We start from the raw sequence: 57,340 nt of genomic DNA, 5'->3' as shown, positions 1-57,340 counted from the left end.
GACGCGATCGTCGCCCCCGGCGAACGCGTCGTCTGAAGTCCCACCCCTTACGGAAATCCGCGACCCCGAGGCTGGACATCATGCGAGAGATCGTCACCTTCGACGCCTACGCGACCCTCATCAACTTCGAGCTGGCCCCCACGACCCTGAAGGTTCTGGAAGACCGGCTGGACCTGGACAACCTGGATGTCGACGAGTTCCTCGACGACTTCCGCGTCATGCGCTTCCAGGCCGTCCTGGAGGCCTACCGCCCTTACCACGAGATCCTGCACTCCAGCCTGCGCAACGCCATGCGCCTGCACGGCCTGGAGTACCGCGAGTCCGACGGCGACGCCCTGGTCGAGGCCGTCCCCACCTTCGGTCCCTTCCCTGAGGTCCCGGACGCGCTGCGCGCCCTGAAGACCAGGTACGAGATCGCCATCATCTCCAACACCGACGACAACCTGATCGCGCGGAACGTCGAGAACATCGGCGTCGAGTTCGACTACGTCATCACCGCCCAGCAGGCCGGCGCCTACAAGCCGGACCGCCAGACCTTCGAGCACGCCTTCAAGACCATGGGCGTCGAGCCGTCCCAGGTCATCCACACCGCCCAGGGCTGGGAGTACGACCACATCCCGACCCGCGACCTGGGCCTGAAGCGCCGGGTGTGGATCAACCGCTACGGCCGCCCGGGCAGCGCCGACTACCAGCCCTACGACGAGCTGCCCGACCTGTCGGGCCTGCCCAAGCTGCTCGGCTGCTGACCCACGGCGCACCGGCGACACAGGACTGAACGAACACCAGAGGACGCACGCCATGAAGCAGATCCCCTACTGGCTGGACACAGCTCCCGCCCTGCCCGACCGTTCCGGAAAGGACCTGCCCGACGAGGCGGACGTGGTGGTGATCGGCGGCGGCCTCACCGGCCTGTCCACCGCCTACCACACCGCCCGCAAGGGCGCCCGGACCGTCCTCGTCGAGAAGGACAAGGTGGGCTCGGGCGCCTCCGGGCGCAACGGCAGCATGTGCACCCAGGGCATCACCATCAGCCCCGCCGAGGCGCGCAAGCGCTATGGGCAGGAACGGGCCCGTGAGCTCTACGACGCCTTTCGCGAGGCGGTCGACGTCGTCGAGGAGCTCACCCACACCGAGAACATCGACTGCGACTTCAGCCGCTCCGGGCGCCTCGGAGCGGTCTGCAAGCCCGGCCACTTCGAGGGCCTGCGGGCCAAGCAGCGCGACCTGGCCGACAACTTCGGCCACGAGACCATCGTCCTGAGCAAGAGCGAACTCCGCGCCGAGCTCGGCACGGACTACTACCACGGCGCCCTGCTCGACCCGGACAGCGCGGGCCTGCACGTGGGCAAGTTCGTCGGCGGCCTCGCGGGCGCCGCCGAGCGTGCCGGCGCCGAGATCCACGAGCGCAACGCCGCCACCGGCCTCACCCGCCTCCCAGGCGGCGGCTTCGTGGTGGAGACCCAGCACGGCACCATTCGTGCCAAGCAGGTCATGGCGGCGACGGACGCCTACACCGACAAGTCGATGCCGTGGTTCCGCAAGCGGCTCATCAACGTCGGCAGCTTCATCATCGTCACCGAGCCCCTGGGGGAGGCGCGCGCCAAGGAACTCATCCCCAACGGCCGTCTGCTGGTCGCCCACAAGAACGTCGGCCACTACGTCCGCCTCACCCCGGACAACCGCCTCGCCTTCGGCGGCCGGGCCCGCTTCGCCCCCTCCAACCCGGCCTCCGACGTCAAGAGCGGTGACATCCTCAAGCGGGAGATGACCGAGATCTTCCCGCAGCTGGCGGGGGTGCGCATCGACTACGTGTGGGGCGGCATGGTCGGTTTCTCCTGGGACCGCATTCCGCACGCGGGCGAGGTCAACGGGCTGTACTACTCCATGGGTTACTGCGGCCACGGCGTCCAGATGGCCACCTACATGGGCCGCGCGGTCGCCGAGATGATGGACGGCAGGCCGGAGGCCAACCCGCTGCGCGGCTTCGGTTTCCCCAAGGTCCCGGTCCCCTTCTACAACGGCACGCCCTGGTTCCTGCCGTTCGGCGGCGCCTATTACAAGGCGAAGGACCGCCTGCTCTGAGCAGGTACGACACCGGTGACACCACGGGGTCTTCCGCGCGGCGGCGCGGAAGGCCCCCCACCCTGCCTCCCGAGAGAGGGCCCAGGCCCCATGACCACCGTCACCCGCATCGAGCACGACCTGCTGGGCGATCGGGACGTTCCCTCCGACGCGTACTGGGGTGTCCACACCCTGCGTGCCACGGAGAACTTCCCCATCACCGGGACGCCGATCTCCGCGTACCCGCACCTGATCGACGCCCTCGCCTCGGTCAAGGAGGCCGCGGCCCGCGCCAACGAGGAACTCGGGCTGCTGGAGCCTGAGAAGGCCGCCGTGATCGTCGCCGCGTGCCGGGAGATCCGCTCCGGCAAGCTGCACGACCAGTTCGTCGTCGATGCCATCCAGGGCGGCGCCGGTACCTCGACCAACATGAACGCCAACGAGGTCGTCGCCAACCGGGCGCTGGAGTTGCTGGGCCATGCCAAGGGCCAGTACGAGTACCTGCATCCGAACGAGGACGTGAACCTCGGGCAGTCGACGAACGACGTCTACCCGACCGCCGTGAAGGTCGCGACGGTCTTCGCGGTGCGCGGGCTGCTCAAGGCGATGGCCGTGCTGCAGGACTCCTTTGCCCGCAAGGCGGTGGAGTTCCGTGACGTGCTCAAGATGGGCCGCACGCAGTTGCAGGACGCGGTGCCGATGACGCTCGGCCAGGAGTTCTCCGCATACGCCGTGATGATCGAGGAGGACCGCAGCCGCCTCGCGGAAGCGATGGAGTTGATCCATGAGATCAACCTGGGTGCCACGGCCATCGGCACCGGCCTCAACGCCCCTGCCGGATACGCCGAGTCGGCCCGCCGCCACCTCGCGGAGATCACCGGGCTCCAGTTGGTCACGGCCGCCAACCTGGTCGAGGCGACGCAGGACTGCGGTGCGTTCGTGCAGATGTCGGGCGTCCTCAAGCGCGTCGCCGTCAAGCTCTCCAAGAGCTGCAACGATCTGCGGCTGCTTTCCTCCGGGCCGCGCGCGGGCCTGAACGAGATCAACCTGCCGCCGGTGCAGGCCGGTTCGAGCATCATGCCCGGCAAGGTCAACCCGGTGATCCCCGAGGTCGTCAACCAGGTCGCCTTCGAGGTCATCGGCAACGACGTCACCATCACCATGGCCGCCGAGGCCGGACAGCTCCAGCTCAACGCCTTCGAGCCGATCATCCTGCACTCCCTGTCGGAGTCGATCACCCATCTGCGGGCCGCCTGCCTGACGCTGGCCGAGCGGTGCGTGGACGGCATCACCGCCAACACCGAGGCGCTGCGCGCGAGCGTGGAGAACTCCATCGGCCTGGTCACCGCCCTCAACCCGCACATCGGCTACACGGCGGCCACCGACATCGCCAAGGAGGCCCTCGCCACCGGCCGGGGCGTCGCCGAACTCGTCCTGGAGAAGGGCCTGTTGCCCGCCGACACCCTCACCGATCTGCTGCGGCCCGAGGTCGTGGCCGGCAGTGGTCAGGTACTGGCCTGACGGTCACCGACTGACGAGGAACACATATGAGACTGCAGGGCGTCAACGCCGTGATCACCGGAGCATCGAGCGGCATCGGTCAGGCGGTCGCTTCCCACTTCCGCCGCGAGGGCGCCAACCTCCTGCTCACCGGACGGCGACCCGAGCTGCCCGAGAGCCGTCCGGACGATCTCTACCTCGCGGGCGACCTCAACGACGAGGCCTTCGCCTCCGAGCTCGCCGCCACAGCGGCGGATCACCTCGGAGAGGTGGGAGTGGTCGTCCTCTGCCACGGACTTCAGAAGTCCGGTCCGCTCGAGGAGACGACTGCCGACGACGCGCGCGATCTGCTCGACAGCAACCTGCTGAGCGCGTTCCTGGTCATGAAGCACCTGATGCCGCTGGCTCCCGAGTCGGGAGCGTCGATGGTGTGCGTCAGCTCCCGCCTCGGCATGGTCGGCATGCCGAACCAGGCCCTGTACTCCGCAGCCAAAGGTGGCCTCATCGCGCTCGCGCGGGGCGCCGCCATCGAATGGGCGTCCCGCGGCATCCGCGTCAACGTGGTCGCGCCCGGTCTGACGATGACGCCGATCATCGAGGCCTCGTTCCAGCGACGCCCCGACCCCGCCGCCTACCGGCGCGCCAGAGAGGACTCCATCCCGCTCCGCAGGCTCGCCACAGCCGAGGAGGTCGCCGACGCGGTTCTCTTCCTCGCCTGCCCGGAGTCGTCGTACGTCACCGGTGCCGTCCTGCCCGTGGACGGAGGCTATACGGCGTTCTGAGCCCCACAGCGCGAGCGCCGACGGCACCGAGATCCGTGCCAGTCCCCGTCCACCGGTACTGGCGGGACGGAGACGGCACCTTCGAGAAGAGCACCGCGGTGCTCCGGCGACGGTTTCCGTTCGGACGAGGGTCTCCCAGCCCGGGCGGGGCCACAGGCCGTTGTGGCCGCGGCCCCGCCCGGGCGTCGGGGTCAGGACGGGTCGCCGTATTGGAGGCCGCGTCCGTTGGTGCCGACGTATACGCGGCCGAAGGTGTCGGGGTCGCCGGTGATGACGCCGACGCCGCCGATGCTGCCCCACTGGTGGGCGTCGTCGTTGACGCGGAGCCAGGTGGCGCCCTTGTCGGTGGAGCGGAAGACTCCGGTGACGTCCTTGACGGTGCCGATCAGGTACAGGGCCTGGTAGCCGGTGCCCGGCTTGGCCTTGCCGAAGCCGAGGGCGGAGGCGGACCGCACCGTCTTGAGCGTGGTGAAGCTACGGCCGCCGTCGGTGGAGTGCAGCAGCCCCTTGCCGCTGTCGGCGATCCACAGGTCCCCGGCGATGCCGGGGACGGCCGTGAGCCGGCCGGCGGGCAGGTCGGTGGCGCGGGCGGTGAAGGTCGCGCCGCCGTCGGTGCTGGCGTAGAGCGTGCCGCCGGACAGTGAGTAGAACGTCCTGGCCGAGGAGCGGTCGGCGACGACCACGGCGTCGGTGCCCAGGCCGCCGACCTTCGACCAGCTCGCCCCCTTGTCGGTCGAGCGGTACGGCGCCTGACCGGTCTGGGTCCAGACGATGGTGGAGCCGTCCGCCGCGAGCGCCACATGTCCGGCGTCGGCGCTCTCCACCGGCTCTGTCCTGAAGCCGGTCCAGCTGGTGCCGCCGTCGGTGGAGTAGGCGCCGTCCTTGTCGCCGCCAAGGCCGACGCGGACCGTCATCGCGGGCTTGGCCTGGGCGAAGTCGATGTCGGTGCTGTTGGTCATCATCGGGTTCTTCAGCCGCCCGGCGGGCACCTTGGTCAGGGAGTCGTGGCGGAAACCGCCTTGGTCGCCCATGGCGGTGATGACGGTGGCGCCGCCGGGCGGGGCGATCGCGTCGATCAGCGAGGTCTCCTCGAGCCCTCGGGCCCCCGCGGTCCAATGGCTGGTGCCGCCGCTGTCGGAGGCGGCCGCGTCCTTGCTGCGCCAGATTCCGTTGCCGGTGCCGTACAGCACGTGCCCGGAGTTGAAGGGGTCGATGGCCAGGGCGGTCATCCAGTGCCCGGTGTGGGTACCGACGTAAGGAGCGGACGAGGCGTTCCGCACCGACTTGTCGGCCAGCGCCTTCCAGGTCTTACCGCCGTCGGTGGTCCGGTAGATCTCGTCCTCGGGCCACCAGCGGCCGAGGGTGGTGACCATCACCGTGGACGGCTTGCGCGGGTCGACGGCCAGGCCGGAGAACCCGTAGCCGCCCTGGGACGGGGAGATGTTCTTCCACACCCCGCCGGACGGCGTGTACTTCCACACCGAGCCCGCCGTCACGCCGTTGGGTCCGAGGTTGTCGGTGTACGTCAGGTACAGCGAGCCGTCACCGGAGAGGACGCCGTGCTGCGGCAGTTGGCCCGTGGGCTGCCCGGAGACGGCCTGCCAGGTGCTGCCACCGTCGGTGGAGCGGTACAGGGAGGTGGACTTGTCGGCGACGCCGACGTAGATCGTCTTGCTGCCGGCCGGGCCGTACGTCACGAAGGAGATGCCCGCTCCGCTGCTCGCCCCGTCCTTGACGGGGAAGGAGGGGACCTGACTCCATGTCACGCCGTAGTCGTTGCTGCGCCACAGGCCGTTCTTGCGGGTGCCCAGCAGCAGGGTGCGATTGTCCGCAGGGTTGATCGCCAGCCGTTCGCCCGCTCCGCGGCCGTCCTCGTTGCCGCCCAGCTTGAAGGGCAGATCGGTGCGCTTGAAGGTGCGACCCCGGTCGGTGGAGCGCAGTATCGCGCCGTTGCCCGCCCAGTCGTTGGTGTAGGTGCCCGTCCCGAGGTAGAGCCGCTTGGGGTCGACGGGGTCGGTGGCCATCGAGTCGATGCCCAGCAGATTCCAGTCCTTCTCGCCGAGCCAGTCGGTCAGCGGGATCCACTGCTCGGCCGCGGGGTCCCAGCGGTAGGCGCCGCCCATGTCGGTGCGCGCGTACAGCAGGCCCTTCTCCGCCTGGTTGAACACCAGACCGGTGACGTAACCGCCGCCCACCACCTGGGCGTTCTTCCACACGTACGGTCCGGCCGCGGCCGTGGTCTGCGTGCCGTCGGTCCCGGGCGTCTGGGTTTCGGCCACCTTCACGAGCTTCCACTGCTGGTTGGTGCCGCCCTTGCCGGGATACTGGATCACCGCCGCGCCGTCGGTCCTGGAGCCTCCGGAGACGTCCAGGACCTTGCCGCTCCTGCGGGAGGTCAAGGTGACGGCGTCGGAGCCGCTCACGTCGTCGATCCGCCACTCCTGGGATGCGGCGGAACTGTCGGTCTGCTGCTCGGCGGCGGCCGACTGGGCGGTCGAATTGCCCGCTATGCCCAGCACTTTGCCACTGTTGCGGTTCACCAGCTCGTAGTAGCCGTTCCCGGCGGACTTCAGCTTCCACTGCTGGTTGGCGGTGCTCTGGTCGGTCCACTGCTGGATGCGGGTGCCGTCGGCGGTGGAGAAGCCGTTGACGTCCAGCACCTTGCCGCTGCGCACGGAAACCAGCCGGTAGTAGGCATCGCCGTCGACCGTCGCGGCTTGTGAGTCCTCCTGCACGAACAGGAGATACGGCACGACGACGGCGGGCGCGCCGAGCAGCAGACCGGTCGCGGTCCAGCGGCGGCGGTGACGACCGCGGCGGCCGCCGTTCGTGGGGTTGTTCATGGGGGAGACGTTCTCCTTGCTTGCCGTTCACCAGCGGAAGAGCGAATCCGGGCACTGTCATGGCCGGATCCGACTCCTTGTGGTCACAGGCAACGCAAAGGGTTGCCTTGAGTCAGAAACTCTTTCCACGTAACCATGTGATCGCGGTAGGTGATTGGCCCGCATCCGGTCGACGCCGGTTCCCGGCCTCGCCGCCGGATACCGCCAACTCCTGGCCTGGGCCTGCTCTTTCGGCGTCTTGCGCGGGCGGGTGTGGAATGCGCCGGATCCTACGGAGCGCCCCTGGCGCGTTGACGGCATACCCGAATCCGGCGAGGGCCCAGCGGCCGACATGCGTGTGCTCCGGCTGGCGACGGAGCCGGCCGTCAAGGCCCGCACGCGGGTGAAGAACCAGCTCAAGGCCGTACTCCTCGGCGGCGGGCCCGACAGCGCCGCTGCCCTGCTGACTGCCGTCGGCGACAACCTGGAACGGCCGGCCGGCCGGCGAGGCGTCAGTCGCCGCTCCGTGCGGCGTCAGCCCCGTCCGAAGGCGGAGCAGCAGTCGCGGCCGCTGCTCAAAGATCCCGGGACCGGAGACACCGGGGTACTGGACCTGATCACCGGTTTCTGGACCTGATCACCGGTTTGAGGAACGCTTCGTGGATGTCGGCCCCGCGTTCCCAGCGGATGTGCAGGGGGCGGAAGCCGTGGAGGCAGGCGCGGCTGCGCTCGGCCGTACTTGGTGCGGCGGGGTGTGCCTCGTGGGCGTGAGCGCGGTCGGCGCGGCTCACGCCCACGAGGCGACCGGGTCAGGGCGTGAGGAGGGTCTTGATGGCGCGGCGTTCGTCCATCGCCTTGTAACCCTCGGCGACCTGGTCCAGGGGCAGGGTGAGGTCGAAGACCTTGCCCGGGTCGATGTGGCCCGACAGCACGCGGTCGATCAGGTCGGGCAGGTAGCGGCGTACGGGGGCGGGGCCGCCGCGCAGGCCGACCTGGGAGAAGAACAGTTCCTGGCCGTCGACGGCCACCTCGTGCGGGACGCCGACGAAGCCGACGTTGCCGCCCGGCCGCGTGGAGTGCAGGGCCTGGCTCATGGACTCGGAGGTGCCGACGCACTCCAGGACGGAGTCGGCGCCGATGCCGCCGGTCAGCTCCTTGATGCGGGCGATGCCTTCCTCGCCCCGCTCGCTGACGATGTCGGTGGCGCCGAACTCCAGGGCGAGCTTCTGCCGGGACTCGTGCCGGGACATGGCGATGATCCGCTCCGCGCCGAGCTCCTTCGCGGCGATGACCCCGCACAGTCCGACGGCTCCGTCACCGACCACCACGGCCGTGGAGCCCGGCTTGACCTCGGCGGCGAGGGCGGCCCACCAGCCGGTGCCCATCACGTCGGAGACGGCGAGCAGGCTGGGCACGAGCTCGGCGGAGGGGTGCTCGTCCGTGGCGACCAGCGTGCCGTGGGCGTTGGGGATGCGCACGTACTCGGCCTGACACGTGCTCATGAACTCACGGTTCAGGCAGGAGGACTGCCAGCCCTTCTCGCAGTTGGCACAGGTGTTGTCGGAGGTGGCGAAGGAGCCCACCACGAACTGGCCGGGCTTGACGTGGGTGACCTCGCTGCCCGTCTCCTCGACCACGCCGACGTACTCGTGCCCCATCGGGTGCGGATCGCCGACGGGCTCCAGACCGCGGTACGGCCACAGGTCGGAGCCGCACACACAGGTGGCGACCGTGCGGATGATCGCATCCGTGGGCTTGACGATCTTGGGCTCGGGGACGTCCTCGACCCGGATGTCACCGGGGGCGTGGATCAGAGTTGCTCGCATGTCGTCTCTCCTGATGCGTTTCTCGTGTGGGGGTGGCTCGGGCACGGGTGGTGTCTTCGCGCTGGTGGGTGGCCCTGGCCGGCCGGCGGACGCTTCAGGAGTTCCATCGTGATTCTCTTCGAGTGCGTTGCTGTGGTGCTGCTGCTCGGGCAGCGATGTCACCCGGACGCGCCGGATTCCTGGACGAGGAGGCCAAGGGGGCACACAGAAGCGTCGCCGGCCTGTGAAGAACAATTGCCGGTCCGAATCTGTCACCGTCCGCAAAGCCCGTACACAGGAGAATTCCACCCCAGGGCGGATGTATCCAGGGATAAAACCCTCCTACCCAGTCGAGTGGCGAACGGCGCACACTGGCCACTCTGACCAGCGGTGCGCATCATAAGGAGCTGGGCCAATTCCTGAGGGCCCGCCGGGCCGAGCTCAGCCCCCGTACGGTCGGTCTGCCCGAAACCGACCGGCACAGGCGCGTGGCCGGCCTGCGCCGGGACGAGGTGGCCGTGCTGGCCGCCATCAGCACCAACTACTACACCCGCCTGGAGCAGGGCCGTACGGCCCCCTCCGCGTGCGTGCTGTCCGAGCTTGTCCGGGTCCTGCACCCGAGCGACGACCAGCGGGACCATCTGTTCGCGCTGGCCGGAAGGGAGGCCGGCGGGACACGGCGGCGGGCTCCGCAGAAGCCGCACCCCCGGTTGCGTACCGTGCTGCACGAGCTCAGCGTGGCCCCCGGCATGATCCTGGGCCGGTACCTGGACATCCTGGCGTGGAATCCGATGGCCGCCGCCCTGTTCAGCACCGATTTCGCGAAGGTCCCCACACAGCGGCGCAACTACGTCCGGCTGCTCTTCACCGATCCGGCCATGGGAACGCTGTACGCCGACTGGGAGGGCTCCGCCCGTAACGTCGTGGCCGTGCTGCGACAGCAGGCCGCGGCCTGCCCCGACGACCGGAGACTGACCGCCCTCGTCGGTGAGCTGTCGGTGCGGGACGACCAGTTCCGCCAGTGATGGGGAGGCCGCCATATGGCACCCCGCACCGGAGGCACCAAGGCGTTCCACCCCCCGGTCGCCGGTGAACTCGCCCTCGCGTGGGACGCCCTCACCTGCGTGGCCGACCCCGACCAGCAGCTGATCGTCTGGAGCGCCGAACCCGACTCGCGCACGTACGAGGGGCTGCGCTTCCTCTCCTCCTGGGCGGCGGCCCAGCAGGACGCCTCCGTGTCCCGGACCGCCGGCTGACGGGTGTGGAGACAACCTCTGGAATTTCAGCCGCGCCGCCTGTCCCTTCTCCTGGCCAGGAAAAATCCCGGACCAGGGAAAAATCCTGGGCCAGGAACAAAGTCCCGACCAGGGACAAAATCCTTCCTACCATCGCCGTCGAATTGCGTGCCATGCTTCCAGAGCACGTTTCTCGCAATCCTTTTTCTGCAGATCATCGTCTGGACCGCCGAAACCGGCACACCCACCCACGACAGCCTGCGGATGCTGGCGTCCTGGGCCGCCGACCCCAGCCACACGACCAGCGGCAGCTCTGCCTGACCAGCCCGCTCCCCGGCGCCCGCTCCGAACTGGTCGTGGACCGCCCTCGAAGCCGATGGTCTTCGAGAGAACTGCCCGCCGATAAACCCAAGGGGGGACGAAACTCTCCCCGTCACACGCGCTACTTGTGGTGCCAGACTCCTCACGAGGACGGCCGCGGCACTGAGAGCGCGGCCGCCCAGGTCTGCGGCGACGACGATCCCGCCTCTCCTTCCCTGCCGTTCTGTACGGCCGATCCGCCCGTGACGCGAAGGCACATCATGACCACTGATCTCCCTGAATCTGCTGTTCCACCCCCCACCGGGTCCAGCGAGTCATCGTCGGCGCCCAGCCGGCGCACGTTCATCGCCACGAGTACCGCGGTAGGTGGTGCGGTCGTTGCGGGCGGTGTGGTCGGAGGGTCGTACCTATCCGGTGCCGGGGAGGCGGCCGCGGCCGGGGCGCCGCCCACGAGCCGTGTCTCGTTGACCGTCAACGGCATCCGCCGGACCGTCACGGTCGACAACCGGACGTCGCTGCTGGACCTGTTGCGCGAGCATCTCGACCTGACCGGCTCCAAGAAGGGCTGCAACGCCGGGGCTTGCGGTGCGTGCACGGTGCTGGTCGACGGACAGCGGGTCAACTCCTGTTTGACACTGGCCGTTCGGCTGGAGGGCGCCGAGGTCACCACCATCGAGGGGCTCGCCGAGGGCGACCGACTCCACCCGCTCCAGCAGGCGTTCATCGACGAGGACGCCTTCCAGTGCGGCTACTGCACCCCGGGGCAGATCCTCTCCGGGGTCGGCTGCATCCAGGAGGGTCACACCGGTTCGCCGGAGGAGATCCGGGAGTGGATGAGCGGCAACATCTGCCGCTGCGGCTGCTACGTCAAGATCGTGCGCGCGGTCGAACAGACCGCGGGCCGGAAGTAAGGAGTGGCCCACCATGCATCCCTTCTCCTACACCCGCGTCTCCGACACCCGAGAGGCCCTCAAGGCCGGTCGCGCGGGCGGCCGTTACATCGCCGGCGGCACCACGCTGGTCGACCTGATGCGGGAGACCGTCGAACACCCCGAGACACTGGTCGACATCACCGGCCTGCCACTGCGCGAGGTCACCGTCACCGAGCGCGGAGGACTGCGCATCGGCGCGCTGGTGACCATGTCCGAGGCCGCCGCCCACCGCAAGATACGCACCCTGTACCCGGTCGTCTCCGAGGCCCTGGAACTGAGCGCGTCCGCCCAGCTGCGGAACATGGCCACCATCGGCGGCAACATCATGCAGCGCACCCGGTGCACCTACTTCCGTGATGTGACCGCCGCCTGCAACAAGCGTGAGCCCGGCTCCGGTTGTGCGGCCCGGGAGGGCTTCAACCGGATGCACGCCATCCTCGGCACCTCGGACGCCTGTGTGGCAACCCACCCCTCCGACGTGGCCGTGGCCTTCGCCGCCCTGGAGGCGACGGTGCGGCTCCTCGGACCGGAGGGCACACGCGTCGTGCCGTTCGCCGACTTCCTGCTACGGCCCGGCACGACCCCCAACCGTGAACAAGCCCTCAGAAAAGGCGAGTTGATCACGGCTGTGGAGATCCCGGCGCTGCCGCGTCCGCTCAGGTCCGGCTATCTGAAGGTGCGCGACCGGCAGTCCTACGAGTTCGCCCTGACCTCGGCCGCCGTCGCGCTGCACATCCGCGGCGGGGTCATCCAGGAGGCGAAGGTCGCCGCCGGGGGAGTGGGGACCGTGCCGTGGAAACTGCCCGTCGTCGAGCAGCACCTCGTCGGTGAGCGCCCCTCGGAGTCCCTGTGGACGTCCGCCGCCGCGAAGGCGGCGGCCGGCGCCCGCCCCCTCCAGCAGAACGGCTTCAAGGTCGAGCTGCTGAAGCGGACCGTCGCACGCCAACTGTGCATCGTAGGAGGTACGAAGTGAGCCCCCAGCCGCAGGCAGCCGTGGGCGCGCCGCTCTCCCGCGTGGACGGTCGGCTCAAGGTCACCGGCAAGGCGGAGTACGCCGCCGAGCACGACATCAAGGGAGCCGTGCACGCCGTCATCGTCGACGCGAGCATCGGACGCGGCCGCATCACCTCCCTCGACACCGGCGCCGCCGAAGCCCACCCGGGCGTCCTGCGGGTGATCAGTCACCGCAACGCGCCGAAGCTGCCGTACCGCGACAATCCCGGGTCCAACAACCCGCCCGGCCGACGGCTGCGGGTCTTCCAGGACGACCGGGTGGTCTTCCACGGACAGCCCGTCGCCGTCGTGATCGCCTCGACCCTGGAGGCCGCGCAGCACGGTGCGAGCCTGGTCGAGGTCGGCTACGAGGCCGAAACGCCGTCGACCGACCTGCACGAGGCCGAGCCCGGCACACCGACGGACTACGCGCGCGGGGACGCGGAAGCAGGGCTGCGTTCATCGGCCGTACGGCTGGACCTGACGTACGAGCTGGCGCGCAACCACCACAACCCCATGGAACCGCACGCCACCATCGCCCGCTGGGAGGGCGACAAGCTCACCGTCTGGGACAAGACCCAGTGGGTGATGGGCACGCACGACGAGATCGCCGCGGTCTTCGATCTGCCGGCGGACGCGGTGCGGGTCATCAACCCGTTCGTCGGCGGCGGGTTCGGCAGCGGGCTGCGCTGCTGGCCGCACACGATCGTGGCCGCGCTCGCCGCGCGGGTGGTGCGGCGCCCGGTGAAGCTGGTGCTCAGCCGCAGGCAGATGTACTTCGGCACGGGCTTCCGGCCGGCGTACGCGTACCGGCTGCGCCTCGGCAGCGACCGGCGGGGGAAGCTCAACGCCGCGATCCACGACATCGACGCCGAGACCTCGTCGTACGAGACGTTCACCGAGGCGGTCATGGGCGCGGGGCAGATGCTGTACAGCATGCCGAACGTCCACCAGGCGTACCGGCAGGTGCCGCTGGACGTGAACACCCCGATCTGGATGCGCGGTCCCGGTTTCGCGTCGGCGTCGTTCGTGATCGAGTCCGCGATGGACGAACTCGCGCACGAACTCGCCATCGACCCGATCGAGTTGCGCCGGCGCAACGAGCCGAGCGAGGACGAGTCGACGAACGAGCCGTTCTCCACCCGGCGGCTGCGCGAGTGCTACACGGTCGGTGCCCGCGAGTTCGGCTGGGACCGCCGTGATCCGAAGCCGCGCTCGACGCGGGACGGGGACTGGCTGATCGGACTGGGCATGGCCGCCGGTGTGTACGACCCGGGGCGTTTTCCCGCGCAGGCCCGGGCCCGCCTCGACGCCGACGGCACCGCCGTGGTCGAGGCGGCCACCAGCGACATGGGGCCGGGCACCTACACCTCCCAGACCCAGGTCGCCGCCGACGCGCTCGGGCTGACCATGCGCACGGTGACCTTCCGGCTCGGCGACTCCCTCTACCCGCCGACCTCGCCGCACGGCGGCTCGGCGACCATGGCCAGCGTCGGCTCCGCCGTCGTCGACGCCTGCGACAAGGTGCGGCGACAGGCGATCGAGCTGGCGGTCGAGGACCGCGAGTCACCGCTGTACGGCGTGAACGCGGACGACGTGGTCGTACGCGGCGGCCGACTGCACGTGCGGGGCAACCCGACGCGCGGCGAGACGTACAAGCGCCTGCTGGCCCGCAACAAGCGCGACCAGCTGGAAGCCGACGGCACCTACGCCGGGCCCGGCAGTGAGCGGTCCGCCTACTTCGCCTACAACGCCACGTTCGCCGAGGTCGCCGTGGACGCGAACCTGGGCCTGGTGCGCGTGCGGCGGATGCTCGGGGTGTACGACGCGGGCCGGATCATCAGCCCCAAGCTCGCCGAGAGCCAAGCGTTCGGCGGCATTGTCGGGGGCATCGGCACGGCGTTGCTGGAGCACACGGTCACCGACCACCGGGACGGCCGGATCGTGAACGCCAGCCTGGCCGACTACCTCGTACCCGTGAACGCCGACGTCCCCGAGATCAAGGCGATCTACCTGGACGGCGAGGACAACGCCGGCAACCTGCTGGGCGTCAAGGGACTCGGCGAGGTCGTCCAGGTGGGCGTGGCGGCCGCGATCGGCAACGCGGTCTTCAACGCCACCGGCCGCCGAGTGCGCCAACTGCCCATCACCGCCGAGGCGTTGCTCTGACGGCGGCACCTCCATAGACGGGTCCGGCAGCCGAACCCCCGTACGGCTGCCGGACCCTCCCCAGGCCGCCGCCGCGCACACGCCCCTGTCGACGCGGCGGCGGCCCGCTCACCTCCTGCGACAGCGACCGCCCGCTCTGGACATCCTGGAGACCCCCGATGCTGAACATCGCGGACACACTGCACCGCTGGTGCCGCGAGGAACGACCCTTCGTCCTCGCCACCGTCGTCGACGTCACCGGCAGCGCACCCCTCCCCATCGGTACGTCGGTCGCGGTCGACGAGGACGGCAACGCCGTCGGCAGCATCTCCGGCGGCTGTGTCGAGGGTGCGGTGTACGAGCTGTGCCGGCAGGTGCTGCACGACCAAGGGCCGGCCCAGCGCGCCTGGTTCGGCTACTCCGACGACGACGCCTTCGCCGTGGGACTGACCTGCGGCGGCGAACTCGACGTCCTCGTCCAGCGCGTCGACCCCGCCACCCGGCCGCATCTCGGCGCGGCGCTCGCTGAGGCGGCCGAGGGTCGGCCCGCCGCCATCGCCCAGGTCGTGGACGGGGTCGAGGGACTGCTGGGCGCCACCTTGAGCGTGCTCGGCGACAGGTGGATCGCCGACCGCACACTCGGCGACGGGCCGACCGCCCGCGCGGTGGCGGACCGGGCCACCGCCCAACTGCGCACCGGACGCACCGCACTCCTCTCCCTCAGCGGAGACGCCGACACCTGCCCCGAGCAGCTCTCCGTCCTCGTGCACGCGGCCGCCACCCGCCCCCGCATGCTCATCTTCGGGGCCATCGACTTCGCCGCCGCCCTCGCCCGGGCCGGCCGCTTCCTCGGCTTTCACGTCACCGTCTGCGACGCCCGCCCCGTCTTCGCCACCGAAGCCCGCTTCCCGTACGCCGACGAGGTGGTCGTCGACTGGCCCCACCGCTACCTGGCGCAGACGGCCGTGGACGGCCGGACGGCGGTCTGCGTGCTGACCCACGACGCCAAGTTCGACATCCCCCTGCTCAGGCTCGCCCTCGACCTTCCCGTCGGCTACGTCGGCGCCATGGGCTCCCGCCGCACCCACGACGAACGCCTGCACCGCCTGCGCGAAGTCGGCGTCACCGACGGACAGTTGGCCCGCCTGCGCTCCCCGATCGGCCTCGACCTCGGCGCCCGCACCCCCGAGGAGACGGCCATCTCCATCACCGCCGAGATCATCGCCCACACCAACCAGGGCACCGGCCTGCCCCTGACCCGGGTCACCGGACCGATCCACCGCGCTTCAGGGGCGGTTGCTCCGGACGTTCCCATGAAGGCGTGAGCGGAACACGAACCACGTGCTCATCGACACCCACGACCGAGTGGCCACCGACCTGCGTGTCTCGCTGACCGACCGGTGCAACCCGCGCGGCACGTACTGCATGCCCGAGGAAGGCCTGCGGTGGCTGGCCAAGCCCGACCTGCTCACCGACGACGAGATCGTCCGCCTCACATCTACATAGCCGTCCGCATGCTGGGCATCAAGGAGGTCCGCTTCACCGGCGGCGAGCCCCTGCTGCGCCCGGGTCTGGTCGCGTGGTCCGTCGGCACAGCCCCGTGCTGGTCAGGTGGGTGGGGGAGAGGCCGAGAGGTGATGGTCGGCGGCCCAGGAGGCGAGGATGCGCAGCCGTTCGTGGGTGGGGGAGCCGGGGGCGGCGGTCCAGACGGTGAGGTGCTGGTCGGGGTCGGTGTTGGCGGTGAGGGTGTCCCAGTCGAGGACGAGTTCGCCGACCACCGGGTGATTGAGGGTCTTGGTGCCCACGGTGCGGGCGGCGACGCGGTGATCGCCCCACCACCGGGCGAACTGCTGGTCCCGGGTCGAGAGTTCACCGACCAGCTCGATCAGACGGGGGTCCTCGGGATAGTTCGCGGCCTCCATCCTCAGCTGCGCCACCGCGATGTGCGCGGAGGTCTCCCAGTCGGCGTACAGGGTGCGCATGGACGGTTCGGTGAAGATGATCCGGGGATAGTTGCGGTGCTTCTCCGGGATGCGGGAGAAGTCGGTGACGAGGGCGGCGGCGAGCGCGTTCCAGGCCAGGATGTCCCCGCGCCGGCCCTGCACGATGGCTGGGGTGGCGGTGAGGTCGTCCAGGACCCGCTGGAGTTGCGGCTGGACCTTCTGCCGGCCTCGGCGTCGGGTGCGGGTGGTGGTCTTGCCGGCGAGTTGGAAGAGGTAGCCGCGCTCGTCGTCGTTCAGGTGGAGCACCCGGGCGAGCGTGTCCAGCACGGGTGCGGACGCCTGCATACGGCCCTGTTCGAGGCGTGTGTAGTAGTCGGTGCTGATGCTGGCGAGCTGGGCGACCTCCTCGCGGCGCAGCCCGTCCACACGGCGGGGCCCACCGGTCTCGGGCAGGCCGACGGCGCGCGGGCTCAGCTCCGAGCGACGCTTCTTGAGGAATTCTCCCAGCTCATTGAGGGGAACATTGCCGGTCATGCTGCCCAGCATGACACTGATCGAACCTGAGGAAGGAGGGAGAGTTTCCACCCAGGATGTTTCTCTCCCCCGATGGATTCCTCCGCTTTTCGCCCCTGCTCCCGCGTGTGACGCTCGACATCGACTCGACATCGAGCAGCCTTCCTCACCTCCGGCTGCCGCATGTCATCCGAGGCCCTCCTCCGGCCTGGCCGAGCACGAATCACTGCGAAAGCAGAGTCACCATGACGACGTTTGCCCTCATCGGCGCCGGCACCGGCCGCGGCACCACCCTGCTGTTCGTCAACGGCGTCAGCGCCGTACATCCCCACCCCGTCGCCCTGGAGAACATCCACGCCGCCCAACTGATCATTCCCGGCGCCATCCGGCCAGACGCCGAGCCCCTGCCCGACTGACCCCAGGACGATGCCGTGATCCCGAGCGCCCGCACCACCCTTGCCCGCGCCTTACCAGCCACCGCGCTGCTGCTGGCGGTGACCGCCTGTACCGCCGAGACACCCTCCTCCCCGTCCTCGTCCACTGCTTCGGTGCCGCAGCGAACATCGACGGCCACCGCCCCCGCCACATCGACGGCCACCGCCCCCGCCACACCGACCGACAAGAACACCGCCATGAACATTCAGCTCACCATCGAAGGCCACCGGATCGACGCCACGTTGAACGACAGCGCCACCGCCCGCGACTTCGCCGCACTGCTCCCGCTCACCCTGACCCTGAGCGACTTCCACCAGACGGAGCGGATCGCCGACCTCCCCCGCAGGCTGTCCACCGCGGGAGCACCCGAGACGGCCCAGCCCAAGGCCGGTGACCTGGCCTACTACGCCCCCTGGGGCAATCTGGCCCTCTTCTACCGCGACGGAGGCTCCAGCGACGCCGGCCTGATCATCCTCGGCCGGGTGGCCGCCGCCGACGTCGAGCGGCTCGCCACCGCCACCGACGTCACCATCGCAACGGCCCCCTGACCGGCCGCCCACCTCGGCGAGCCACCGCATCTCACGTCCGAAGGGAAGAGATCTTCGTGAACCCCACGTACGACTTCACCGGCCAGGTCGCCCTCGTCACAGGCGCCGGCTCCGGCATGGGCCTGGCGACCGCCCGTGCCTTCGCCGAGTCCGGAGCCGCCGTCGCACTCGCCGACGTAGATGCAGCAGCCCTCGACACGGCGGTCAAGGAACTGACCGACGCGGGCCACCAGGTCCTCGCCCTCACGTGCGACGTCAGCGACGAAGAACAGGTCGCCGACGCGGTCGACCGCACCGTCGAGACCTTCGGCCGACTCGACCTGGCCTTCAACAACGCGGGCATCCAGATCCCGCCCAGCGACGCCGCCGACGAACCCGCCGAGAGGTTCGACCGCGTCAACGCCATCAACCTCCGTGGTGTCTGGGCCTGTATGAAGCACGAGCTGCGGCACATGCGCGCCCGGGGCAGCGGCGCCATCGTCAACTGTTCCTCCCTCGGCGGCCTGGTCGGCCTCCCCGGCCGTGCCTCCTACCACGCCTCCAAGCACGGGGTGATCGGCCTGACCACCAGCGCCGCCCTCGAATACGCTCCCCGCGGCATCCGCGTCAACGCCGTCTGCCCCGGCACGATCGACACCCCGATGGTCAGCGACATGATCGCCAAGGGCGAACTCGACCGCGCCGAGGCAGAAGCCAACCAGCCCGTCAACCGCCTGGGTACCGCCGAGGAGATCGCCCAGGCCGTCCTGTGGCTGTGCAGCCCCGGAGCCGGCTTCGTCGTCGGCGTCGCGCTCCCCGTCGACGGCGGGTACGTCGCCCGATGACGACAGCCGGCGCACACGAGGGTGCAGGCCGAGCCTCGCCCCGTGGAAACCGCGTGGAACTCACAGCGGTACCGGCGGCGGCGAGGGGTGAGGTTGAGCAACAGCCGGTCAGGGTGGTCTCGTTGACGCCCAGGTCCACGATGAAGCAGGCTTGTCCGTCAAACGCGTTGGAGGCCACCACAGATGTTCCCGACCAGGCACTCCGAGCCCTGACGCAGCATCGAACTATTCCCGCTGACACTGCTCTGCGGGTGACCGGGGACCGCCGGCGCGAGGGAGGGAACCGATTCCAGGTATGGGAACCGGCGGCGACCCACCGCGGGCCACGCCCTTGGCCCAAACCCTTGGCCCAGGCCCTTGGGAAACGAAGGTGACCGTCAGGGTGTTGTGGCAGGCAGTTGGGTGGGAACTGCGGGCAGCATGATGCCGTCGCCGATGGGTGCGGTGTGCGGTAGCAGTCCACCGGACCGGGCGATCTGGAGCAGGTTCGGGAGCGTGTACGGCTCGGCGCCATTGAGGTCGACCTGATAGCCCAGATCGCCGAGGCTCGCTGCGGTCATCCGGCTCAAGGGGTTGTCGCTGCCCGAGATGAACGGTGACATGAGTTCGTTGACGAAGACCGCTTCTCGCCAGTGGCTGTCCCTGGTTCCCGGCTTGCCGAAGTTGGCGACCGGTACGGGTACCGGCTGGGCTTCCGAGACGAGCGTGGCGAACTCCGCCTGGGCGCGGGGGCCGGCGAACTCGGGGTTGCTGCCGCCGGCTCCGGTGAGGAGGCCGAAAGGCTTCCACAGGGTTCCGATGCCCAGTACGTGTCCCATTTCGTGGGTGATGACGTCAACCAGCGTTCCTTCTGTCTCCATCTTTGTCAGATCGGCGGAGTCGAACCTCATCACGCCCTTCACGGGTAGCCGAGGGCCGAATTGGGCGTTGCCGTCCCGGAAGTCGGTGGGGCCTGCCATGCCCAGGATGCCGCCGGGGCCGTCGATCGTGACGCCTTCCGCCTCGATCAGCAGGTCGTCGATGATGTCGTCGCCGACAACTGCGGTGTCCAGGTCCCCGACGATGACCTTGGCCCAGCGATCGGCGGCAGCCGCGAAAGCGTCCTGCTGATTTGCCGTCAGTCCGCCGAGGAAGCGGACTTCGATGGTGAACGGTGACGTGGTATTGGCGATTTCCTTGGCGCGTTGGAAGTCGGCTACGGCTCGATACGTGTTGAAGGTGCCGGTGGCGACTTTGCCCATCACGGATCTCCTTGCCTCGCATCCGGTGAGAGTCACCCCCTTCACCAGGCTAGGCCGAACGGAGTACGGGCGCGCGTCAGCACCCCTACCTCTGCATCTGGACAAACACGGACACCTTCATTAGGCCGGCATACGGCCCACCGCAAGCGGGGCAGCGCCCTGCTCTGACCAGGACGAGCGGTCACGGATCCATGTAGCCGGACGCACCCTGACAGGACCGAAGAGACGCCATATGGGGCAATCATAGATATTATTGGACCTAATGGGTGATTGGTTCAGGCTCGGGGATCCGCTCCGCATGGAAGGAGACCATCTCATGGCCCACGGCATGTCACTCCACATCGGACTCAACCGGGTCGACCCCGCCAAGTACGGCGGGTGGGACGGCAAGCTCAACGCCTGCGAGAACGACGCCCGCGACATGGAGGAGATCGCCAGGAACGCCGGCTTCGACGACCGCAAGGTGCTGCGCACGGCAGAGGCGACAGTCGAGAGCGTGACCGCAGAGCTCCGCAAGGCGGCCAGGATCCTGAAAGCCGGCGACATCCTGCTCCTCACCTACTCGGGCCATGGCGGGCAGGTGCCCGACAGGAACGGGCCCGAGGACGAGCCCGACCGCCTCGACGAGACCCTGGTCCTCTACGACCGCGAGTTCATCGACGACGAGCTGTACAAGGAATTCGAAGCGTTCGCCGAAGGGGTCCGCATCTCCGCCTACTTCGACTGCTGCCACAGTGAGACAGCCGTCAGAGCGGTGCGGAATCTCCTCACCTCGGACGCGATGGAGGAGCAGTACCAGACCCGCGACCCGGATCAGATCGAGGTCACCTCCCGGGTCATGCCGCCGGACACACAGCACGAAACGTATGACCGGGACAAGACCCTCTACGACACGATCCAGCGCAACCTGCAGCCGAAGGACACCCTCGACCTGTCGGCCAGCGTCCTGCTCATCTCCGCCTGCGCGGACAATCAGCTGGCCGCTGACGGCTGGGAGAACGGGTTGTTCACCGGCACGCTCAAAGAAGTGTGGAGCGAAGGGAAGTTCACCGGCGGACACAAGTCCTTCCAACGCGAAATTCTCCGCAGAATGCCGCCCAATCAGAGCCCCGGCCTCTTCGTGACCGGCAGCGCCAACAACGAGTTCCTGCAGCAGCGGCCCTTCACCGTCTGAGCCAGTACCCTGAGCCTCCGCCAGCTTCGATTGGGTGAATGCCGGCGCGCGAGGTGTCGAAGACGCGGCGCGACGGCTACATTCCGCGGCCGGCGTGGAATCACTCTCGGGTGAACCTCGACAGGGCTTTCTCACAACGGCTGATGGAACGGGGCTACGACCGCGCCCGCACGTGGCGAGGGCGCAGAGGCCGCTGGTACTTCCCCCTCCTCGCCCTGACGTTGCTGGGCGCGCTCGCCCTGCTGTGCCTGGTGGTCACGGCCATCGTGACGCTGAGTGTCGCGGACCGGTCCTGGTCGCCCGTCCAGTGGGCCGGGCAGCGGTGCAACGACAGCCAGTTGTCCTGCAGCATCCTGCAAAGCGTCTTCATGCCGTTCCTCACGCTGGCGCTGGCCACGATCACCTACCTCGTCTTCCGATTCACGCTGGTGAGCAGGGCCTACCTCAGGAAGGCCGTGGAGGCTCCCCAGGACCTGGTCGAAACGGCAGGCGGCATCTTCGGCCGGGTGGTCGGCCGCGACCAGCTGTGCGAGGTTCTCATGGAGGACTTGCGGGACAGCCGCTTCCGCCGCACCCACGTTGTCATCGGCGGGATCGGCACCGGCAAGACCGCGCTGATGGTCCTGCTGACGGAGCAACTGGCGAGACGGGGCGCCGTGCCGGTCCCGTTGCAGCTGCGCGGCACGACGAGTGACCTGGATTTTCGACAGTTGGCGTTCGATCGTTTCTGCCGCGAGGTGCAGGGACACATTCGCTCCAGCGGCGAGGCCGAGAAAGTGTGGCGACGGCTGTGCCAGCAGGGACGCATCGTCGTCCTGGCAGACGGCCTCGAGGACGCCCTGGCGGGGGAGGAGCTGGCCCAGCAGCGCGACACCGTCATCAGACTGGCGATCCGTCGCGCCAACGACGAGCGGCTGCCGTTGATCATCACCTCACGTCCGCACGACTCGCTGCGCGGGCTCGATGCCTCGCTGACCGCTCTTGAGCCGCTGAGTGAGGAGGCGGCCCTCACCTATATCTCTTCAGGCAATACGACGGAGGACCGCCAGCGGCTCGACTGGATCGTTGAGAAAGCCGGCATCGCCGAAGCCCCGACCTATCTGCAGGTCGCCCACGACCTCCACGAGCATGGTCTGCTCGAGCGTGCCCTCACCGGCCACTTCGGCGAAGAGGGCGTGGAAACCCGCGGGGCCGATCGGGCGGGGCTCCGCTTCCATCTGCTCGACACCTGGCTCCGCGCCCTTGTCGCCGGACGTCTGCTGCCTGACATCACGCTCGACCCGGACGAGCGTCAAGCCACACTCGACTATCTTTCCGCGCTCGCCTGCGTGGGTTTGGCCGACGATTCCTCCGAGGCCCGCTTCGCCGACGTCGTTCATGAGCAGGACCCGACTCAGTCCCGCTTCCCGGAGATCGTCGCAGAACTGGCACGGCGCGTTCAGGGCAGCCGGCTCGATGTCCGCCTCGCCGCTCACTGGGCCATGCGCATGGATTTGGTAGAACTCGTCAACGGAAACCAGGCCCGCTTCCAGCACAGCGTGATCCAGGCCCACCTCGGTGCCCGGTTCATGAACGCGGTGATCCATCCGGACGTACCCGAAGAGTCGACGCCAGGCTCGTACTTCCCGGCAGCGCTGGAGAACCCGGGACGGGAGCTATTGATCGCCCTGGTGCTCTATTCCCGCACACTGGACGGGTCCTGCCCGCATGGAGAGGCCCACGCGGACGGCGACGCCTGGTGCCCGGTGTCTGCCGCGCGCGATCTCCTCCTGCGCTCGGCCGGTCGGGCGCAGGCCCACCGGGGCGGCAGGCCGGACGCCTTGCCCCGCGACCCGGCTGATCCGCAATACGTCTTCGGGCGCACCCTGCACACCAAGGCGATTCAGATGTACGCCGCGGCGCTCGAAATCGACAGCGTCGACGCCGAACCTCAGCAGCACCGTATCGCCATGCAGCTGACCACGTCCTGGTCGGACCTGCGCGCCCACGACCCGGACACGCTCGTGGCGGCAAAGACACTCCTCGTCTCCCGCTTCGGCGAGGCCATGCGTACCGTGGCCGGCCGAAAGACCATGCAACCCGCTTACCCGGAACTCTTCGAGATCGCACGCCTCGAACGGTCGTACCGTGTCCGCCTGGCCATCGCACAGGAGATTGGGTCAGGAGGTGACAACGCCTTCGAGATTCTCGAGCCCCGCCTGCGCGGACCTGAACTCGTCCAGGAACCGCCGATGGAACGCGAACCGGAGTGGATGGTCGCCCTGTGGGAAAGCCAGCAGCCTGAGGCCGTCCTCGAGCAGGAGAGCAGAGAGCACCGCAGGAGCGAAGGCACCATCGCACGCACCCGACGGGAAACACGAGAACGACAGGCACAACGGCGCGACGCACTCAGGCGCGAAGAGGAGGAACGCGAGGAGGAGGAACGGAAATGGAGGGACAACACTCTGTGTGCGTGGCTGGTCCCCCTGCTCGTAGGTTCCGTCACCACCCGCCGCCACAACAACACCCCCTACGACATCCTCGAGAGCTGGGTGCGACGGGTGGGCGCCCCCGATACGAACGGCGCGTCTGCCCTCGATCTACCGCTGGAAATCGCCCTCGCCCAAGGTTTCAAATACGCGGCCAACCGCCGTCACCGGCACCCGCACGCCCACCCACAAGCACGTGAATACCTCAGCGAGCAGGCATGGGACATGCTCAAACGCGCCCGGTTCTGGTTCACCCGCATCACACTGTTGCACGCGCTCACGCTGTGGGACCTCCCCGACCACGCCACGACAAGCCCCGTCCCCGGAGAGCACGGCTCCGACCCCACGCAACAGGTCCGCCAGTGGCTCGTCCTACCGGACGCAACACCGCAGCACCCCTTCGTCGAGGCAGCTGCCGAGCTCTGCGTCTGGGCCCTGAAAACCCGTCGGCCAGACAAATTCCTGTGGATCGACGAATCCGGCGTGGCCGCCGTCGTCGGTTCGCAGACAGCCGCAGGCGGAGAAGTACGCAAGCATCAACTGTGGATCCCGCCCTCCACCGGATGGAGCACCCTGCATCCACGTGCCCAGCAGCTTCTCGCCGACGCCATGCTGCTGCTCAACCTTGCGGAACGAGGGGACTGGCCCCAGGACCGAGCCCGACGACTGCGCCACACCGCCAGGCCAGACCTGCCGCCCTGCCTGACCCGGGACCGCCGCCCGCTCGACCCGAGCCGTTCCGCCGTGGGCACCGCCGCATCCCAAGCCGGGTCCAACTGCCGTGACGACTGCGCATTCGAGTTGTGCCCCTACCCGCCGAAAGGGCTGGACAGCCAGCGCGTAGAACTGAGCGAAGCCTTCTGCCGGGCGCAGCTCACCCTGCTGTCCCGGTCCTGGTCCCTCCTCCGGCCCGAAGCCCCATGGCAGCGGCACACGGATCTGGCCGGCCTGCGACGGTTCTGGGAGCGGATGGGGCAGCGCGCCCAGAACGGCCCGCGCAGCTGATGACACCACAAGGCGTCCCAGAAAGGCTCCGAGATCGCCACCAAGTACTCGAAGGCGGTTCGTGACATGCCAGTGAGGGCCGGATCGGTAGGTAGCGAGGGACGCCCGCCGCAGACCGTCCGGCCACTGCGGTTCACCGACGAGGCCAGTCCGCGGGACATCCTCGCCGACCCGGGTGCGAGTCGGCCGGGTACAACCTGGCGGTGGCGATCCACGACCTTCCCCCTCGGCTGACGCGGCGGCTGACGCGACGGCGGGCCCGGCCCAAGGTCGGCCCGCATACCAGCGCCGTCCCAGAGACCGGAGAAACGTCCAGGTCACAGTGGGTCGTTCATCCCAGCGTCCCAGGCGACGCCGGTGCGCTTGCCATCCTTCGGCGAGGAACCCGATGCTGACCCGCGCAGGAGCAGTCGGGGAGCGGCGCGGTGCCGCTCCTGCTCCCTGCCGACGGTCACGCCGGGCGCGGGCCGAGTCGGCACGTACACAGGAATGGAACCGCATTCGCATGATGATGTCCCGAACGAACCGAACTGCCTTGGCCATGGGCACCGCTGTCCTCATGGCGTCCGGAATGGTCGTCGCGGGGGCTACGACCGCCTCCGCCGATGACTGCGGAGGTCCCCGCAAGTACCTCTGCGGCGCGGTGAAGAACAGGACCGGCAAGCCGATGCACTACACGATGAAGCTGAACAGCGGCCCGCACCTGTGCGACGTGTGGAACATCGACGGTGGCACCAAGAGCAAGTGGGACCAGACCGCATGTGACCAGCAGTCGTTCAACAGGGGGACGATAGGCGGCAACGGCACCGGCCAGGACGTCGACGCCTTCACCTTCGCCTCCCACGGCTACCACGAGCGGTTCACCCGCGTCGGCACGTGGAACTGGCGGAAGAAGGGTGTCTGGACGAAGATCCGGAGCGGGGAGATCGCCGACTGCGGCATCGGCGACAACAACGAGGTCTGGTGCACCGTGCTCGTCCAGGTCTGAACCGTCCCAGTGTGGCTTCGTGTCGCGGGCAGGTTCGGGCAGGTTGAGCCCCGGCCCGCAGCCCGCGCGTACCTGCTCGGGCTGTTGTCGAGCGTCGAGCGGAAGAACTGCCGGCAGATGGCCGAACAGGCGGGCCTGCGCGGCCCGGGCCGATGCAGCGCCTGCTGCGCTACGTGAGTGCGTCGTCGAGCTCGTGCTCAGTCATGGTGGTGACGAGGAAGCGTTTGGCGGATCGGGACGATCGTTCAACGGCAGGTCGGCTGACGGCCGGTGTCCAGTTCCTCTTCGGGCGGCGGGCGGCGGGCGGACGCTCGCTCGTCAGGTGGTGAGTCCCGCGTCGCGGGCCACGAGGGCGGCCTGGACGCGGTTGGTGACTTCCAGTGCTGTCAGGACACGGCTGACGTGGGCCTTGACGGTGCTCTCGCGCATGGCGAGTCGGGTGGCGATATCGGCGTTGGTGTCGCCGTGGGCGAGGAGGGTGAGTACGTCGCGTTCGCGGGGGGTGAGCCGGTCGAGCCGGGCCTTGGCGGCGGTTGCCTGGGGCTGGTTGGCCGCGTGGTAGCGGTCGATGAGACGGCGGGCCGCGGTGGGGTGCAGCATGGCCGAGCCGGCGGCCACCAGGTGGACGGCGCGCAGTATTTCGGCGGGGTCGGTGTCCTTGAGCAGGAAGCCGTCGGCTCCGGCGGCGAGGGCGTTGTAGACGTACTCGTCGAGGTCGAAGGTGGTCAGGATGATCACCTTCGGCGGGTGGGGAAGGGCTCTCAGACGGGCGGTGGCGGTGATGCCGTCCATGCGGGGCATGCGTACGTCGACGAGGGCGACGTCGATGTGGTGGGCGGTGGCCTGTTCGATGGCCTTCAGGCCGTCGGGGGCCTGGGCGACGACCTCGATGCCGGGGTCGCCGTCCAGGAGGTCGGCCAGGCCGAGGCGGACCAGGGCGTCGTCGTCGACGATCATGGTGCGGATCATGTGCGGGTGCCGTTCTGTTCGGTGCCGTTCTGTTCGGTGCCGGCGGGGTGGGGGATGCGTGCCGCCAGCCGCCAGGCACCCCCGCCGGCCGGTCCGGAGCTCAGGTGTCCGCCGAGGGCGGTGACGCGTTCACGCAGGCCGATGAGTCCGTACCCGCTGCCGACGGTGTCCGTGCGGGGAGTGCCCGGGGGGTTGGTGACCTCGACGAGGGTGGCGGGCGGCCCGTAGTCGACGCGCACGGTCACCGGAGCGCCGTCGGCGTGCTTGCGGGCATTGGTCAGTGCTTCCTGGACGATGCGGTACACGGCCAGACGATGTGTGGTGGGAGCCTGCTCGGGAAGGCCGTCGGTGGTCAGCTCGATGTGCTGGCCGGCGGCGCGGGCCTCGTCGGCCAGTTCTCCTACTTCCCTCATCACCGGCGTGAGGGCGGCGCCGGTCGGCGTGGCGTCGGGGTCGCGCAGCACACCGAGAACGTCGCGCAGATCGGTGAGGGCTTCCACGGACGTCGTACGCAGCAGTCCGAGGCGTTCGGCGACCGGTGCGGGCAGTGTGTCGCTCCTGGTGGCCAGGACACCGGTGTGCAGGGCGATCAGGCTCAGGCGATGGGCCAGGACGTCGTGCATCTCGGCGGCGATACGGGACCGTTCCGCGATGCGGGCCGCCTCCTCGCGCAGCCGCGCCTCGACGCTCAGGTGCTCGACGTCGGCTGCCAGCGCCAGGAGCAGACGGCGCCGACTGCCCAGCCACAGTCCGACGAGCACGGCCAGGACCGGCAGGAGCACTGTGGACGCGTAGGACTGGTCCGTCCACAGGGAGGTGGCCCGGTAGCCGAGAAGCAGGTTGGCGCCCAGCGCGGCGACACCACAGCCCACCGCCGTCCGCGCCCGGCGGTCCACGGCCAGGTCGTACAGGACGACCGCCAGCATGGGCAGTAGCAACGCTCCCCACCATGCCGTGGCCACGGTGACCAACAACGGCGCGACGGGCCATCGCAGCCGGGGCACGAGCAGGGCCACTCCGCACACCAGCGCCGTGGCTGTGACGAGAGCCAGGTAGCCCCCTTGGACCGCCAAGTCGTTGAGCACGGCAGCCAGCACGCACAGGGCCACGAGAGCCCCACGCCCGTAGGCCGCCCATGTGCGGCTTTCTCTGCTGCTCACCTGCGCCATCCTAGGCAGACCGGTGCGCTGTTCCGCCCGACCATCGATGATGCCCACCCCCTACTTTCGTAGGGGGAAGCCGTCGCAGAACGGCGGATCCCATGCCGGGCGGGGCTTTCTAGCGTCGATTCCATGAACGACCGGACCAGTTCCCACGACCGTGTCCTTACGCAGCGCAACGCCGAAACGCAGCGCAACGCCGAAGGCTGGATGTTCCTGATCGAAGCGGCCCGTGATCTGCGCACCACGGGTGCCATAGCCCCCAGCGGCAGGGCCCTGGCCCGTGTGCTCACCGACCCCGTACGGGCTCGGGCGCCCCACCCGCTGGCAGTCCTGGAAGCCGGCGCGGGCACCGGTCCGATCACCCGGGCCCTGATACCGCAGCTGTCCCGGGGCAGCCGCCTGGACATCGTCGAGGCCAACCCGCGGTTCGCCGCGCGACTGCGCGGTCTCGTCACCACACACCCGCACCTGACAGCCACGTCCGCGCAGGTGCGGGTGCATCAGGCCTACGTCGAGCAGCTCGACACCGACCAGCGGTACGACGTCATCGTCTCCGGGCTGCCCCTCACCAACTTCACGCCCACGCAGGTCGAGCGCATCATGGCCCGCTACCTGGAACTCCTCCACCCCGGCGGCACGCTGACCTACTTCGCCTACCTCGGCACCCGCAAGGCCCGCGCCCTGACGGCATCGCGAGCCGAAGCCCGCCGCCACGCCGCCGTGGACGAGATCATGGCCACCTACCAGCGCACCTACGCCACGGGCCGCTGGACGGTGTGGGGCAACCTTCCCCCCGCCTACGTCTGGCATCTGCAACGCCCCCTCGTCTCCGCGGACCAGCGCGCGCCGCGGTTGGACAGGGTGAGTCGGTGAACGCGCTCTCCGACATCCTCGGCCACCTCTCGCCGGCCGCGGCGTACACGGTGGTGGCCGCCGCGGTCCTGGCCGAGTCGGTCCTCCTCATCGGCGCTTTCGTCCCGACGCTGACCCTGCTCCTGACCGCCGGCGCGCTGGCCCGGACCGGCCAGGTCAACCTTCTCCTCGTCATCGCAGCCGCATCCGCTGCCGTGGTGGCGGGTGACTTCCTCGCCCACCGCACCGGCAGGTACCTCGGTGACCGGCTGCGCGGCGGCGTCCTCGGCCGTCGCGTTCCGGACGCCGCCTGGGGTCGGGCCGAGACACTGATGGCACGCCACGGCGGCCGGGCGGTCTTCGTGGCCCGCTTCCTGCCGGTGGTGCGTACCCTCGCCCCGCACTCCGCGGGCGCCACCCGGCTGCCCTACAGGCGCATCGCTCCGTACAGCGTCGTCGCCGCCTGTGCGTGGGCCGCGGCGGAAGCGGGTGTCGGATACGCCGCCGCGACCTCTCTCCAGCGCGTCCTCACACTGGGCGGCCCTGCCCTCGCCCTGATCGCTCTGACGGCGATCGCGGGCTCGCTGCTGTGGCGGCTTAGGCGCCGGCATGTTCCTGACCTCCCGGGACCGGCGCCCGAGCCCGTTGCGGAGTCGTCCGGTCTTGGTTAGGCGGGTCTGAGAGCGGTATGAGGAGTTCCGGGCGCGCGGCGTACTGCGGCTGACCGTCGCCCCACAGCCCGGCGGTCCAGGCGACCAGCTGTGTCAGGGAGACGGCCAGGGCGATGAGCAACTGGCCGGGGGTGCCGAAGCGGCCCATGTTGAACAGGGCTATGAGGCGTGCGACGCGCGAACTGCGTGTACGGAACGGGCCGAGCGCCTCTGTCGACGGGAAGAGGCGCTCTGTGCACGGCGGCTGGTGAGGGACGAGAGACGGGCGGTCCGGTCAGACTGTCGCGGGCAGGAGTGCGAGGAGTTGGCCGAGACCGTCGAGGGTGAGGTGCGGGCTGTGCTCCGGGGGGCAGGTCGGTGTGACGGTCCGTCGGATGGATGCCGGTGCCCACCGCGATGGCGAGGGCGCCGACGGCGTGGGCCATCGCCATCTCCAGTTCCGGGTCGTCTCCGACGACGGCGAGTTCCTGCGGGGCGACATCCAGCCGCTGTGCGGCGCATCGCAGGCCGATCAGTGAGGGTTTGCCCACGATCTGCTCGGTGACCCCCGTGACACTGCTGGGCTGATCATGGCGCAGATGACCCGGGACGTGGCCAGGGCCCTGCCCTCGGCCGTGGCGAAGAATGCCGACGGCGAGCAGCTGTACAGGGCGGCGCCGCCGAGGACGGCATGGCAGGCCGCCTCCAGGTCGTCCATGTGAACTCGCGGTACCAGCCGGCCAGCACGGCGTCTGCCTCGGGCTTTTCCTTGGGCTCGATGACCTCGATGCCGACCCGGCGCAGCGGTTCCTTCACCCCCTCGCCGCCGAGCACCAGCACGCTGCGATGCCCCATGGCCAGAAAGTGGTCGACGGCGCTGGTGGCGGGGGTGAGCACGGCCTCGTCGGGCAGGTCGAAGCAGATCCGGCGCAGGGTCCGCGCGTACTCCTCGGGCGTACGGGTGGCGCCGTTGGTGAAGATGAGCCAAGGCAGGCAGCGGGTGGTGAGCGCGGCGGTGAGTTCCAGGGCTCCGGGGAGAGGGGTGAGCCCGTGGTTGCGTCGGTCGCCCAGGCAGTCCGCCGGGGTCCTTGATGTAGACGCGGTCGATGTCCGGGCAGGCCGCCATCTGGGCGGCGAGGGAGCCGTAGTGGGCGTCGTCGTGCACGTCGCTGACGGTGTAGGCGAGCGCTCCGACGATCTCCGTGGCGCCGGCCGCGCGGATCACCGCGCGGACTCGCGTACGGCGTCCATGTCGTGCATGGGGTCGAGCACGACGTACCGGGTGACGCCGTTGGCCACCAGCCGGTCGTGGACGAGCTGCATGAACTCCGGGTGGGCGACCTCCCAGGAGATGAAGCGCAGGCCGGTGCCGATGAACTGCAACGGGGTGTTGGGCATGGCCCGGTGGGTGAGCCGGATGCGTTCCCAGGGATCCTCGCGGTGGGTCCGTACCGCCATGCCCATGTGGGTGCTGGAGGTGTAGTCGAGGGCCCGGAAGCCCACGCGGTCCAGGACCGGGGCCCGCCCTCCGCGAAGTCGGTTTCCGCCAGCACCGCTTGATGCAAGGCGGTGTTGGTGCTGACCCCGTCGATCGCGCACCGCGCGAGGGCGCCACGCAGCCGGGCCACCGCCTCGTCACGGTCCCGGCCGTGGACGATCAGCTTCGCCAGCAGGGAGTCGTATTACGGCGGCACGGTCGCGCCCGCCTGGAGATGGGTGTCGATCCGGATGCCGTCACCGAGGGGCCAGACCGCCTCGGTCACCGTCCCCGGGCTCGGCCGGAAGTCTCGGGCCCAGACCTCGGCGTTGATGCGGCACTCGATGGAGTGCCCGGAGAAGGGGACGTCCGCCTGCCCGAAGGAGAGGGATCGCCCCTCGGCGACGGCGAGTTGCTCGGCGACGAGATCCAGGCCGGTGATGGCCTCGGCGCCTGAGCGCCGACGCGTCCGGGCCACCCGTGTCGGGTCAGTCGGGCGCCGTAGTCCGCAGGGCCTCGTGATGTGCCTGTGCCGAGGCCATCGCCGCGTCCAGTGCGTCCCGCGTACGCACGAGGTCGTCCAGGTGGCGGCTCAGCCGCTCGTTTTCCTCTTCCAGCCGCTCCAGTGCGGCGTCGGGGTTCCTCTCGCTGGGCGCCTCAGCTCGTCGAAGGCGGCGGGGGTGCTCATCGGCACGTCTCCTCGTCGGCCGTCGGTTCGCCGGTGCTCCGCACCGAGTCGGCCGCCCAGCGGTTGGCGGGGCCGAGGGAGAGCAGGTACACGGCCACCGCGGCCGTGGCCTGGACGGGGCCGGCGTAGATCGGCTCCAGTGACTCGGTCAGGTGGTCCGCCAGTACGATCGTCCCGCCGACCAGCACCGCCGCCGCACCGAACGCGGCCCACATGCGCCCGGGGCAGCGGGTGTGGTGCAGTCGCATCCGGCCCCTGCGGCTGCTCATCACGACCAGCACGCTCAACACCCCGGCGTAGGCGGCCACGAACAGTCCGACGCCCCACTGGGGCAGGTCCATGCCCACGCCGGCAAGGAACACCCACATGAGCGCGGCCGTGCCGTAGGTCATGCCGCGCCCGCCGGACACGGAGTGCTCGAACTCGTCGTACACCCGCTCCTGCGGCACTCGGATGCGCTGGAGATCCTTCCACGCCTGTTCGGCATCCACCGGCCTGCTCACGGCCATCGCCCTCCCGCCCCGATTACTTTCCTGTTGGGAAAGTTACTCTTGGCTTTCCTGATAGGCAAGTCGGAGGTTCGCCGGTACTGGTGCCGCATCAGGCAAGGTTCGCCCTGCTACGGTCACCGCCGGGGGTACGCCCTGCGTGGCGCCCGGCTGGCTGTGCGGGCGGCAGATCGCCTGTGGGTGGGCAGGTACGCTGCCGAAGTGATCCTTCCGACGGTCGATGAGGTACGCGCGCTGCACGAGCGGTACGCGCCGTCGCGGGAGGCGCTGGATCTCGTCTTCACCCACTGCGAAATCGTCTGCGGCATCGCCGAACAGCTTGTGGCACGGACAGACCTCCCCCTCGACGCCGACCTCGTCCGTGTGGGCGCCCTGCTCCACGACATCGGCGTCTACCGGCTGTACGACCAGGCCGGTCGGCTCGATCACCGCAACTACATCCGCCACGGCGTCCTCGGCCACGAGATCCTCCAAGAGGAGGGCTTCCCGGAGCGCCTGTGCCGTTTCTGCTCCTGCCACACGGGAGTTGGTCTCACCCGGCACGACGTCCGCGAACAGAAGCTCGCCATACCCGAGGCCGACTATCTGGCCGAGACCATCGAAGAGCAACTGGTCATGTACGCGGACAAGTTCCACAGCAAGACGACACCCCCGACGTTCCTCACCGCCGGCTCCTATGCCGCGCACGTGGAGAAGTTCGGCGTGGACAAGGTCCACGCATTCGACCGTCTGCGTGCCCGGTTCGGCGAACCCGACCTGACCTCAGCCAGGGCGCGATACGGCCACGCGCAGGCTTGAGGTCGGCAGCGCCGTGTCAGATGGGTCCGTGCCAAGGCCACGGTCACCTGGCAGCGGGCGTGGCCGACTTGGTGGCGGTCGGCGCCGGTTCTCGTCAGGTGAGGAGGTGCGCAGCAGGCGCCGCCCGGCTTTCCATTCCGGGTCACTGGCGCATCCGCCTCGGCCGCGCATCTCGGCGGTGATACGGCGCCGGACCGTCGCATCACAATGACGCGGTCGTAGATGTCGGCGACGACAGCACCGGTCACACCAGCCCTTTGACCTGTGTTTTCAAGGTGGCGGAGGCTGGACGGGTGAAGTGATTCGTGGGCTCTATCGATCGGGGCGCAGCCGGCCGATGACAGGGAACAGTTCACACCGATCAACGGAGGCATCATGGGCCGAGTCACCACCGACGCCACTGCCGAGTACCTCACGCGAACAGCCCCATCGGTCCGTGAGCATCTGGCGGCCGCCACGCAACTCGAAACCTTCCTGGCGGGCGCCGGAGCGCTCACGCTGGAGCAGAGGATGCTCCTCGTCGATCAGGCCCTGGTGCTGATGGAGCAGAACTACGTACACCTGCCCCTGAAGATCGCGATGCACGCGGTCAACCCCGTACAACGGCTCCGCCTCATCCGCCGACAGCTGGAGCAGCAGACGGACGACACCATGCCGCCCGAGTGGCTCTTCCACTCGGAGATGTCCAAGGTGTTCCACTCGGTCCGGGACCTGCACACCAACTACCAGCTGCCCGCGCCATTCGCCAAGAAGATCGCCTTCCTCCCCTTCCGGGTCGAAGAGTGCGCCGATGGACCGAAGCCCCGTTTCCTGGTCACGCGCATTACCCAGGGTTTCTCCGCACCGGGCTTCGCACCGGGCGTCGAGATCACCCACTGGAGTGGCATTCCCATCGAGCAGGCCGTCGAGCTCAACGCCGCCCGGTTCGCCGGAAGCAACACGGCTGCGCGCCGCAGCCGAGGCATCCAGTCACTGACGGTGCGCTCCCTCTCGGCCCATCTGCCCCCGTTCGAGGAGTGGGTGACCGTCAGCTACACAGGCACAGACGGCGCCGCGCACGAGCTGCGTGAGAACTGGCAGATCGTGGAGAACCTCCCACGGATGACCGGCCCGCTCGGTGAGGCCGCGCTTTTCTTGGGCATGGACTACGAGGGCGACGAGATCTCCCGGGCCAACGTCATGCTCTTCGCGCCGCGCGTCGTCGCGCAGCAGCGGGCCGTGGAGGCGGGTGAATCCCCTGATTCCGCGGCGGGCGAGATCGTCAGCATGATGCCGGATGTCTTCACCGCCCGCACCGTCCAGACCCCCTCGGGCACCTTCGGTCATATCCGTATCCACACCTTCTTCGTCCCGGACGCCGGCCCCTTCGTCGAGGAGTTCGTCCGGCTCATCGGGCTACTGCCCCAGAACGGTCTGATCGTCGACGTGCGTGACAACGGCGGCGGTTTGGTCTGGGCATCGGAGCTCACCCTCCAGACCCTGACACCACGTCGGATCACGCCGGAACCGTTCCAGTTCATCAACACCCCCCTCAATCTGCGGATCTGTCGCAACAGCCCCCGCCTCCGCCCCTGGGTGAAATCCATGGAGCAGGCCATCGAGATCGGGGCCGCCTTCTCCGACGGCCTGCCCCTCACTCCGGAGGACGCCGCCAACGCCATCGGACAGCAGTACTTCGGCCCGGTCGTCCTCATCACCAACGCCCGCTGCTACTCCGCCACCGACATGTTCGCCGCCGGATTCCAGGACCACAAGATCGGCACCGTGCTCGGCACCGACGACAACACGGGAGCCGGCGGCGCCAATGTCTGGGCGCAGGGCGACATCATCACCTTCTTCCCGGTCACCCCCTCGCCGTACCGTCCCCTGCCGAACGAAGCGGGCATGCGTGTGGCGATCCGCCGGTCTCTGCGGGTCGGTGACCGGGCCGGTACGCCCCTGGAGGACCTCGGCGTCGTACCGGACGAACGTCACCGCATGACTCGCCGGGACCTCCTGGAGGGCAACGTCGACCTCATGGCACGTGCCGGTGAACTCCTCAAGGCGCAGCCGGTACGGGAGTTGACCATCACGGACGCCACACAGGCCGACGGCTCGCTCCGTCTCAAGCTCAAGACGGCCAACGTCGATCGCGTGGATGTGTACCTCGATCAGCGGCCCCGCACATCCGTGGACATCCCCGACGGCCAGGCCGAAGTCGTGGTTCCGGGGGCCACGGCCGCCGAGTCGGTGCGCGTGGACGGATTCGCCGGGGGCAAGCTCGTCGCCGCCCGCAGCCGGCGCCTGTAGACGGGGTGTCGAACCGGGCGGGGAGCGGCAGGAGGAGGTGACGCTGTGCCACCTGCGCCCATCTCCTCCAGGACGAGCCGGCCCGGGGTGAAGTGCAGCCTGAAACGGGGGTGTTGGCAGCCGGGCTTTGATCGCAGGGGCTTTGTGGATGCCGTAGTTGTCGACGATCGGGCGATCAGGTGGACCTGCAGGCGTGCGGGCACCTCCTTGTCGATACGGATCAGGAACTTCTTGAACTTCGCGGCCCGGTGTCGGCGGTGCAGGGCGGTGAGGACCTCACCGGTGGCGACGTCGAAGGAGGCGAACAAGGTGGTCGAACCTTGCGGACGTAGTCCTGGGTGCGCCGCTCGGGCATGCCCGGCATTATCGGCAGCACGGGCTGGGGCCGGTCCAGGGCCTGATCTGCGACTTCTCGTCCACCGAGAGCACCACCGCACCCTCGGTCGGGTCGAAGTACAAGCCCACGACGTCGTAGACCTTCTCCGGCCCCCGTTCCGCGACGCGCGGGTGGGGGCCTCGGCCTCTCGCTAGCGCGCAGGGACCGTGTGCCTGGGTCACGCCAGGAGGCGGTCCGGCGTGTCTCTTCGCGAGCGGTGACGATGGCGGGCCCCCGCGCGGCGATGAGTCCGCCGGTTCCTGCGGGTCTACCTTTTGACCGGGACGACCATCTCATCGGGAGAGAATCATGGGCCTCATCCACATCGAACTGTTCGCGACGCTCGACCTTGTCGGGCAGGCGCCCGGCGGCCCCGACGAGGACCCGGCCGGATTCCCGTTCGGCGGCTGGCAGGCACCCCTGTTGGACGAGGTCGCCGGGGCACAGGTCGGTGCCGCGTACGAGGGCACGGACGCCCTCCTGCTCGGTCGGCGGACGTATGACATCTTCGCTGCCTACTGGCCCCACCAGAAGGGCGGCGAGGACGGCGAGATCGCCGCGCTCTTCAACCGTGTCCCGAAGTACGTGGCATCCCGCGGCAGGCCCGACCTGTCGTGGGCCGGGTCCACGCAGCTCGGCCCGGATCTTGCCGCGGCGGTGCGCGAGATCCGCGACCGGCACGAGCACGTGAAGGTGGTCGGGAGCCTGGACCTGGTGCAGAGCCTCCTGCGTGAGAAACTCTTCGACCGTCTCGACCTCTGGGTGCACCCGATCCTGCTCGGAGTGGGGAAGAAGGTGTTCGACGGCGGCGAAGTACCCACGAACCTCACGCTTCTCGAACCACCGGCAGCCGGTCCCAAGGGCACCGTGTATCTGCGCTACGGACTCGCCGACGGCACGCCCGGCACAGGAGACATGAGCGCCCCCGATCGCGGCGTCGGACACGCCGACTGAGGCCGGGCTCCTGACCTGCGGACCGCTCCGGACCCAAGCACTGGGAACACGGCCGCGAACCGGGACTTTCCCGGACGCGTACTCGCTCGGGCACCGGCACAGCTTCTCGGACCGTGCTCGGCTGACCTGGACTTGACGATCTTCTCGACCTCGTGGTGTCCGCACCGCGAACGGCAATTCGGCGATCTTCGCCACGGACATGCCCTGCCCGTGCAGCAGCACCATCTGCGTCCGCCGCCAGGAAACCACCGACCCGCTACCCGGGCAGATGACCGTCAGCAGGCGCTGCCCCTCGCGGCCGCCGCGAGGTCATGAAGCGCTCGTCACGGACGGCCGGTGGAAGCCGGGAGATCCGGACGCCCTGGCGGTGCTGGACGTGACGCACTCGTATTACTCCCTCGCTGAGTGGCTACCCGGTCCGGATCGAGCCCGACGAGTACCGGGGAGTCGCGGGCCGAGCTCAGGAAGAAGGAGGACTCGGACTGACGCCTGCCCGAATGGACACTCACACGGCGTGACGGACGAGCGGTGCCATCGCTCCACCGGCCGGTACAGCGGCCCGGGGGACCCCGGTCCGCTCGCCAGACGAGATGCTCATCCGGACCGCCGCTCGGTGACATCGGGTCGCGGCCATGACTACTTGAGTACTGCTTACCGGGCGGTCTTCGCGGGCTCCGGCGGCTTGGCCGACGGGTTTGTCGGGACGGTGCCGGTCTGTCGACGGGGCAGAAAGGTGGCGAGCGCACAACGCAGCGCGGCGGCGCCGGTGCCGTCTCATGTCGCGGGTGCGACAGATGGGGCGCCCTCGCCGAATCCTGGTGTCAGCCCAGCTTCGTGACGATGTCCGCGACCTGGCCCGGCACCGACAGGAACGGTGAGTGGGAGGCGTCCAGTGCCACCACGGATGTCGAGTTGTCCGGGAAAGCGTCGTCGGCCTCCGTGATGAACCTGCGCTGCACCGCCGGGTGTAGCGCCATGTCCTGTGCGCAGGTGACGTAGGTGCGCGGAATCGATCCCCAGCCGTCTCGGGTCAGGGTGGTCGCACCCAGCGCGATACCGGCCGGGGCGTCGGGGGACAGCAGGCCGAGGGCGGCGTCGGCGACGTCCGGATCCACGTCGCCGAAGAACGCCTGGCGCAACTGCTGCCGGTAGGCGGCGTCCTGCGACGCGAGGTCGAAGCGCAGAGCGCCGATCACGGCGGGGTCGGCGCGCAGCGACGGCCCCACGAGCTCGCCCTCGTTGTCCGCCGACTGGATGTACGCGAGAGCCGGGACGTCCGAGGCCGGCATGAACGCCGTCAGGTACACCATGTGTTCGATCAGCTCCGGCACGTGCTGAGCCGCCCGTGTCAGCACTGTGCCGCCCATGCTGTGGGCCACCACGGTGACCGGACCGCCACGGCCGACCTCTCTGATCTGTGAGACGAGAAGCGCGGCAGCGTCGTCCAGGCCGACATGTGCCACCGGAGAGGTCTCTGTCGCGACCGCGTCAGGATCGAAAGGGCGTCGGGAGAGACACTCGGGCCGGCGGGCGTACAGCCCGTGCCCCGCCATGTCCACAGCGGCTGCTTGCCGACCGGCCGCAGTCACCTTGGCAATGACCTCGCTCCAGCACCAGGAGCCGTGCCAGTAACCGTGCAGGAAGAGGAGGGGTGTGGAGGCCATGGCCACTCCTATGTTTCGGCCGACGCTGGGCCGGAGGCAGGAGGGTGTACTCCGGGCGAGACCGGCGCCATTGGTGAAGGAATATTCACTTTATGAACGACGACATTCAATGTGATCCGCATCACTCATTCGTCATCCTCCTCTTCTCCCTCAGCCGCGGCGACCACCCGGGAATGGGACCTCGCCGCCGCGCGGGGTCATGGCCCCCGCCCGGCGGCGACGCTGCGCGGCTACGGCATCCACTCTCCAGAAGACCTCCCACCGCCCCGAGGTCGGCGTCCTCACCCTCAGCGGCCAGAGCATGCACCTCGAAGGCACCCCCGGCCAACGCCTGGGCGTCTACACCGTCGAACCCGGAAGCCCCGACCGCGACGCCATGCTTCTGCTCGCCATGACCACACCGCAGCCCGCCGGACATCCCGACACGAACGCGGAGCAGCAGCGCCGCACACAGTCCTGACGAAGGATCAGATCGACGGCGAGGTGGTTTCGTCCGGGGACGAGGCCGGTTCGCGCGGCGTCGGCCGCGAACCGAGCATGTCGAGGAGTACGACGCCGTCGTGGTCGGGGGTGCCCGGCTCGGCGTAGTACGTGAGGAGCCGGTGTCCCTGTGTGCCCTCCAATGAGCCGACGGGCGCGCAGGAAGCTGCCCAGCTCGGTGGCCCCGCCGGCGGACTGCTCACGTGTCATGCCTTCGAGTGTGCCGACGCAGGTGACCCGCCGGTAGGTGTGTGTGGGGGGCGTGTCATGCCCCTGAACACGGTTGCCTGGCCACGGCGCGAGGAGAACAGGACCTCGAAGGTCGCTTCACTGACGCCCAGCGACCGTCACTCGTCTGCCCGAGCCGTCACCTCACCGTCGACGGGGATACCCAGTCGGCCGGCCACGGTGGTGAGGGCGGCTCCCAGCGGGAGTGCGACCCGCGTGAGAGCGTGCCGGTCGCCGCGGGTCTGGTCCCGATTGACGATCAGCACCGGCTTCCCGGCCTGGGCTGCCTGGCGGACGAACCGGAGCCCGGACATCACCGTCAGCGAGGAACCCAGGACCAGCAGCGAGGCGGCCTCGTGGACCAGTTCGCGACAGTGTTCGACCCGCGGTGGCGGGACGGTTTCACCGAAGAACACCACGTCCGGTTTGAGGATGCCGCCGCAGACCGTGCAGGGCAGCACGCGGAAGTCCCCGACCTGTTCGTCGGTGAGGTCGGCGTCGCCGTCCGGATTGATTCCGGCGGCCACCGGCTCGAAGCCCGCATTGGCCTCCTCCAGCCGCCGGGCGAGCTCGCGGCGCGGGCTGAAGGCACCGCAGGAAAGACAGACGACCCGAGCCAGACTGCCGTGGAGTTCCACGACGCCCTCGGTGCCGGCGGCCTGGTGCAGGCCGTCGACGTTCTGGGTGATCACGCCCGAGAGCAGGCCGTGCCGCGCGAACGCGGCCACGGCCCGGTGTCCGGCGTTGGGGCGGGCGCGGCCGAAGGTGCGCCAGCCGAGGTGGCTGCGCGCCCAGTACCGGCGCCGGGCCTGATTGTTGGCGGTGAAGTCCTGGTAGGTCATCGGAGTGTGCCGGCTCAGGCTCCCGCCCTCGCCGCGGTAGTCGGGGATGCCCGACTCCGTGGAGATGCCCGCCCCGCTGAGAACCAGCACACCGCCAGTGCTCAGCACACCGGTGACCGGCTCCAGATCCGTGGTGCCCGGCGGCAGGTCCGCGGCCGGGGTCCAGCTCACAGTGGGGCGCATGCGCATGCCGCCAGGGTACGGAACAGACTGCCCGCCCCCGTTTCCGCTGTCGACGGCGCCGGTGGTCTCGGAAGCTGCCGTGCACCATCCACGTTCGGGGAAGCGGTGTTCTGCGGACCGGGCTGCGGTGCTTCCTGTGGTGTGCCGGCCGTGCATCGGGAGGATGCGGCCGGCCCGTGGGCGGCGCAGAACTTGCTCGCGGTCGGACCCCTTCCCCCGGACACGGCACGTCCGCGTGAACGGAAAGGCTAGGCCGTGTTCTAGGTAGCGGGTGCGTCTTGGGCGGAGAGTTCTGCGGCCAGTTCCATACAGCGCAGGCGGGCTGGGGAGAAGTCGTAGGGCATCCTGCCGGTGGCTTCGACCGCGCTCATGGAGTCAGCCTCCCGCCTGTCAGAGCTGAAGTCGGCCTTGCCCTCGCCCTCGCCGTCATCGGCGGTGGCAGGGTGCGCAGTGTCCCAGGCGTCGAAGAGGGCATCGTCGTCCTTACCCAGGCCGGACTCCTCGATGACGGCCTGCAGGGTGCTTTCGAAGGCGTGCCGCTCGAGGGCCACTTGAACCACCCGTGGATCATCGACGGCGACACTGTCATCGAGTGCCTCCTCGGCGTCATCGATGCGGTCGGAATCCTCCCGCAGAGCGGGATGCGTGGCCAGGACGACGAAGCGGGTGGCCTGGACGGCCGCGCCGAGCGGGCCGAAGATCCGCCCAGTGACCAGCAGACTGTCCAGGTCCGCCTGACGCAGGGAGCCCTCGGGCAGGCTCTTGAGGCGTTCGGTGACGAACCCGGAGAGCAGGCCCATCCGGCTGCCTTCGGTGCGCATCCGCTGCACGGCGGTCCGCTGCCGCCGCAATTCCGCCTCCTGCTCGGCGAGGGTTCCCTCCAACCGCTCCAGGATGCCCGCGATACCTTCTCCGCTGTCCGCACCGGCGGAAGCCGTGCCGGTGGTAAAGGCGTCACGGATGTCGTCCAGGGCGATCCCGGCGTCGGCCATCTTGCGAATCCACAGCAAGCGGATCATGTCCTCGTACCCGTAGCGGCGGCGGTCATCGCCGCCCCGCTCAGGCTCGGGGAGCAGGCCGATCTCGTGGTAATGGCGAATCGCCCGTGGCGTGCTGCCGACGAAGGTCGCCGCGTCACCGATCTTGACCTGACGGGGCGGCATGAAAGACGAATGCATGAGCAAGGACCTTTCCTCAAGGCATCGAGACGTAGGTCCACCGGACCACATGCCGCTACGGAAGGTGCAACCCCATACAACCGTGCGGCGCCAACGCAAGGAAACGCACCCTTCCTCCGTGATGCCCGCAGGGCCGTCCTTTCCTGCCGGGGCATCCGCGCGACTTCCGTGTGCGCGGACTGACCGATCAGGAGTCACCCGCTGGGCACTGCGCACACTCGTTGTCTACCTGCGAAAAGTTCACGACCGGATCATCCGCATCGGCCGCGAGATGTTACGTGGCCTGCTGGCCCGCCCCGGGGTGTCATCTTCCAGCGCACCAAGACGTGGAAGGAGTCCCCCCTCTTGGGCAATCCGATCGAGGCGCACTTCGGACCGCTGAGGAAGCTCACCGTCGCCAACTGCCACCGTCCCACCCACACCGCGCAGAGCCGGACCCTGCACGCCTACCTGCGGTGGCGCAACGCCCACGGATCACTGCCTCGGGCGGAGGCCATCGCTGTCGAAAGCTTCGGCGAGTTCGGCGTGCAACTGGCTACGGGTGCGCACCAGAATCCGCCCGAGCACGTTCTTGCCGCTCCCGGTCCTGCCCCGACCCCAGTAGTGATCGGTGGTGGTGTCCTCGACGAATTCTTCGTCACCGGTGGACAGCAGAATGTCACGGATATCGGCATGCGCGCGGAACTTGGTTGCCACCGCACGGCGCATCACATCGTCCTTGACCCGCTTCCAGTCCCTCCGCAGAGGTCTGGACGAGTCACGGCCCAGCTCCGCTGCCCGCAGCGGCGTGCGAGCACGCCGGACGAGATCCGCGTGACGAGTGCCCCTGAATTTCTGCGCCTGGAAGTAGTGCTCCGAGGTCGGCCACCACACCCCGTCGAGGTCGAAGCCGTGATCGGAGAAGTTCGAGAAACATCCATAAGTCCCCGCAACGAGTTTTCTTCGCCAGGCCCGGACTCTCAACGCACCAACGACCCGGTGAATCTTCCCGGTCGGAGCACCAGCCGAAGAGGTCAGCGGGTACCGGGGCTCAGACGGTTCCGGCGAGGGGATGCCGTTTCCCGCGGAGCGGCATGATGAGCGGCTTCGCCCGCGCCGGCGGTCTGATGACGCCACAGCCACAGGGATGTCATGGACAACAGCCCGGTAAAGACCACCAGAAAGAGCACAGACACCCACATGGGCCGGCTTCCGGGATGCTCCCATCCCTCCCAGGCAGCCAATGCTGCCCACAGGAAGACAGCCGCCGCATAGAAGGCGCGGATACGGCGCAGCTGTCGCACGGCCCGCAAGGGCATGGAGTGATCATTTTCCGGTGCCATGCCAGCCCGTGTACCCCGATCCTCCGCGATTACCGGGCATGCGCTCAGAAGACCGGCCTGGCGGCATCATCCCTGATGCGTCTTTTCCGTACTCGACCAGAGGGCCGACGACGCAGACAGTTTCCGCGTAGCGCGGGGTTGGGTGAGGAGCCGTCACGAACCTCACCCAACCCCGGGTCGCGGCTCTGTCAGCGTCGGCGGCCAGACCAGCCACTTCCGATTCCCGCGACGTGCAGGGCCAGGAGCATCAGGCCGAGGAGCATGACGTTCGAGGAAGAGAAGACATCGTTCGTCGTGATCTCGGCGGCGTTGATCAGGAACGCGATGAAGAACAGTACGGCCGCGGCTATACCAAGCATGGGGCGGTTCCTCTCGACAGGGTGAGGCCCGTATGCCCCCGTATCCCGCCGGCAGGCCTCCGATGCTCCGAGGCGACCTATGGCCGGGGCCCTGCGGCAGTTCCAGTCCGCGTACGTCGCCGACTCGCCGACTCGCCGTCCGCGAGACAGAGCCAACGGAGCCTTACTGGGTCATAAAGGGCGGTAAGGCCACACCAGGTGCCCTCTCAGCGCGACTTCACACAGAGGCGCTGGCAGTCGGGGGCGGGGGTTCCCGGACGCCAGCAGCGACGTGGCAGTGCCCCGGCATCATCAAGTGTGCGGGAATCAGGAAGCCGCTCGCGCGTCGCCGTTCGGTGGTGCCGAGCAGGGCTTTTAGGCGTTGAGTACAGCTGGTCGTGTCCGGGTTGGCGTGCAGGGTCCAGACATCGATGTGGCCACGTTGCGGGCGGTATCCGGTCGGCGGGAGGGTGAGGTGGGACAGGAGGTAGTGCGGGGTCCAGGCTGTCATCCTCTGCTGTTCCTCTCGCGTGAGGTCACGTAGCGGCTCGCACGCACTGTGCCCGCAGGTGTGTCCACGGTCGTTGCCGGCCGACTGGTGTGCTGCGTCGGAGAAGATGCGCCGGGGGATGGTCTGCGTCGGTTTGGCCGCCAGGTCTCGCGCAAAGTGTCAGAGGGCAGGCAGCAGTCCGAATTGGCCCAGGACGCCGACGAGATCCCAGTACAGCGCTTCACGCTGAATGCGGCCGTCGGCTGAGAACTCGTAGACCGTCGCTCCGTTCATGGAGAAACGCTTTCCTTCGGCGAGGGAGGCGATCTGTGGGGGGAGCCCGTCGATGCTCCCCTGGAGGGTCCCGGACATTGTCCACTCACATGTCCCGAAGCGATCTTCCACGCGTAGGGACCGGATCTTCATGTCGGTGTCCGGGATGGCTTTGAGCCATGAGCGCACGCCGTCTTCGAGTCCGGTGCGGCCTGCCCAGATGGAGTTCAGCGGAATGTCCTCCGACACCGCGTCTTCCGTGTAGCACGACAGCTAGATGTCTGTATCGCCCGCGCTGATGGCGGTGAGGCAGCTTCGTATGAGCTTTTCACGGGGATGCATCGGGACTCCGGAGGATTGAGGAGAGCGTGCGGTCGAGGATGTCGGGAACGCTCTTGGTCTTGAGGTGATGGGCGTCGGCTTCCGCCGCCGCCGCGTGCAGCAGGCTGTAGAAGGTGGTCACCAGCCAGCCCATCGGGAGGTCTGAACGGAAAACCCCCTCTTCCTGGCCACGCGTCAGAATCCTCTCCACCCGCCCGAGCACCTTCTCGTGGTGCTTGCGGCGGCGAGCCGGGGTGATGACGCCTTCGGAGGCGGAAAGGAGGAAAGCGTGCCGTTCCAGAATGCGCCAACTGGAGCGCACGAGGCGTGAGAACGCCTCGTCAGCCGGCCCGTCGTCGAGGTGCTGCCCCTGGAGGACGGCGTCTGCCTGTTCGACCGAATGGGCGAGGACTGCGTCCAGCAGTGCTTCGCGGGACGGAAAGTGCGCGTACAGCGTGACACGGCTGACGCCGGCCGCACTGGCCACCGCAGTCATGCTGACATGGGGGTCGTGGACGAAGCGGTCGAGAGCGGCGGCCACGATGGTTGCGATGCTGCGCTCTGCGTCGGCTCTGCGGCGTGGTTCGTCCCGGTCACCGGTGGAGCGGCGGGCCTTCTGAGGGGGAGTGGGCATGGCGGGAGCGTATGTCACCTCCTTGGCGCCGTGCCACGCCGTCAGTCACTGCGTGGCACCGCGCGACGCGGGCGTGTGGTACTGGAATGAAGCTGTTCGTACGGTCAGTGGTGCGAGCGAGTGCCGGCCTGCTGGCCTGGAACGTCGGCGAGTCGGTCGGTGTCGGCGGTGGGTCCGTCGCTCCTCTTGTCCTTGGGGAAGAGGAACAGCGACACGAGGATGCCTGCGGCCGCTACCGCGGCTCCCGTCAGCATCGACGGCGCCATGCCTGAGACGTACGCGGATCGCGCAGCTTGGCCAAGGGCCTCGCCCGCCTGCTCCGGAAGGTGTCCGGCGACGGCGAGCGCGGCGCCCACGGAGTCACCGGCCGTGTCCATGGCCGAGTCCGGCAGGGCGGCGCCCGCCGTGCTCTCCCTCAGGTCGTCGCGATACGCCCCCGACAGAAGGCTGCCCAGCACCGCGACACCGAGAGCGGCGCCGAGTTGTACGGCCGCACTGTTGGTGGCGGAACCCACTCCGAGGTCGTCCTCAGGGAGCGAGCCGACGATGGCGTCGCTGGTCGGGCCGATGATGAAACCGGCGCCGCAGCCCAGGAAGAGCATGGCGGCCAGCAACCGGCCATAACCGTCGCCGTCCTCGGTCGTCGCGAGGAGCAGCAGGGAGACCGCGGCGAACGCGAGCCCCAGGGCAGCGAGCCAGCGTGTGCCCACATGCTGGCCCAGGAAGGAAGCCAGCGGAGCGGCCACCAGGATGACCAGAGCGGTGGGCGCGATGCGTAGGCCCGTTTCTCCGGCGTCGTAACCGAGGACGAACTGCAGGTATTGGACGAGTACGAACAGAGCCCCGAGGAGGGAGAGCAGTCCCAGGAAGACCAGGATGTTACCGACGGCCAGGCGCCGGTGGGCGAAGATGCTCAGGGGCAGCATCGGTTCCCTGGCGGTGCGCTCCCGGACGAGGAAGGCGGCGAGTAGCACGGCCGCCGCGCCGAATCCGACGAGTACCGGCGCGCTGGTCCAGCCCTTTACCGGGCCCTCGATGATCGCCCAGAGCAGCGTGCCGATGCCGAGAACCGAAAGCGCTGCGCCGGCCAGGTCCAGGCGTCGGGCTACGGCTGCACGGGAGTTCGGAACGATCTTGAGTGCCACCGCGAGGGCGATGACACCGATGGGTACGTTGATGAGGAAGACGGAACCCCACCAGAACCGGCCGAGTAGCCAGCCGCCCACCAACGGGCCCATGGCCAGGCCTACTCCGATCATGGCGGACCAGAGTCCGATTGCCTTCATCCGTTCAGCGGGATCGGTGAAGACGGTGCCGATGATCGACAGCGTCGCCGGCATGATCAGTGCCTCGCCGACCCCCATCACTCCGCGAGCGGCCATGAGGGAAGCGGTGGTCCCGGAGAAGGCGGCGACGGCGGAGGCGCCGGTGAAGAGGACCAGGCCGGCGATGAAGACAGGCTTGCGGCCGAATCGGTCGGCGAGACTGCCGGCAAAGAGCATCAGGCCGGCAGCCATCAGGCTGTAGATGTCAACCAGCCACTGCAATTCGCTTGTCGTGGCGCCTAGTTCGTCCACAAGCGTCGGCAGGGCCACGTTGAGGACGGTGACATCGAGACCCACGATCAGAAGACTCAGGCACAGGACCGCCAGGATGGGCCAACGCAAGGGATGGCCTTCTCCGCCTGACCTGGTGGAGGTTGGGGAGGGGGACGGGGCGGAGGGCACGACGTACTCCTTAAGTTGAACACTACTGTTCGGGTTAAGAGTAGCGCCGACCTCCCCATAAGTCGAACAGGGCTGTAAAGGAAAGTGCCATGCTGGAAGCGCTGGCCTGGCGTTGGCCGGCCGGTCAGCTCAGCAGTCCACCACTGGAACGAGGGTCCGAGAAATGCTTCGAAGCTTCTCGCAGATCTCTTCGAACTCCCGCTCCGGCACGGACTGTCCGACGATTCCGGCGCCCGCCCGTAGCCACGTCTGTCCGTGCTTGCGGAAGACTGTGCGGAGTACCAGGGCGGCGTCCAATAGGCCGTCGCTGCCGACGGTCATGACCGCGCCGCTGTACAGACCGCGTGGGCCGGACTCGAGCTTGCGGATGGTCCGGTACGCGGCGTCCTTGGGTACGCCGGACGCGGTGACCGCGGGGAAGACGGCTGCGAGAGCGGGCCAGGGCCCTCGGTCGGCCATGTTGAGCTCCCCGGTCACCCGGGACGCGATGTGCTGGACGCTTCCACGCTCCTTGACGGTCATGAACTCTTCTGCCCGCACCGACCCTTGGCGGCACACGGTGGTCATCTCGTCCCAGGCGACCTGCACGGAGATCGCGTGCTCGTAGATCTCCTTCGGGTCCGTGAGCAGCTCGGCCCGGCGGGCGGCATCCGCCGCGCGGTCTCCACTGAGTGCTCGCGTGCCGGCCAGCGGCTCGGTGGATACCCGGCCGGCCGTGACGATCAAAGACTGAGAGTGGCATGCCGCACATGAAGCACGGAGAAACGCACTTCGCGCTTTCCGCCCGTACCCCTGCGGCCTTGCGTGAGAACGCCGGGCGGCTCGCACAGTGGCTGACCGGAGAAGGCATCGGCACACCGCTGGCCGATGTGGCCCACACCCTCGCCCTGCGCCGCACGCACCTCACCGAGCGCCTGGTGATTCGCGCGGCCGACCGGGAGACACTGATCCAGAGGCTGCGGATGGTCGCTGACGGCGGCGAACCGGGCCCGTTCGCCGCTCGCGCCAGCGTGGCGGACGCGAAGGGCACAGATCCGGTGTTCGTCTTCTCGGGCCACGGCTCGCAGTGGGACGGCATGGGTGTCCAACTCCTCGGGGATGAACCGGGCTTCGTCGCGGTCATCGACGCGCTGGAACCGGTCGTACAGGAGGAGAGCGGTCTCTCCCTGCACACACTCATCAGCGAGGACGGTCTGGCCGCCTCCGGGATGGACCGGGTGCAGCCCGCCGTCTACGCCCTCCAGATCGGGCTTGCCGAAGTGTGGCGCGGCCTCGGAATCCGCCCCGCCGGCGTGATCGGCCACTCGTTGGGCGAAGTGGCCGCCGCGGTGGTCGCCGGGGCCTTCTCGCCCGAGGACGGTGCGCGCATCGTCTGCCGCCGCTCCCGTCTCATGGAGGAACGGCTGCCGGGACCGGCGCCACCGCACTCGTGGGGATGAACGCCACCGAGGTGCGGCGCCGTCTGGCCGGTCGACCTGGTGTCTCCGTCGCAGTGCACTCATCCCCGCGATCCTGCGTGGTGGCGGGCGTACCCGCCGCCGTGGAGCAGTTCGTGGCGGAGTGCCGGGAGCAGGAACTGCTCGCACGGCTGGTGCCCGGTGTGCGCATAGGTGCGCACAGCCCACTGATCGACCCGCTGCTCGACGAGGTACGTGCCGTACTTTCCGACGTGAAACCCGGCGCCTTGGGCCTTCCGTACTACAGCTGCACTCTCGACGATCCACGTGCCTGCCCGGCGCTGGACGCCGACTACTGGGCGGCGAGTCTTCGCCGACCAGTCCGGCTCACCGAGGCCGTGCAAGCCGCGGCCCACGACGGGCGACACGTCTTCCTGGAAGTGTTGCCACATCCGATCGTCGCCCAGTCGGTCCTGGAGACCGTCATGGACACGGACGGCGTGACCCGTGGCCGGAGTACGGTGCTGGGCACGCTCAACCGTGGTACGGCGAGTCACACCGCGCTCGCGGACACTCTGGCAGCCTTGCACTGCGCAGGTGTCCTACTGCCCCCGGAGGCAGTGCCGAGCGGCCGCCCGGCAGAGCTGCCCACTTACGCCTGGCAGCACCAGAACTATCCGCAGCCCCGGCGCGCGGCCGTCGACACCCCTGGCCATCCGTTGCTCGGCAGCCGGGTCACACTGCCGGGCACCCCGGTTCGACACGTGTGGCAGACCCGAGTCGGGCTTGATCGGCTGCCATGGCTCGATGACCACCGCGTCCACGGCACAGCGGTGCTGCCCGGCACGGCATACGCGGAAATAGCCTTGGCCGCGGCCTGTGAGGCCTTCGGCGTGCCGCCGGAGAGGACTGTCGTCACCGACCTGGTCCTTTCCCGGGTACTGCCCCTGTCGGAGAGCCGGGCTCCGTCGCGGACCGGCCCCTGGTTCACCTCGGGCTGGACTCGCTGGCCGCCGTACGCATCAAGAGCGCACTGCACGAGGACTTCGCCGTGGACATCCCCGTGGCCAGGCTGCTTCAGGGGGCCAGCGCCACAGAACTGGCGGAACACGTCATGTCAGCGCTGACCGAGGGCGACGGACCGATCCGGGCCGGGGCCGATGCCGTACGAGAGGGAGCGCGAAGGGCCGCGGCACGTACGCGTGCCGCACGGCCGCGCCGACGCGGCGCACACGGGAGGAACACATGATCCACGAGGGAAGCCAGCAGGGTGCCGACGAGGCGGTGGCAGTCGTCGGACTCGCCGGCCGGTTCCCCAAGGCGCGCGATACCGCGGAGTTCTGGACCAACCTCTGCGCCGACCGGGACTGTCTCGAAGAACTCACCGACGACGAGCTGCTCGACGCGGGTGTGCCCAAGTCGGTTCTGGAGCACCCCGGTTATGTCCGCCGAGCCGCCGTCATCGAGGGATACCAGGAGTTCGACGCGGAGTTCTTCGCACTGCCGCCTGCAACGGCCGCGGCGATGGATCCACAACAGCGGCTCTTCCTGCAGAGTTGCTGGCACGCCCTGGAGGACGCCGGGCACGACCCGGCCCGCCGGGACGGCGCCGTCGGCGTCTTCGCCGCACCCTCGTTCAGTGGCTACTTCGGCTACAACCTCCTGTCGCACCACGACCCGAGGGAGTTCCTCGGTGCCGGCACCTCGACCGCGCTGATCCACGCCCTGACCCTGACCGACCCCAACTTCTTCGCGACACGCGTGGCTCACGCCCTCGACCTGCGGGGCCCGGCGCTCACCGTGCAGACGGCCTGTTCCAGTTCCCTGGTGGCCGTTCACCTTGCCTGCCAGAGCCTGCTGTGCGGGGAGAGTGGCCTGGCTCTCGCCGGCGGCATGACGGTGAAGGTCCCCCACCGGGTCGGCTATCTCCATGAACCGCAGTCGATGATGTCGGCCGACGGCTTCTGCCGGCCGTTCGACGTGGCGGCGAACGGCACGGTCTTCGGCAGTGGGGGCGGAGTGGTAGCTCTCAAGCGCCTGTCCGACGCACTTGCCGACGGCGACAGGATCCGTGCGGTGGTGCGAGGAACCGCTGTCAACAACGACGGTTCGCTGAAGATGGGGTTCGCGGCGCCCAGCGTCGAGATGCAGGCCGCCGTCGTTGCCGAGGCCCTGGCTGTGGCAGGAGTCGAACCGCACGAACTCGGCTACGTCGAGGCGCACGGCACGGGCACGGCTTTGGGAGACCCGGTCGAAATGGCCGCCCTGAGACAGGCTCTTGACCCCGACGGAGATCGAACCGCGCCGTGTCTCATCGGGTCGGCCAAGGGGAACGTCGGACATCTCGAAGCGGCCTCCGGCGTCGTGGGCCTGATCAAAACCGTGCTTGCCCTGGAGCACCGGACGCTGCCAGGGACGGCCCACTACACGGAGCCCAACCGGGAACTCCGTCTGGAGGGCACACCGTTCCGGATCGCCGAGGGCACCCGGAAGTGGACCGGTCCGCGGCAACTGGCCGCAGGCGTCAGTTCCCTGGGAGTGGGCGGCACCAACGCCCACGTCATCGTGACGGAGCCGCCGTTGCGCACGCCCCGGGCAGCGCATTCCGAGCCGGGCTCGACCACACCGGTCCTGTTGGTGAGCGCCCGTACGACCGACGCGCTGCGGGACGCCCGCCGACGGCTGGCCGATGCCCTGGGCCCCGAGACCGACCTCGGGGATGTGGCGCACACTCTCGAACGGGGACGCAGACCGTTCCCGTACCGCACGGCCGTCGCCGCCCGTGCCCCCGAGCAGGCTGCCGAACTACTGCGTCTCGACCGTACGCCGGCCAAAGCCACCGCCGCGCCCCCGATCGCGCTGCTCATGCCGGGCCAGGGTGCTCAGTATCCGAGGATGGGCATGAGTCTCTACCGCGGTGACGGTGTATTCCGTAGTGAACTCGATCGTTGTGCGGAGATGTTCAAGGTCGAGACCGGTGATGATCTCCGGGATGACCTGTTCGCGGGCGACGAGGCGACACTTCGCCGCACCGACATCGCCCAGCGCCTGCTCTTCGCCGTCGAGTGCGCGCTGGCACGCACGTTGGAGGGTTTCGGAGTGCGTCCCGCCGCGGTGGGAGGGCACAGCGTGGGCGAATTCGCCGCGGCCTGCCTGGCCGGAGTGATGGAACTCGGTGACGCCGTGCGCCTGGTGGCAGCACGGGGCCGGCTGATGCATGAGGCGCCGACGGGAACGATGCTGCAGGTGCAGATGTCCGAAGAGCGAACGTGCGACGCCGTCGCCGGCACCGGCCTGGACATCGCCGCGGTGAACGAGCCCGACGCGTGCGTGGTGGCAGGCCCCACCACCGAGTCCGAGACCTTCGCCGCACGAATGAGGTCCACGGGCGTGGAAGTGTCAGTGCTGCGTACCGCGCACGCTTTTCATACCGCGGCGATGGCCGAAGCGGCGGAACGCTTCGCCGAAGTGGTCGGCACGGTGCCGCTTTCCGCGCCGCAACTGCCGCTGCTGTCGAACGTGACCGGTGACTGGATGAGCGGCCCCGAAGCGACCAGCCCCGAGCGCTGGGCACGGCAGATGCGCAGCACCGTGCGGTGGGCGGGCTGCGCGAGGGTGCTGCTGCGGGGCCCCGTACGGATACTCGTCGAGACGGGGCCGGGGCGTTCCCTCCGTTCGGCGGCTCGGGCCAGTGACGCCTGGTCGTCCGAACACCGAGCGGTGAGCGCCATGCGGCACGCTCAGGAAGCCAGGGACGACGTCGAGGCGCTGTCCCGGGCCCTGGGAGACCTGTGGGAGGCCGGTGCCGACCTCGACTGGGCCGGGACGCGTCAGGGCGGTGAGCGGTGGGTGTCCCTGCCCGGCTATCCGTTCCGCAGGGTTCCGCACTGGACGGAGGCGGCGTACGCCGCGCCCTCGGCCGATCCGGTGGCGGTGTCGGCGGCGGTCGGCGGGCCGGGCGGTGCGGTGGACCGGCTGCTGGGTATCTGGTCGGAGGTGCTCGGTGTGGCGCCGGTACATCCCGACGACGACTTCTTCGACCTGGGCGGGGACTCGATGCTGGCCTCCCGGGTGGCCGCCCTGGCGCGGCACCAAGGTCTGGCGTTCGAGCCGAAGGACATCTTCGAGAACCCCACGGTGGCGCGGTTGGTGGCCGGAGTGCCCGCCACCGAATAACTTGAACAATGCTGTTCAGATTACGCGGCTGATGCTCTAAGGTAATCTTGACAGTGTTGTTCAAGTTAAGGAGTCCGGGTGAGCTCGGAGAGTCACACCCACGAGAACTCGGCCGGGGCGGAGCAGCACCAGGCGACGCACCCCGATCCCGGTCGACACGGTGCCGCTCACCACAGCGACCAGCATGAGCACGGGGACGGGCACGGGCATCACGGTGAGGCTCCCTCCGGCCCGCCGGACCCGCGGCGGTGGCTGATCCTGACGCTGCTGTGCATGGCGCAGTTCATGCTCATCGTCGATGTCACCGTGGTGAACGTGGCGCTCCCGACGATCGGTGACGAACTCTCGCTCGGCGCCGGTGCCCTGACCTGGGTCGTCACCGCGTACACCCTGTTCTTCGGAAGCCTGCTTCTGCTCGGCGGGCGGGTCGGCGACCTGCTCGGCCGTCGGCGCATGTTCCTGGTCGGTCTGATGGTCTTCACCGTCGCCTCACTGGTGTCCGGCCTGGCAGAGAGTGGTGGTTTGCTGATCACTGCCCGTTCCGCCCAGGGGGTGGGTGCCGCGATCATGTCGCCGGCCGCCATGGCACTGGTCATGTCGGTGTTCCACGGCCCGGAACGGAACCGCGCCCTCGGCGTCTGGGCGGCGATCGGTGGTACGGGTGCCGCGTTCGGAGTCCTCCTCGGCGGGGTGCTCGTATCCGGTCCCGGCTGGGAGTGGATCTTCTACATCAACGTCCCGATCGGCGTCCTGGTGCTGGCTGCCGTGCCGGTTCTGCTCAAGGAACAGACGGCCGGCCACGGGCACGGGCCGGGACACGGCCACAGTGCGCCGTCCGGTGTGGACATCCCCGGCGCGCTGACGATGACCGTCACTCCCGGGCTGCTCATCTACGGCCTTGTGCAGGCGCGGGATCACGGGTTCGACGATGCGTCCGCGTGGCTGCCCCTGGCCGGGGCGCTGGTCGGAGCCGTCCTGTTCGTGCTGGCCGAGCGATCGGCCGCCGCGCCGCTGGTGCGCTTGTCCTTCCTGGCGCGTCGATCCCTGGTGGGCGGCTTCCTGGTGATGCTCGCGGCCTCGGGTGTCCTGATCTCGGGCTTCTTCCTCTGCTCCTTCTATCTCCAGCATGTGCTCGGCTTCTCGGCGTTGAAGACAGGCCTCCTGTTCCTCCCTGTTGCCGTGGTCACCAGCATGGGCGCCCACCTCGGCACGCAGGCCGTCGCAAGGCTGGGCTGGCGGACGACTTCCTGTGCGGGGCTCGTGGTGGCCGCGGGAGGCGCACTCCTGCTGTCCGGGCTGGAGAGGGGCGGCAACGCGTGGACCCAGGTGCTCCCCGGCTTCCTGCTCCTGGCCTTCGGCCTGGGTGTCGCCTTTGTCTGCGCCATCACGAGTGCCATGCACGGGGTCGAGCACAGTGATGCGGGACTTGCCTCCGGTCTGGTGAACACCGGGCACGAACTGGGGGCTTCCCTCGGTATCGCGGTGGTGGCGGCCGTCGCCGGTGCCAGCCTGGAAGGTGGCGCGGGATCGGGTGCCGTCCCGTCGGTCGACGGCTTCGGAACGGCGTTCGTGACCTGTGCGGTCATCTCGCTCCTGGCCGCTGTGGCGGGCCTGACCCTGCTGCCCAAGGAGCGCCCGGATCCGTCGGCGGGGCCGGTGATGGCCCACTGAGACCGTCTCCGACTGACTGAGCGTCGCGTCGAGCGCCCCCGGGAGGAGGGATCCCGCCGGGGCGCCACGCGTACGGACGCATGCTGGATGTTCTCGCGGGCCCGGACGGGGCGGAGAGGGAACCGGATCCCGTCCCCACGACGCACCGGGACATCGTGGCTGCCCTCAATGCTCCTGTCGCCCCGGCGCCAGGAGAGCGTCTGGAGGACGGCTTCCTGCGCCACGCGGAGCTGAGGCCGAATGCCCCCGCTGTGGTCACCGCCGGACGAACGCTCACCTACCAGGAGGTCGAAGCCCTCTCCCGTGCCGTGGCCTCGTGGCTGGCCGGGCAGGGAGTGGGGCCTGGGGACATCGTGCCCGTCGTCATGGCCAAGGGCTGGGAGCAGGTCGTCGCCGTCCTCGGGGTGCTTCGGGCAGGAGGGGTGTACTGCCCTGTCGATGCCGCGCTGCCGGCCGAGCGTGTCCGGCACTTGCTCGAATCGAGCTCCGCACGGGTGGCACTGGTCCAGTCCCACACCGGCCCCGGCACCGAGGTGCTCGGTGCCCGGCCGACTCTGGCCGTGGATCTGGCCCGGCCCGCGCAGGACTCCCTGACCGTTCCTCCGGGGACCCCGGACGATTTGGCGTACATCATCTACACCTCGGGCTCCACGGGACGCCCCAAGGGCGTCATGATCGAGCACCGCGCCGCGGTCAACACAGTCGTCGACATCAACGAGCGTGTCGCTCTGCGGCCCGAGGACCGTGTCTTCGGTATCTCGTCGCTGAGCTTCGACCTGTCGGTGTGGGACGTCTTCGGCGCCCTGGCCGCGGGTGCTGCGGTCATCTTGCCAAGGGCGTCGTCCCGACCCGATCCTGCGGGCTGGGCCGAGGCAGCGGCCACCTACGGGGCGACCGTCTGGAACTCGGTGCCGGCGCTCGCCCAGATGCTGACCGAGGTGGTGGAGAAACAGCCGGAAGGGGCAGCGCCACTACGAGCCTTCATGATGAGCGGTGACTGGATCCCGCTTCCTCTGCCCGACCGTCTGCGCGCGGTCTGGCCAGGCGCGCGACTCATCGCCATGGGCGGCGCCACCGAGGCGTCCATCTGGTCGAACATCCACGAGATCGACAAGGTGGACGCCGACTGGCAGAGCATCCCCTACGGCGTTCCCCTGCGCAACCAGACCATGCGGGTGCTCGATCACCGGCTGCACCTGCGCCCCCCCCCGTGGGCAGTCGGCCGTATCCATATCGGTGGAGTCGGCCTCAGCAAAGGGTACTGGCGGGACGAGCAGCGCACCGCGGAGCGGTTTGTGCGACACCCGGAGACAGGAGAGCGCCTCTACTGGACAGGCGACCTCGGGTGCTACCGGCCGGACGGGACCATCGAGTTCCTCGGGCGCGAGGACCGGCAGCTGAAGATCCAGGGTTTCCGCGTCGAGCCCGGGGAGGTCGAAGCGGCCGTCCGGGAACACCCCGCGGTGGGGGAGTGCGTGGTCAGCGGAGTGGAGGGCTCCGGCGGTCAGCGGCGCCTGGTTGCGCTTGTCGTTCCCCGTGAGGACGAGCAGCTCGACAGTCGGGCAGTCCGTGCACACCTCGTGTCACGCCTGCCGCACTACCTGATCCCCGGCCAGATCCAGGTGCTGGACCGTCTGCCCCTGACGCCGAACGGCAAAGTGGACATCACGGCTGCGCTTGCCACGGCGGCCGTACAGCCGGGGCCCGAGTCGAGCTCAGGTGCGGGCGACGCCACCACCGGGGAGGTCGTCAAGCGACTCGGCGCGCTCTGGGCGGAGCTGCTGGACATTCCGGCTGTCGAGCCGGACAGCGACTTCTTCGCCCTGGGCGGCAATTCCCTGCTCGCCTTGCGACTCATCGGCCGGATCGAACGTGATCTTGGTACTGAACTGCAGTTCGGCGAGATCTTCGAGGCGCCGACCGAACGGGCACTCGCAGAGCGGATCGAGGACCGCGACGGGGTTGCCTCGTGCCGAGTGACCCTGGCGGGAGGCGCTGAAGCCGACAGCAGTGGGGAACTCTTCCTCTTCCACCCCGTCGGTGGATCGGTAAGCAGCTACACAGCGCTGGCACGGGCTTGGTCAGGACCCGTGCACGCCTTCCAGAGCCGGGCGCTCGCCGAGGGGACGACGGCCGCTCTCGACCTCGACCTCAGGACGATGGCCGCGGCCTACCGTGAGGAATTGCAACGCGTGCGGCCCAAGGGCCCCTATCTGCTGGGTGGCTGGTCGATGGGCGGCGTTCTCGCACACGAAGTTGCCGGACAGCTGGTTGAACAGGGCCAACAGGCGGCCGTATTCATGATCGACAGTTCCCCCGTCGAGGGCCGGTCATCTGTCACCGACCTGGAACGGCACCTTGAGTTCCTCGGAGATCTCGCCGGTGGGCGACTTCCCGGCGCCGCGCGGGACGCGATGAAGGACGCGATGCCCGACCGACTCGTGGAGCTCGGGGCTCGGTTGGCCGCCGATCAGGGTTGGCTCCCCTCGGAGACCGCGCTTCACCAGTACGAGCTGCTGCTGCGTACGCACTCCCACAACCTCGCGATTCTTGGGGATCACCAGGTGGCAACGTCTGCCGTGCCCACTCTCCTGCTGGTGGCCGGCCGGGAGAGCCGACCTGACCCGGTTCCGGCGTGGCGTGACACGTGTTCTTCCCTCGACGTGGAGGTCTGGCCGGACGATCACTACTCGATCGTCGCCCCGGACCGGCTGCCGGCCATCGCGGAACGAGTCGCGGCATGGTGCGAGGGGCTCTCGCCACAGCAGCCGTCGTAGAGCGCCCTATCACTCAGGCTCCATCACGCAATGGCAAGGACTCCCCATGAATGAACTGACGAAGGACGACATCCGGCGGGCGGCCGCCGACGTACATTCTCCGGGATTGTGCAACCGATGCCCCGCCTGCGTAGATAGGCGCGGTTCGCGCGCGAGCCGTAGGCCTTGTCCGCCCGGACCGTGGCCGTCCAGGACTGCTCCGAGGCACCCTGATGGCCTCCAGGACCGGCTGGAACTGCGGGCTGTCGTGTCGGTGCCCGGGGGTCACGAGCAGCGACAACGGCCTCTGACCATGCTCACAGGCCAGATGAATCTTCGTGGTGAACCCACCCCTTGACCGGCCCAGCCCGTGGTCGTCCGGCTCGATGGCGACACCACCAGGCGCCTCCTTCTGCTCCGCGCTGTCCCGGCCGGCACCGGCCGCATGCTGGTGAGCCCGGCAGATCGTGGAGTCGACGTTGACGTCCCACGTGATCAGCCCGGCTGCATCGGCCTGCGCCTGTAACAGCGTCAGCAGCCGGGCCCACACCCCCTGCCGCTGCCATCGCCGGAACAGCCCGTACACGGTCTGCCAGGGCCCATACTCACGCGGCAGGTCATGTCACGGAGCACCCGTCCGCACCCGCCAACGCACACCATCCACCAGCCGTCGCCGCCTCGGCCACCTGCGACTTACACCCGCCGCAGGCAGCAACGACTCCAGCACCGACAACTGCTCATCAGAAAGATCCCCACGCCCCACACCGGGATCATCACCGTACGTGGCATGGACCGGAACCCCGACCTAAAGTACGGCCTAGATGTGCTGTTCGGGGAGGTTGTGACGCGGCTGGCTGGGGTGTTGCCGCTGATGCCGGTGTGGGGTCGGTGGTAGTTGTACCAGTCAAGCCAGTCGGGAAACGCTGCTTGGCGTTCGGCGTCTGTGGTGTAGGGCCGGTGGTAGGCCCATTCGTCGAGCAGGGTGCGGTGGAAGCGTTCGACCTTGCCGTTGGTCTGCGGCCAAGCCGCCCCCGGCGCTTCGATGCCGACGCCTGCTTCCTGGCGGTACCTGCGGACGATTCGGGTTGGTGGTAGTCACGAGTGTCAATCCCCTCGAATCGCGGAGACCTTCCTATGCAGCCAGCCCCTCACCGAGGCTGGCCCAGTAGTCGTTTTCGTAGTCGATCGGGCTCTTGA

General features: G+C 69.0%; 49 protein-coding genes and 9 pseudogenes (1 of these 58 cut by a window edge). 32 read left to right on the top strand and 26 right to left on the bottom strand.

All coding sequences use genetic code 11. The features are described from left to right. The 5 genes from ABT147_RS00290 to ABT147_RS00270 all read left to right on the top strand — a co-directional run. Positions 1-36, top strand: the 3' portion of a protein-coding gene (locus ABT147_RS00290) for an aldo/keto reductase (protein ID WP_351401069.1). It extends 903 nt beyond the left edge of the window; 36 of the gene's 939 nt are visible here — the last part of the coding sequence; its start codon lies beyond the left edge, outside the window; it ends in the stop codon at positions 34-36. A gap of 44 nt (positions 37-80) precedes the next feature. Continuing rightward, the gene (locus ABT147_RS00285; protein ID WP_351401066.1) at positions 81-746 is read left to right on the top strand and encodes a haloacid dehalogenase type II; all 666 of its coding nucleotides are present in this window, start codon (positions 81-83) and stop codon (positions 744-746) included. A 52-nt stretch (positions 747-798) separates the two neighbouring features. Further along, complete coding sequence (locus tag ABT147_RS00280) at positions 799-2,082, top strand: NAD(P)/FAD-dependent oxidoreductase (protein ID WP_351401064.1); 1,284 nt, start codon at positions 799-801, stop codon at positions 2,080-2,082. Positions 2,083-2,172: 90 nt separating this feature from the next. After that, the gene (aspA, locus tag ABT147_RS00275; protein WP_351401062.1) at positions 2,173-3,582 is read left to right on the top strand and encodes an aspartate ammonia-lyase; all 1,410 of its coding nucleotides are present in this window, start codon (positions 2,173-2,175) and stop codon (positions 3,580-3,582) included. 26 nt (positions 3,583-3,608) lie between these two features. Then, on the top strand, positions 3,609-4,343 hold the full coding sequence (locus ABT147_RS00270; RefSeq protein WP_351401060.1) for an SDR family NAD(P)-dependent oxidoreductase: 735 nt from the start codon (positions 3,609-3,611) through the stop codon (positions 4,341-4,343). 191 nt (positions 4,344-4,534) lie between these two features. Here ABT147_RS00270 and ABT147_RS00265 read toward each other — a convergent pair whose 3' ends face one another. Then, positions 4,535-7,186, bottom strand: a complete 2,652-nt coding sequence (locus ABT147_RS00265) for an RICIN domain-containing protein (RefSeq protein ID WP_351401058.1) — start codon at positions 7,184-7,186, stop codon at positions 4,535-4,537. A 331-nt stretch (positions 7,187-7,517) separates the two neighbouring features. Between ABT147_RS00265 and ABT147_RS00260 the strand changes: the two genes are divergently transcribed. Continuing rightward, positions 7,518-7,802: a hypothetical protein gene (locus ABT147_RS00260; protein ID WP_351401056.1), complete on the top strand. Its 285-nt coding sequence runs from the start codon at positions 7,518-7,520 to the stop codon at positions 7,800-7,802. Between the two features lie 172 nt (positions 7,803-7,974). Here ABT147_RS00260 and ABT147_RS00255 read toward each other — a convergent pair whose 3' ends face one another. Then, positions 7,975-8,991, bottom strand: coding sequence for a zinc-dependent alcohol dehydrogenase family protein (locus ABT147_RS00255; RefSeq protein WP_351401054.1), 1,017 nt, complete (start codon positions 8,989-8,991; stop codon positions 7,975-7,977). 359 nt (positions 8,992-9,350) lie between these two features. Between ABT147_RS00255 and ABT147_RS00250 the strand changes: the two are divergent. From ABT147_RS00250 to ABT147_RS00225, 6 genes and pseudogenes are all read left to right on the top strand, one after another. Beyond that, positions 9,351-10,226 (top strand): annotated as a pseudogene (locus tag ABT147_RS00250) (helix-turn-helix domain-containing protein). A gap of 560 nt (positions 10,227-10,786) precedes the next feature. Then, a complete protein-coding gene (locus ABT147_RS00245) occupies positions 10,787-11,437 on the top strand; it encodes a (2Fe-2S)-binding protein (protein ID WP_351401051.1) in 651 nt (216 codons plus the stop codon). A gap of 13 nt (positions 11,438-11,450) precedes the next feature. Next, on the top strand, positions 11,451-12,431 hold the full coding sequence (locus ABT147_RS00240) for an FAD binding domain-containing protein (RefSeq protein WP_351401049.1): 981 nt from the start codon (positions 11,451-11,453) through the stop codon (positions 12,429-12,431). Further along, entirely contained in the window at positions 12,428-14,620 is a 2,193-nt protein-coding gene (locus ABT147_RS00235) for a xanthine dehydrogenase family protein molybdopterin-binding subunit (protein ID WP_351401047.1), read from the top strand. The genes ABT147_RS00240 and ABT147_RS00235 overlap by 4 nt, the downstream gene beginning before the upstream one ends. Positions 14,621-14,778: 158 nt before the next feature. Next, positions 14,779-15,924 carry an XdhC family protein gene (locus ABT147_RS00230; protein ID WP_351401046.1) on the top strand — a complete coding sequence of 382 codons (1,146 nt, stop codon included), beginning with the start codon at positions 14,779-14,781 and terminating at the stop codon, positions 15,922-15,924. A gap of 16 nt (positions 15,925-15,940) precedes the next feature. Further along, positions 15,941-16,176: pseudogene (locus ABT147_RS00225) on the top strand (radical SAM protein); the annotation flags it as partial. Between the two features lie 30 nt (positions 16,177-16,206). Here the strand turns inward: ABT147_RS00225 and ABT147_RS00220 are convergent. Continuing rightward, positions 16,207-17,088, bottom strand: coding sequence for a helix-turn-helix domain-containing protein (locus tag ABT147_RS00220; protein WP_351401044.1), 882 nt, complete (start codon positions 17,086-17,088; stop codon positions 16,207-16,209). Positions 17,089-17,333: 245 nt separating this feature from the next. On the opposite strand from ABT147_RS00220, the pseudogene ABT147_RS00215 reads away from it, so the two are divergent. The 3 genes and pseudogenes from ABT147_RS00215 to ABT147_RS00205 all read left to right on the top strand — a co-directional run. Continuing rightward, a pseudogene (locus ABT147_RS00215) lies at positions 17,334-17,456 on the top strand (SDR family NAD(P)-dependent oxidoreductase); the annotation flags it as partial. Positions 17,457-17,486: 30 nt separating this feature from the next. Next, positions 17,487-18,038, top strand: coding sequence for a cyclophilin-like fold protein (locus ABT147_RS00210; protein ID WP_351401042.1), 552 nt, complete (start codon positions 17,487-17,489; stop codon positions 18,036-18,038). A 56-nt stretch (positions 18,039-18,094) separates the two neighbouring features. Beyond that, positions 18,095-18,862 (top strand): SDR family NAD(P)-dependent oxidoreductase, encoded by a 768-nt coding sequence (locus tag ABT147_RS00205; RefSeq protein WP_351401040.1) that lies wholly within the window; start codon positions 18,095-18,097, stop codon positions 18,860-18,862. A 377-nt stretch (positions 18,863-19,239) separates the two neighbouring features. On the opposite strand, the gene ABT147_RS00200 is transcribed toward ABT147_RS00205, so the two are convergent. Continuing rightward, positions 19,240-20,103 (bottom strand): M8 family metallopeptidase, encoded by an 864-nt coding sequence (locus ABT147_RS00200; protein ID WP_351401037.1) that lies wholly within the window; start codon positions 20,101-20,103, stop codon positions 19,240-19,242. Positions 20,104-20,419: 316 nt separating this feature from the next. Here ABT147_RS00200 and ABT147_RS00195 point away from each other — a divergent pair, with 316 nt between their 5' ends. The 4 genes and pseudogenes from ABT147_RS00195 to ABT147_RS47240 form a co-directional block, all read left to right on the top strand. Next, complete coding sequence (locus ABT147_RS00195) at positions 20,420-21,277, top strand: caspase family protein (RefSeq protein ID WP_351401035.1); 858 nt, start codon at positions 20,420-20,422, stop codon at positions 21,275-21,277. Between the two features lie 38 nt (positions 21,278-21,315). Beyond that, positions 21,316-24,750 carry an NACHT domain-containing protein gene (locus tag ABT147_RS00190; RefSeq protein WP_351401034.1) on the top strand — a complete coding sequence of 1,145 codons (3,435 nt, stop codon included), beginning with the start codon at positions 21,316-21,318 and terminating at the stop codon, positions 24,748-24,750. A 541-nt stretch (positions 24,751-25,291) separates the two neighbouring features. Further along, positions 25,292-25,738: a hypothetical protein gene (locus ABT147_RS00185; RefSeq protein ID WP_351401032.1), complete on the top strand. Its 447-nt coding sequence runs from the start codon at positions 25,292-25,294 to the stop codon at positions 25,736-25,738. 9 nt (positions 25,739-25,747) lie between these two features. Then, a pseudogene (locus ABT147_RS47240) lies at positions 25,748-25,911 on the top strand (IS701 family transposase); the annotation flags it as partial. A gap of 145 nt (positions 25,912-26,056) precedes the next feature. On the opposite strand, the gene ABT147_RS00180 reads toward ABT147_RS47240, so the two are convergent. Then, entirely contained in the window at positions 26,057-26,707 is a 651-nt protein-coding gene (locus tag ABT147_RS00180) for a response regulator (protein ID WP_351401029.1), read from the bottom strand. Further along, positions 26,704-27,876 carry a sensor histidine kinase gene (locus ABT147_RS00175; protein ID WP_502983016.1) on the bottom strand — a complete coding sequence of 391 codons (1,173 nt, stop codon included), beginning with the start codon at positions 27,874-27,876 and terminating at the stop codon, positions 26,704-26,706. The genes ABT147_RS00180 and ABT147_RS00175 overlap by 4 nt, the downstream gene beginning before the upstream one ends. A 123-nt stretch (positions 27,877-27,999) precedes the next feature. On the opposite strand from ABT147_RS00175, the gene ABT147_RS00170 reads away from it, so the two are divergent. Together ABT147_RS00170 and ABT147_RS00165 are read left to right on the top strand one after the other, a co-directional pair. Next, positions 28,000-28,743: a class I SAM-dependent methyltransferase gene (locus tag ABT147_RS00170; RefSeq protein WP_351401025.1), complete on the top strand. Its 744-nt coding sequence runs from the start codon at positions 28,000-28,002 to the stop codon at positions 28,741-28,743. Then, entirely contained in the window at positions 28,740-29,393 is a 654-nt protein-coding gene (locus tag ABT147_RS00165; protein WP_351401022.1) for a DedA family protein, read from the top strand. The genes ABT147_RS00170 and ABT147_RS00165 overlap by 4 nt, the downstream gene beginning before the upstream one ends. On the opposite strand, the gene ABT147_RS00160 is transcribed toward ABT147_RS00165, so the two are convergent. Next, positions 29,390-29,923 carry an HAD hydrolase-like protein gene (locus ABT147_RS00160; protein WP_351401020.1) on the bottom strand — a complete coding sequence of 178 codons (534 nt, stop codon included), beginning with the start codon at positions 29,921-29,923 and terminating at the stop codon, positions 29,390-29,392. The genes ABT147_RS00165 and ABT147_RS00160 overlap by 4 nt on opposite strands. 48 nt (positions 29,924-29,971) lie before the next feature. Here ABT147_RS00160 and ABT147_RS00155 point away from each other — a divergent pair, with 48 nt between their 5' ends. Continuing rightward, on the top strand, positions 29,972-30,094 hold the full coding sequence (locus ABT147_RS00155; RefSeq protein ID WP_351401018.1) for a hypothetical protein: 123 nt from the start codon (positions 29,972-29,974) through the stop codon (positions 30,092-30,094). A gap of 121 nt (positions 30,095-30,215) precedes the next feature. Here the strand turns inward: ABT147_RS00155 and ABT147_RS00150 are convergent. From ABT147_RS00150 to ABT147_RS00135, 4 genes and pseudogenes are all read right to left on the bottom strand, one after another. Next, positions 30,216-30,365 (bottom strand): annotated as a pseudogene (locus ABT147_RS00150) (HAD family hydrolase); the annotation flags it as partial. A gap of 228 nt (positions 30,366-30,593) precedes the next feature. Next, the gene (locus ABT147_RS00145) at positions 30,594-30,875 is read right to left on the bottom strand and encodes a hypothetical protein (protein ID WP_351401016.1); all 282 of its coding nucleotides are present in this window, start codon (positions 30,873-30,875) and stop codon (positions 30,594-30,596) included. Between the two features lie 32 nt (positions 30,876-30,907). Further along, positions 30,908-31,327, bottom strand: a pseudogene (locus ABT147_RS00140) (acetyl-CoA carboxylase biotin carboxylase subunit); the annotation flags it as partial. A 206-nt stretch (positions 31,328-31,533) separates the two neighbouring features. Next, the gene (locus ABT147_RS00135) at positions 31,534-32,046 is read right to left on the bottom strand and encodes a hypothetical protein (RefSeq protein WP_351401014.1); all 513 of its coding nucleotides are present in this window, start codon (positions 32,044-32,046) and stop codon (positions 31,534-31,536) included. Between the two features lie 201 nt (positions 32,047-32,247). Here ABT147_RS00135 and ABT147_RS00130 point away from each other — a divergent pair, with 201 nt between their 5' ends. Beyond that, on the top strand, positions 32,248-32,844 hold the full coding sequence (locus tag ABT147_RS00130; RefSeq protein ID WP_351401013.1) for an HD domain-containing protein: 597 nt from the start codon (positions 32,248-32,250) through the stop codon (positions 32,842-32,844). 375 nt (positions 32,845-33,219) lie between these two features. Further along, positions 33,220-35,133 (top strand): S41 family peptidase, encoded by a 1,914-nt coding sequence (locus ABT147_RS00125; protein WP_351401011.1) that lies wholly within the window; start codon positions 33,220-33,222, stop codon positions 35,131-35,133. An 83-nt stretch (positions 35,134-35,216) separates the two neighbouring features. On the opposite strand, the pseudogene ABT147_RS00120 reads toward ABT147_RS00125, so the two are convergent. Then, positions 35,217-35,616: pseudogene (locus tag ABT147_RS00120) on the bottom strand (transposase); the annotation flags it as partial. 202 nt (positions 35,617-35,818) lie between these two features. Between ABT147_RS00120 and ABT147_RS00115 the strand changes: the two are divergent. Further along, entirely contained in the window at positions 35,819-36,463 is a 645-nt protein-coding gene (locus ABT147_RS00115; protein WP_351401009.1) for a dihydrofolate reductase family protein, read from the top strand. A 168-nt stretch (positions 36,464-36,631) separates the two neighbouring features. Here the strand turns inward: ABT147_RS00115 and ABT147_RS00110 are convergent. Next, positions 36,632-36,745 (bottom strand): annotated as a pseudogene (locus ABT147_RS00110) (IS630 family transposase); the annotation flags it as partial. A 539-nt stretch (positions 36,746-37,284) separates the two neighbouring features. Further along, a complete protein-coding gene (locus ABT147_RS00105) occupies positions 37,285-38,127 on the bottom strand; it encodes an alpha/beta fold hydrolase (RefSeq protein WP_351401007.1) in 843 nt (280 codons plus the stop codon). Between the two features lie 127 nt (positions 38,128-38,254). On the opposite strand from ABT147_RS00105, the gene ABT147_RS00100 reads away from it, so the two are divergent. Continuing rightward, a complete protein-coding gene (locus ABT147_RS00100; protein WP_351401916.1) occupies positions 38,255-38,587 on the top strand; it encodes an MmyB family transcriptional regulator in 333 nt (110 codons plus the stop codon). 7 nt (positions 38,588-38,594) lie between these two features. Here the strand turns inward: ABT147_RS00100 and ABT147_RS00095 are convergent, their stop codons facing one another. The 10 genes from ABT147_RS00095 to ABT147_RS00045 all read right to left on the bottom strand — a co-directional run bounded on the left by ABT147_RS00095 (position 38,595) and on the right by ABT147_RS00045 (position 46,869). After that, positions 38,595-38,750: a hypothetical protein gene (locus ABT147_RS00095; protein WP_351401005.1), complete on the bottom strand. Its 156-nt coding sequence runs from the start codon at positions 38,748-38,750 to the stop codon at positions 38,595-38,597. Positions 38,751-38,954: 204 nt separating this feature from the next. Continuing rightward, on the bottom strand, positions 38,955-39,866 hold the full coding sequence (locus ABT147_RS00090; RefSeq protein ID WP_351401003.1) for an NAD-dependent protein deacetylase: 912 nt from the start codon (positions 39,864-39,866) through the stop codon (positions 38,955-38,957). 254 nt (positions 39,867-40,120) lie between these two features. After that, positions 40,121-41,038, bottom strand: a complete 918-nt coding sequence (locus tag ABT147_RS00085; RefSeq protein WP_351401915.1) for a MerR family transcriptional regulator — start codon at positions 41,036-41,038, stop codon at positions 40,121-40,123. 474 nt (positions 41,039-41,512) lie between these two features. Further along, positions 41,513-42,244, bottom strand: a complete 732-nt coding sequence (ybiA, locus tag ABT147_RS00075; protein ID WP_351401001.1) for a riboflavin biosynthesis intermediates N-glycosidase — start codon at positions 42,242-42,244, stop codon at positions 41,513-41,515. A 304-nt stretch (positions 42,245-42,548) separates the two neighbouring features. Continuing rightward, positions 42,549-42,719: a hypothetical protein gene (locus ABT147_RS00070; protein WP_086747943.1), complete on the bottom strand. Its 171-nt coding sequence runs from the start codon at positions 42,717-42,719 to the stop codon at positions 42,549-42,551. Positions 42,720-42,936: 217 nt separating this feature from the next. Further along, positions 42,937-43,209, bottom strand: coding sequence for a hypothetical protein (locus ABT147_RS00065; protein WP_351400998.1), 273 nt, complete (start codon positions 43,207-43,209; stop codon positions 42,937-42,939). Positions 43,210-43,368: 159 nt separating this feature from the next. Next, positions 43,369-43,734, bottom strand: coding sequence for an ester cyclase (locus ABT147_RS00060; RefSeq protein WP_351401913.1), 366 nt, complete (start codon positions 43,732-43,734; stop codon positions 43,369-43,371). A gap of 55 nt (positions 43,735-43,789) precedes the next feature. Next, complete coding sequence (locus tag ABT147_RS00055) at positions 43,790-44,416, bottom strand: TetR/AcrR family transcriptional regulator (protein WP_351400996.1); 627 nt, start codon at positions 44,414-44,416, stop codon at positions 43,790-43,792. A gap of 104 nt (positions 44,417-44,520) precedes the next feature. After that, positions 44,521-46,143 carry a DHA2 family efflux MFS transporter permease subunit gene (locus ABT147_RS00050; protein WP_351400994.1) on the bottom strand — a complete coding sequence of 541 codons (1,623 nt, stop codon included), beginning with the start codon at positions 46,141-46,143 and terminating at the stop codon, positions 44,521-44,523. 129 nt (positions 46,144-46,272) lie between these two features. Next, the gene (locus ABT147_RS00045; protein WP_502983005.1) at positions 46,273-46,869 is read right to left on the bottom strand and encodes a chorismate-binding protein; all 597 of its coding nucleotides are present in this window, start codon (positions 46,867-46,869) and stop codon (positions 46,273-46,275) included. Positions 46,870-46,943: 74 nt separating this feature from the next. Between ABT147_RS00045 and ABT147_RS00040 the strand changes: the two genes are divergently transcribed. From ABT147_RS00040 to ABT147_RS00015, 6 genes are all read left to right on the top strand, one after another. Continuing rightward, positions 46,944-47,582, top strand: coding sequence for an acyltransferase domain-containing protein (locus ABT147_RS00040; protein WP_351400991.1), 639 nt, complete (start codon positions 46,944-46,946; stop codon positions 47,580-47,582). After that, positions 47,579-48,667, top strand: a complete 1,089-nt coding sequence (locus ABT147_RS00035; protein ID WP_351400989.1) for an acyltransferase domain-containing protein — start codon at positions 47,579-47,581, stop codon at positions 48,665-48,667. The genes ABT147_RS00040 and ABT147_RS00035 overlap by 4 nt, the downstream gene beginning before the upstream one ends. Further along, the gene (locus ABT147_RS00030) at positions 48,562-48,789 is read left to right on the top strand and encodes a hypothetical protein (protein WP_351401911.1); all 228 of its coding nucleotides are present in this window, start codon (positions 48,562-48,564) and stop codon (positions 48,787-48,789) included. Before ABT147_RS00035 ends, ABT147_RS00030 begins: the two co-directional genes overlap by 106 nt. Further along, positions 48,786-51,716, top strand: coding sequence for a type I polyketide synthase (locus tag ABT147_RS00025; RefSeq protein WP_351400987.1), 2,931 nt, complete (start codon positions 48,786-48,788; stop codon positions 51,714-51,716). Before ABT147_RS00030 ends, ABT147_RS00025 begins: the two co-directional genes overlap by 4 nt. Before the next feature lie 78 nt (positions 51,717-51,794). After that, entirely contained in the window at positions 51,795-53,387 is a 1,593-nt protein-coding gene (locus ABT147_RS00020; protein WP_351400985.1) for an MFS transporter, read from the top strand. 80 nt (positions 53,388-53,467) lie between these two features. Further along, positions 53,468-56,164: an amino acid adenylation domain-containing protein gene (locus ABT147_RS00015; protein ID WP_351400983.1), complete on the top strand. Its 2,697-nt coding sequence runs from the start codon at positions 53,468-53,470 to the stop codon at positions 56,162-56,164. A 13-nt stretch (positions 56,165-56,177) separates the two neighbouring features. Here ABT147_RS00015 and ABT147_RS00010 read toward each other — a convergent pair whose 3' ends face one another. Both ABT147_RS00010 and ABT147_RS00005 read right to left on the bottom strand, forming a co-directional pair. After that, entirely contained in the window at positions 56,178-56,729 is a 552-nt protein-coding gene (locus tag ABT147_RS00010; protein WP_351400981.1) for a transposase, read from the bottom strand. 257 nt (positions 56,730-56,986) lie between these two features. After that, positions 56,987-57,163, bottom strand: a pseudogene (locus ABT147_RS00005) (integrase core domain-containing protein); the annotation flags it as partial. Positions 57,164-57,340 lie beyond the last annotated feature (177 nt).

Source organism: Streptomyces sp. NPDC001868 (assembly GCF_040297125.1).
In the GTDB taxonomy this organism is placed as follows: domain Bacteria; phylum Actinomycetota; class Actinomycetes; order Streptomycetales; family Streptomycetaceae; genus Streptomyces.
This window is presented reverse-complemented; position numbering and strand designations above follow the sequence as displayed.

Coding starts and splice junctions, on each gene's coding strand:
- ABT147_RS00170 (WP_351401025.1), top strand. CDS start 28,000: ATGAACGACCGGACCAGTTCCCACGACCGTGTCCTTACGCAGCGCAAC.
- ABT147_RS00190 (WP_351401034.1), top strand. CDS start 21,316: ATGCCGGCGCGCGAGGTGTCGAAGACGCGGCGCGACGGCTACATTCCG.
- ABT147_RS00195 (WP_351401035.1), top strand. CDS start 20,420: ATGGCCCACGGCATGTCACTCCACATCGGACTCAACCGGGTCGACCCC.
- ABT147_RS00015 (WP_351400983.1), top strand. CDS start 53,468: ATGCTGGATGTTCTCGCGGGCCCGGACGGGGCGGAGAGGGAACCGGAT.
- ABT147_RS00115 (WP_351401009.1), top strand. CDS start 35,819: ATGGGCCTCATCCACATCGAACTGTTCGCGACGCTCGACCTTGTCGGG.
- ABT147_RS00260 (WP_351401056.1), top strand. CDS start 7,518: ATGCGTGTGCTCCGGCTGGCGACGGAGCCGGCCGTCAAGGCCCGCACG.
- ABT147_RS00285 (WP_351401066.1), top strand. CDS start 81: ATGCGAGAGATCGTCACCTTCGACGCCTACGCGACCCTCATCAACTTC.
- ABT147_RS00105 (WP_351401007.1), bottom strand. CDS start 38,127: ATGGCCTCCACACCCCTCCTCTTCCTGCACGGTTACTGGCACGGCTCC.
- ABT147_RS00135 (WP_351401014.1), bottom strand. CDS start 32,046: ATGGCCGTGAGCAGGCCGGTGGATGCCGAACAGGCGTGGAAGGATCTC.
- ABT147_RS00055 (WP_351400996.1), bottom strand. CDS start 44,416: ATGCCCACTCCCCCTCAGAAGGCCCGCCGCTCCACCGGTGACCGGGAC.
- ABT147_RS00265 (WP_351401058.1), bottom strand. CDS start 7,186: ATGAACAACCCCACGAACGGCGGCCGCCGCGGTCGTCACCGCCGCCGC.
- ABT147_RS00185 (WP_351401032.1), top strand. CDS start 25,292: ATGGGCACCGCTGTCCTCATGGCGTCCGGAATGGTCGTCGCGGGGGCT.
- aspA (WP_351401062.1), top strand. CDS start 2,173: ATGACCACCGTCACCCGCATCGAGCACGACCTGCTGGGCGATCGGGAC.
- ABT147_RS00035 (WP_351400989.1), top strand. CDS start 47,579: ATGAACGCCACCGAGGTGCGGCGCCGTCTGGCCGGTCGACCTGGTGTC.
- ABT147_RS00155 (WP_351401018.1), top strand. CDS start 29,972: ATGACCCGGGACGTGGCCAGGGCCCTGCCCTCGGCCGTGGCGAAGAAT.
- ABT147_RS00230 (WP_351401046.1), top strand. CDS start 14,779: ATGCTGAACATCGCGGACACACTGCACCGCTGGTGCCGCGAGGAACGA.
- ABT147_RS00175 (WP_502983016.1), bottom strand. CDS start 27,876: ATGGCGCAGGTGAGCAGCAGAGAAAGCCGCACATGGGCGGCCTACGGG.
- ABT147_RS00070 (WP_086747943.1), bottom strand. CDS start 42,719: ATGCTTGGTATAGCCGCGGCCGTACTGTTCTTCATCGCGTTCCTGATC.
- ABT147_RS00180 (WP_351401029.1), bottom strand. CDS start 26,707: ATGATCCGCACCATGATCGTCGACGACGACGCCCTGGTCCGCCTCGGC.
- ABT147_RS00245 (WP_351401051.1), top strand. CDS start 10,787: ATGACCACTGATCTCCCTGAATCTGCTGTTCCACCCCCCACCGGGTCC.
- ABT147_RS00090 (WP_351401003.1), bottom strand. CDS start 39,866: ATGCGCATGCGCCCCACTGTGAGCTGGACCCCGGCCGCGGACCTGCCG.
- ABT147_RS00085 (WP_351401915.1), bottom strand. CDS start 41,038: ATGCATTCGTCTTTCATGCCGCCCCGTCAGGTCAAGATCGGTGACGCG.
- ABT147_RS00065 (WP_351400998.1), bottom strand. CDS start 43,209: ATGACAGCCTGGACCCCGCACTACCTCCTGTCCCACCTCACCCTCCCG.
- ABT147_RS00270 (WP_351401060.1), top strand. CDS start 3,609: ATGAGACTGCAGGGCGTCAACGCCGTGATCACCGGAGCATCGAGCGGC.
- ABT147_RS00200 (WP_351401037.1), bottom strand. CDS start 20,103: ATGGGCAAAGTCGCCACCGGCACCTTCAACACGTATCGAGCCGTAGCC.
- ABT147_RS00220 (WP_351401044.1), bottom strand. CDS start 17,088: ATGCTGGGCAGCATGACCGGCAATGTTCCCCTCAATGAGCTGGGAGAA.
- ybiA (WP_351401001.1), bottom strand. CDS start 42,244: ATGGGAGCATCCCGGAAGCCGGCCCATGTGGGTGTCTGTGCTCTTTCT.
- ABT147_RS00280 (WP_351401064.1), top strand. CDS start 799: ATGAAGCAGATCCCCTACTGGCTGGACACAGCTCCCGCCCTGCCCGAC.
- ABT147_RS00025 (WP_351400987.1), top strand. CDS start 48,786: ATGATCCACGAGGGAAGCCAGCAGGGTGCCGACGAGGCGGTGGCAGTC.
- ABT147_RS00125 (WP_351401011.1), top strand. CDS start 33,220: ATGGGCCGAGTCACCACCGACGCCACTGCCGAGTACCTCACGCGAACA.
- ABT147_RS00240 (WP_351401049.1), top strand. CDS start 11,451: ATGCATCCCTTCTCCTACACCCGCGTCTCCGACACCCGAGAGGCCCTC.
- ABT147_RS00255 (WP_351401054.1), bottom strand. CDS start 8,991: ATGCGAGCAACTCTGATCCACGCCCCCGGTGACATCCGGGTCGAGGAC.